Below are 57,671 nucleotides of genomic sequence, written 5' to 3' on the forward strand. Positions count from 1 at the left end.
TCGCCGCGGGACAGCAGGGTGTCGACATACCGCTCCAGCTGGCGGCGGTTGGGCAGCCCGGTGAGCGGGTCGGTCAGGGTCTCGTCGCCGTACCGGCCGGGGTCGCGGTGGGTCTCCTGGGCGTCCAGCCGGGCGGCGACACCGTCCAGATAGCCGTCGCGGAGCTGGTCGATGCGCTGGGCGGCGAGGCGGAACGCGTACCGGTCGGCGGCGTGCGCGGCGGCGTGGTCGCCGGCGCTGGCGTGGCAGATGCTGCGCAACCGGGCCGGCTCGGGCGCGCCCAGCACCTCGGCCGAGACCGGCACCGCCCGGAGCATGGACAGCGCCCGCTCCGGCCGCCCGCCCGCGATGGTCAGGCAGACCGCGCCGAGATGCCGCAGGTCCCGGGTCCGGACGCTGTCGCCGCCGCCGGTCAGCCAGCGGGCGGCGTCGGCGCCTGTCGGCTCGCCCAGGGCGGCGCGGCGGGCCAGCGCGTAGCCGTAGACCGCCCGGCTGCCCGGGCGCAGCTGGTCGGTGGCGACGTAGCGGGACAGCTCGGCGTCGATGTCGCGCAGCACCCGCAGGCAACCGTCGGTGTCGCCCTGATGGTCCAGCGCCACGGCGTTGCGCAGCCGGATACCGGGAGCCGCGAACACCTCGGAGGCCAGGCCGGCCGCCGCGCCGACCTCCCGGGCCTGCTCGATGGCGATCAGCGCCTGGCCGTGGAAGCCCAGGTACGAGTACGCCATGGCGAGATCGTGCCAGCCCCAGGCGGTCTCCGAGTCGCGTTCCGGGACGGCGGCCAGCGCCCGCGACGCCTGCACCAGGTGGGTGACGCCGCGGTCCAGGTTGCTCTGGAGGTGGGCGCCGAGGGCCGCGAAGGCGTGCATCTGGCCGCGCAGATAGGGGTCGGGCACCTCGCGGACCGCCTCGGCGACGGCGGCCATCGCGACCGCCAGCTCGGCCACCCGGCCCAGGTTGATCAGCGCGCCGAAACGCTGGACCAGCGCGTACGCCCGGGTGGTGGGGTCGGAGGCGGAGGAGAGCACCGCGTCGAGGATCGGCAGCGCCTGCGCGGACTGCCCGTTCTGCTGCAGGTGTCCCGCGCGGCGCAGGTCCTCGACGTGTTCCGCGAGCTGGTCCAACCAACTCACCAGGCGCCTCCCACGGCCTCGGCGGGTCGCCCGCTACCCCGCGTGCGCGACGTCCCATGATTATGCCGTGACACCGCGACACGAACACCCCCGCGAAGGCACGGATCGGACCCGTCTGGCGCCGGTCCTGACCGCGGCCACCGCCGACCTCGCGGCGGCCGGGGTCTCCTCCCCACGGGTCGACGCGGAGCTGCTGGTCGCGCACGTGCTGGGGGTGCCGCGCGGGCGCCTGCTGCTGATCGACTCGATCCGGGCCGCGGAGGTGGACCGGTTCCGGGAGCTGGTCACGCGGCGGGCCCGCCGGATCCCGTTGCAGCATCTGCTCGGCACGGCCGCGTTCCGGTACGTGGAGCTGGCGGTCGGGGACGGCGTCTTCGTGCCGCGGCCGGAGACCGAGCTGCTGGCCGGCTGGGGGGTGGCCCGAACCGACCCGGGCGCCGTCGTGGTCGACCTGTGCAGCGGCAGCGGCGCGATCGCGGTGTCGATCGCCGACGAGACGAAGGCCGGCCGGGTGATCGCCGTGGAACGCTCACCGGCCGCGCTCACCTGGCTGCGCCGCAACACCGCCGCCCATCCGGTGATCGAGGTGGTGGCCGGGGACGTCACCGACCCGGGGCTGCTGTCCGAACTGCACGGTGCGGTGGACGTGCTGCTGTGCAACCCGCCGTACGTTCCGGACGGCACCCCGGTCCCGCCGGAGGTCGCCGGTCACGACCCGGCCGAGGCGGTCTTCGGCGGCGGCGACGGGCTGACCGTGATCCGGCCGGTGATCGAGCTGGCCGCGGCCCTGCTCAAGCCGGGTGGCTCGGTCGGGATCGAGCACGACGACGTGCACGGGGAGGCGGTGCCCGCGCTGCTGCGCGCCGACGGCCGCTTCACCGAGGTCGCCGCGCACGACGATCTCACCGAGCGTCCCCGCTACGCGACCGCACGCCGCCGGTGGGAGACCGGCTGACCGCATGGCAGACTGCATCCCGTGATGCTCTACGACTGCTCCACCGTCACGGACCGGGACCGTGGCATCGCCGCCGCGGTCGAGGCGGCCAAGAGCGGCGAGCTCGTGGTGATCCCCACCGACACGGTCTACGGCGTGGGCGCCGACGCGTTCGCCCCGCACGCCGTCAACCAGCTGCACCACGCCCGCGGCTCGGACCGCCGGGTGCCGCCGCCGGTGCTGGTCGGCTCGCGGCACACCCTGGACGGGCTGGTGTATTCGCTGCCCCGCGCGGCCCGGGAGCTGGCCGACGCGTTCTGGCCCGGCGCGCTCACCATCATCGTGGAGCACTCGCCCAGCCTGACGTGGGATCTCGGCGACACCGGCGGCCAGGTGGCGGTGCGGATGCCGCTGCACCCGGTGGCGCTGGAGGTGCTGCGCGAGGTCGGCCCGATGGCGGTCACCGCGGGCAACAAGATCGGCTCGCCCGCGCCGCTGACCGCCGAGGAGGCCCGCGACCAGCTGGAGTACACGGTTCGCGTCTACCTGGAGGCCGGCCCGGCCGCCGACCCGGCGCCGAGCACGATCGTCGACGTCACCGGCGACCTGCCCCGGGTGCTGCGGGCCGGCGCCATCCCGCTCGAGAAGCTTCGTGACGTGGTTCCGGACATCATCGATGGGCAGGCCTGATTTGCCTCCGTTCACCGTTCTGCACGTCTGCATGGGCAACATCTGCCGCTCCCCGATGGCCGAGCGCCTGCTCGCCCGGGCGGTCCGGGACCGTGCCGGCGACGCCGACGGCGGCACGCTGATCCGCAGCGTGAGCGCCGGCACCGGCGGCTGGCACGAGGGCGAGGAGATGAACCCGCCGGCCGCCCGGCTGGTCCGCGCCCGCCGCGGCACCGACGAGGACTTCCTGGCCCGCAAGCTGCGCGGCGACTTCATCGACGACGCCGACCTGATCCTCACGGCCACCGCCGACCAGTTCGACTATGTGGTGGCGCTGCGTCCCGAGGCGGCCGACCGCACCTTCGTACTGGGCGAGTTCGGTCGCCTGCTCGGCGCGGTCAACGCCGCCGGGCTGCCGCCGGCCGAGGCGAAGCCGGAGGCGGTGCACGCCCGTGGTGTCGCGATCGTCGAGCAGGCGGCGACGCTGCGCGGACCGGACGCGCCGCAGGCCGCCGACGACCTGGACGACCCGTGGGGCCGTGGCGACCAGACCTTCCAGCGGGTGGCCGACGAGATCGAGGACACCACGATGCCGCTCGCCGCGCTGCTTCTCCCATGAGCGGCTTGGTCGCGCCCGACGCCGAGGGACTGCGCCGGGCCGTCGAGATCCTGCGCGCCGACTCGGTGGTGGCCTTTCCCACCGAGACCGTCTACGGGCTCGGCGCCCACGCCTTCTCCGAGAAGGCGGTCGCCGAGATCTACCGGCTGAAGAACCGTCCCACCTGGAACCCGCTGATCGTGCATGTCGCCGACCTGGCCGCGGCCCGGGAGCTGACCGACGAGTGGCCCGACCGGGCGGACGAGCTGGCCGGCCGGTTCTGGCCCGGCCCGCTGACCCTGGTCGTGCGGCGGGCCGCGCACCTGCCCGGCATCGGCGCGTCCAACGACACCGTCGCCGTCCGGGTCCCGGCCCACCCGGTCGCCCTCGACCTGCTGCGAGCCTCCGGCCTGCCGCTGGCCGCGCCCAGCGCGAACCGGTCCGAGGGCATCTCGCCGACCACCGCCGGCCACGTGGTCCGCAGCCTGCCGGACGTTCCGCTGGTCCTCGACGGCGGCACGTGCTCGTGGGGCATCGAGTCGACGGTCCTGGACGTGACCGGTGACGTGCCGCGACTGCTCCGGCCGGGCGCTCTCGGCCTGCGGATCCTGCGGGACGCCTCCGGGACGATCGCCCTGCCGGAGTCGGAGACCGAGGACGGCGTGGCGCGGCCCTCGCCGGGCATGAGCCGGCGGCACTACGCGCCGCGCGCCCGGGCCATCCTGTGCAAGGACGTCCGGGACGTGGACCGGTCCGGCCTGGCCGAGCCGATCGCCACCCTGGTGTACGAGGGGACCGACGGCACCGAGGTCCTCTCCGCCGACCCGCGGGAGTACGCCGCCGACCTGTACGCCGCCCTGCACCGCCTGGACGACGCCGGAGTCGCGACGATCCTGGTGCAGGAGCCGCCGCAGACCGAGGACTGGCTGGCCGTACGCGATCGCCTGAGCCGCGCGGCGGCATAGGGAGCCCTAGCGTGTCTCCGCGGTCCGGGTGATGTTGCGGGCCATGCCGTTGAAGACGATGCCGTGGAAGGGCAGCACCGACGCCCAGTAGAGGTGCCCGGCCAGCCCGCGCGGCAGGAAGACGGCCCGCTGCCGGTAGACGCTCCGGCCGTCCTCGCCGTGGCACACCCGCATCTCCAGCCAGGCCCGCCCCGGCACCCGCATCTCGGCGCGCAGCCGCAGCAGCGAGCCGGGTTCGATCTCCTCGACCCGCCACCAGTCCAGGGCCTCGCCGACCCGGAGCCGGTGCCGGTCACGCCGGCCGCGCCGCAGCCCGACGCCGCCGGCCAGCCGGTCCAGCCAGCCGCGCACCGACCAGGCCAGTGGGAACGAGTACCAGCCGTTCTCGCCGCCGACGCCCTCGATGACCCGCCACAGCCGGTCGGGTGGCGCGTTCACCGGGCGGGATCGTTCGTCGACGTAGACGGTGCCGCCGGACCACTCCGGGTCGGTGGGCAGCGGCTCGGCGGCGGCGTCCCGGCCGGCGGCGCTGGACCAGCGGGTCTCCACGTCGGCGTCGCGGATCTTGCCGAGGGCCCGGCGCACCGCCTCGTCGAAGCCCATCGGCTCGGGGCCCGGCAGCAGCGCGGCCAGGTCGTTGTCGCGGGCCACCGCCTCGTGGACGAGGCTGGCCACCAGTGGGCGGGCGATGGCGTTCGGGACCGGCGTGATCAGGCCGACCCAGTGGGCGGACAGCCACGGGCTGAGCACCCGGGTGGGCAGGATGATCCGGCGGGGGAGCCCGGCCACCCGGGCGTACCGCTGCATCATCTCGGCGTAGGTGAGCACGTCGGCGCCGCCGATGTCGAAGCCGCGGCTGACCTCCGGCGGGAGGGCCGCCGCGCCGATCAGGTAGCGCAGCACGTCCCGTACCGCGATGGGCTGGATCCTGTTGCTCACCCAGCGGGGCGTGACCATCGCCGGAAGCCGTTCGGTGAGATGGCGCAGCATCTCGAAGGACGCCGACCCGGAGCCGATGATCACCGGTGCCCGCAGCACGACGGTCGGCACCCCGCTGTCCAGCAGGATGCGGGCCACCTCGGCCCGGGAGCGCAGGTGCGCGGAGGGCCGCTCATGGAGGGGCGGCTCCGGGCCGCCGAGATAGACGATCCGGCGTACGCCCGCCGCGCGCGCCGCCGCGGCGAAATTGCCGGCCGCCTCCCGGTCGAGCCGCTCGAAGTCCCGGCGTCCGAGCGAGTGGACCAGGAAGTAGGCCACGTCGACGCCCTCGAACGCGGCCGGCAGGGTGGCCGGTTCGGACAGGTCGGCCTCGGCGACCCGCACACGGCCGGCCCACGGGACGTCCCGGAGACGGCGGGCGTTGCGGGCGAGACAGCGGACGTCGTACCCGGCGTCGAGCAGCCGGGGAGCGAGCCGTCCGCCGATGTATCCGGTGGCTCCGGTGACCAAGCACAACATGACTGCTGAGTGTGCCCACGAAGTGACCCTCCGAAGCAATATGCTCGGAACCGGCAGGCTCCTCGAGCTCGGGAGGCCAGGGTGAGCACCTTCTGGGGGCCGGACTTCGCGGCGTTGGAGCGCGAGGATCCGGAGATCGCCGACGTGCTCGTCGAAGAGGTGGCCCGCCAGCGGGACACGCTCCAGCTGATCGCGAGCGAGAGCTTCACCTCACCGGCGGTGCTCACGGCACTCGGCTCCACACTCGCCAACAAGTACGCCGAGGGCTACCCCGGGGAGCGCTACTACGGCGGCTGCGGGCAGGTGGACCGGGCCGAGCGGCTCGCCGTGGAGCGGGCCCTGGACCTGTTCGTGGCGGAGCACGCCAACGTCCAGCCGCACTCCGGCACGTCGGCGAACCTGGCGGCCTACGCCGCGCTGGCCGAGCCGGGCGACGTGGTCCTGGCCATGGGGCTGCCGCACGGTGGGCATCTCACCCACGGCAGCAAGGCCAGCTTCTCCGGCAAGTGGTTCCACCCGATCGCGTACCGGGTGACGCCGGAGACCGAGGAGATCGACTACGACGAGGTCCGCGACCTGGCCCTCGCGCACCGGCCCAAGCTGATCATCTGCGGCGCCACCAGCTACCCCCGCCTGATCGACTTCGCCCGGTTCCGGGAGATCGCCGACCAGGTGGGCGCGTACCTGCTGGTCGACGCGGCGCACTTCATCGGCCTTGTGGCCGGGCGGGCGCTGCCCTCGCCGGTGCCGTTCGCCGACGTGGTAACCGGCACCACCCACAAGGCGCTGCGCGGTCCCCGCGGCGGCATGATCCTGTGCCGGGCCGAGCTGGCCCAGCGGATCGACAAGGCGGTCTTCCCGTTCGCGCAGGGTGGCCCGATGATGCACGCCGTGGCGGCCAAGGCGGTCGCCTTCCGCGAGGCGGGCACGCCCGCCTTCCGGGGGTACGCGAACCAGACCGTCCGCAACGCGCGGGCACTCTGTGCCGGGCTCGCCTCCGAGGGGATGCGCCCGGTCACCGGTGGCACCGACACCCACCTGGCCGTTCTGGACCTGCGCGAGCTGGGCGTGACCGGCCGGGACGCCGAGGCGCGGTGCGCCCATGCGGGCATCGCGCTCAACAAGAACGCGGTTCCGTACGACCCGGAGCGTCCCGCCGTGGCCTCCGGTGTCCGGATCGGGACGCCGAGCGTCACCTCGCAGGGGATGCGGGAGGGCGAGATGCGGCGGATCGCCGGTCTGATCGGCCGGGCCGTGACCGCCGACCCGGAAACCGGGGCCGGCGCGGCGGCGCTGCGCGATGTGGCGGCCGAGGTCGGGGAAATCGTCGGCGCATTTCCGCCCTATCCACTCGACGCCGAATTGCTGGCGAATTCCCGGTGAGAATTCCCTAACGACCACCTGAACGGGCGTTTTGGGGCGGATAGGCGACGTGGGTGGTAGCGTGGCGCGCCGCCCATCGAGCCGGAATTCGGTGAGCGGGCGCCGAGGGAGGTCGTGGTGAATCAGGTGGCGGCGGATCCGCGCTGGCGGGTGGAGCACCTGCCGTTCCTGTCGGCGGTCTCGGCGGCGCTGGTGCTCTGCGCGGCCTCCGCCGGTTTCCTCTACGGCGGACCGCAGGCCGCACTGGGCGCGGCCGCCGGGGTTCTGGTCGTGACCGTCAGCTACAGCATGTCCACGCTGGTGATCGCGTGGGCGGACACCGTGCGGCCGGCTTTGCTGATGCCGCTCGGGCTGCTTACCTATGTGGTGAAATACACACTGTTAGGGATAATCCTGGCATTCGGGGTGACGTCCGACTGGCAGGGACGTCTGCCGCTCGGATACGGGATCGTCGCCGGGGTCGTGGTCTGGACCGGCGTCCAGGCCTGGTGGATGTACCGGCGGACTCCGCGAAAGTGATCTAGAGCACCACGAAGGCCCTGGTCAGGGTGGTGGGAAACGGTCAAGCCGCCACGATCCGGTGACCTCTGAGTACGTGCCGTGTTCCGTTTTGGCGCGACAGGAGTACCGTGTCCAGACAGTTGCGAGACTCCTGACGCCTGGACAACTGCGGTTGTGCGGGGGGTCCCGCTTAGCTTCGTGTTTCCTGCTGATATCGTTCGGGCCGTCATGACCGGCCAGAAACCTCCCCACGAATCGCGCGGTGACAACGGTTCGGACCCACCCCCCGACACGGGTATGGGCATGACCGCGGTCTCCTATCTCATCGCGGGCATCATCGTGTGGGGCGGGATCGGCTGGCTGGTCGACCACTACGCCGGAACCGAGGGCATCTTCGCCGGCATCGGCGCGGTTCTCGGCGTCGCCGGTGGTGTGTACCTCATCGTGCGCCGTCTCGGCGCCTGACAGGAAAGGGCTACGGTGACCGGTCAGTCGATCGTCCTCGCAGCGGATGTACCGTTCCCGCCGAGCGTCGAGGACTTCTACCTGCCCAGCATCCTGCCGTGGGGCGCTCACGACAATTACTGGTTCACCAAGATCACTCTGCTGGTCTGGGTCACGGTCGCCCTGCTGATCGTGTTCTTCCTGGCGGCGTACCGGAAGCCCCAGCTCGTCCCGACGAAGAGGCAGTGGGTCGCGGAGAGCGTCTACGGCTTCGTGCGGAACAACGTGGCGGTCGACATGATCGGCCCGGCCGGCGTCCGCTTCGCGCCGTACCTCACCACGCTGTTCATGTTCATCCTGCTGAACAACTTCTGGGGCATCGTGCCGTTCGTGCAGATGTCACCGAACTCGCACATCGCCTTCCCGGCGGTTCTCGCGGTGATCAGCTATGTGATGTTCATCTATGTCGGCATCCGGCACCACGGGTTCTTCAAGTACTTCAAGCACGCCCTGGTCCCGCCGGCGCCGTGGTTCATCCTGCCGCTGCTGATCCCGATCGAGCTGTTCTCGAACTTCATCGTCCGGCCGTTCTCGCTGGCCGTCCGTCTGTTCGCCAACATGTTCGCCGGTCACATGCTGCTGCTCGTCTTCACGCTCGGTGGCTTCGCGATGATCAGCGCGAACGCCTGGCTGGCACCCGTATCGGTGCTCTCCTGGGCTCTCACCATCGCGCTGACCATGCTCGAGTTCCTGGTGATCTGCCTCCAGGCCTACGTCTTCACGGTGCTGACCGCGAGCTACGTCCAGGGCGCGCTCGCCGACGAGCACTGAGCAAGAACCGAACGAGTAACACCCCGTTGTCGTCCCGCGTGACAGTCACGCGAGATACCAGGAGGAATTAGCAATGGACCTTGTCGCCGCCGTTGAGGGCAGCACCGCCGCCATCGGTTACGGTCTCGCTGCGATCGGCCCCGGCATCGGTGTTGGTCTGGTCTTCTCGGCTTACATCCAGGCGACCGCCCGTCAGCCCGAGTCGTCCCGTCTGACCCTGCCGTACGTCTGGATCGGCTTCGCCGTCATCGAGGCCCTCGCCCTGCTGGGCATCGCGTTCGGCTTCATCTGGGCCGGCAACTGATCTTCGACCTCGACTAGGAGGTTCCCATGATCGAAGTGATTCTCGCCGAGGGCGCGGAGCACAGCCCGATCATCCCTGTCTGGCAGGAGATGGTCGTCGGCACCGTCGCTTTCGCGGTGCTCTGCTTCGTGCTCATGAAGTTCGTCTTCCCTCAGATGGAGAAGACGTTCAAGGCCCGCGTCGACGCGATCGAGGGCGGCATCAAGCGTGCCGAGACCGCGCAGGCCGAGGCGAACCAGCTGCTCGAGCAGTACAAGGCGCAGCTCGCCGAGGCGCGGACCGAGGCCGCTCGCATCCGCGACGAGGCCCGGGCCGACGCCGAGGGCATCCGGCAGGACGTGCTGGCCAAGGCCCGCGAGGAGTCGGACCGCATCATCGCGGCCGGCAACGAGCAGCTCACCGCCCAGCGCGAGGCCATCGTCCGGGAGCTCCGGTCCGAGGTCGGCACGCTCGCGGTCGACCTGGCCAGCAAGATCGTCGGTGAGGCTCTCGCCGACGAGGCGCGCACCCGTGGCACCGTCGAGCGGTTCATCGCCGACCTCGACACGGCGGGACAGCGCTGATGGCGTCGAGCGTAAGCCGCGAGGCCTACGGCGAGGCGTCCGACCAGCTCGCCGCGAACACGGCAGCGGCCACGGCCCCGCAGCTGGCGACGGTCGCCGACGAGATCCTGTCGGTGGCCGGCCTGCTGCGGGCCCAGCCCCGGCTGCGCCGGGCGCTGACCGACCCGTCCCGGCCCGGTTCCGACCGGGCCGACCTGGTGCGGTCGCTGCTCTCCGGCAAGGTCACGGAGACCACGGTGAACGCGGTGGCCGCACTGGTGGCCGGCCGCTTCTCCCGTCCGGCCGATCTTCTCGACGCCGCCGAGCGGCTGGGCGTGGACGCCCTGCTCGCCTCGGCGGACCGCGAGGACAAGCTGGCCGAGGTCGAGGACGAGCTGTTCCGGTTCGGCCAGATCGTGTCGGGCGACTCCCAGCTGGCCGTCACGCTCAGTGACGCCAGCGCGCCGGTCGAACCGCGGGTTAAGCTGGTGCAGGACTTGCTCAAGGGCAAGGTGCACGGCGCCACCGGCCGTCTCGCCGAGGTGGCGCTGACCGGCTTCGGTGGGCGTGGCTTCCAGGCCTCGCTGACCAGGCTCGTCGAGGTGACCGCCGCGAAGCGGGACCGCGAGGTGGCGTATGTGACGGTCGCCAAGCCGCTCACCGACGCCGACGAGCAGTCCCTGGCCGCGAAGTTGTCCGCCCTCTACGGCCGTGAGGTCTCGCTGAAGGTGGACGTGGACCCGTCGGTTCTCGGTGGTGTCAGCGTCCGGGTCGGCTCCGACCTCTACGACGGCACGGTCCTGCGCAAGCTGAACCAGGCCAAGCAGGCGTTCGCTAAATAGTCCTTTCCCCTCGATTTCCATCGAGAAGCCCCCTCGGCGGCGGTGACGTCCCGAGCTAGACAGAGAAGGCAGAGGATGGCCGAGCTGACCATCTCCTCGGACGAGATCCGGGGGGCGCTAGAGCGCTACGTCTCGTCCGCCACGTCGTCCGATCTCACGCGTGAAGAGGTCGGCATCGTCTCCGACGCCGGCGACGGCATCGCGCACGTCGAGGGTCTGCCCTCGACGATGGCGAACGAACTGCTGGAGTTCGCGGACGGCACGCTGGGCGTCGCCCTGAACCTCGACGTCCGCGAGATCGGCGCCGTGATCCTGGGTGACTACGCGACCATCGAGGAGGGCCAGCCGGTCAAGCGCACCGGCCGCGTCCTCTCGGTCCCGGTGGGCGACGCCTTCCTGGGCCGCGTGGTCGACGCCCTCGGCAACGCGATCGACGGCCTCGGCGAGATCGCCAACGAAGGCTTCCGTGAGCTGGAGCTGCAGGCGCCGAACGTGATGGCGCGGCAGCCGGTGAAGCAGCCGCTGCAGACCGGCATCAAGGCGATCGACGCCATGACGCCGATCGGCCGTGGCCAGCGCCAGCTGATCATCGGCGACCGTAAGACCGGTAAGACCACGGTCGCGATCGACACGATCATCAACCAGAAGGCGAACTGGGACTCCGGCGACCCGGAGAAGCAGGTCCGCTGCATCTACGTGGCGATCGGCCAGAAGGCCTCCACCATCGCCAGCATCCGGGGCACCCTGGAGGCGCAGGGCGCGCTGCAGTACACGACCATCGTCGCCGCGCCCGCGTCCGACCCGGCCGGCTTCAAGTACATCGCCCCGTACACCGGCTCCTCCATCGGCCAGCACTGGATGTACAACGGCAAGCACGTCCTGATCGTCTTCGACGACCTGACGAAGCAGGCCGAGGCGTACCGTGCCGTGTCGCTGCTGCTGCGCCGCCCGCCGGGCCGTGAGGCGTACCCGGGTGACGTCTTCTACTTGCACTCCCGCCTGCTGGAGCGCTGCGCCAAGCTCTCCAACGAGCTGGGTGGCGGCTCGATGACCGGTCTGCCGATCATCGAGACCAAGGCCAACGACATCTCGGCCTACATCCCGACCAACGTGATCTCGATCACCGATGGCCAGATCTTCCTCGAGACGGACCTGTTCGCCTCGGGTGTGCGCCCGGCCATCAACGTCGGCACCTCGGTCTCCCGCGTCGGTGGTTCCGCGCAGGTCAAGGCGATGCGCTCGGTCTCCGGCCGTCTGCGTCTCGACCTGGCCCAGTTCCGTGAGCTGGAGGCCTTCTCGGCCTTCGCCTCCGACCTGGACCGCGCCTCGCGTGCTCAGCTCGAGAAGGGCGTCCGCCTGGTCGAGCTGCTCAAGCAGCCGCAGTACTCGCCGTACTCGACGGTCGACCAGGTCATCTCGATCTGGTCCGGCACCACCGGGCAGCTCGACGACATCCCGGTCGCTGACGTGCGCCGCTTCGAGCAGGAGTTCCTGCAGTGGTTCAAGCAGCACAACAGCGAGGTCTACACCGCGATCGAGTCGACCAACCTGTTGAGCGACGACAACATCGAGAGCCTGAAGGCCGGTGTCGTCGAGTTCAAGAAGGTCTTCCAGGGCGGCTCGACCGAGAGCGGTAGCTAGTCATGGCCGGTCAGGTACAGGCGCTGCGGCGGCGTATCCGAACCGTCAAGTCGACCAAGAAGATCGCCAAGGCTCAGGAGCTGGTGGCCACCAGCCGGATCGCCAAGGCGCAGGAGCGGGTGCACGCCTCCCGGCCGTACGCGGAGGCGATCACCAAGGTCCTGGGCGCCCTGGCGACCAACGCTTCGGTCGACAACCCCCTGCTGGTCGCGCGTGAGCGCGTCCAGCGGGCGGGTGTCCTGCTGATCACCAGTGACCGGGGCCTGGCCGGCGCCTACAACGCCAACGCCATCCGAACCGCCGAGCAGCTGATCACTCAGCTGAAGTCGGAGGGCAAGGACGTGGTGCTGTACGTCGTGGGCCGCAAGGGCGTCGGGTACTACAAGTTCCGCAACCGGCCGGTGGCCGCGAGCTGGACCGGCTTCTCCGAGCGCCCGTCGTTCGCCGACGCCAAGCGCATCGGTGACGCCGTGATCGAGGCGTTCGAGGCCGGCTCCGACGCGGACGGCACGTTCGGCCCGGAGAACATCGAGGGCGTCGACGAGCTGCACATCGTGAGCACCGAGTTCAAGTCTCTGATGACGCAGACCGCCAACGCGAAGCCTCTCGCGCCGGTACAGGTCGAGAAGCAGGAGGAGAAGTCCTCCGAGCTCAAGGCGGCCTACGAATTCGAGCCGGAGGCGGACGAGCTGCTCGACGCGCTGCTGCCGAAGTACCTCAACACGCGTATCTACGCGGCGTTGCTGGACTCGGCGGCCAGTGAGTCGGCCTCGCGCCGTCGGGCGATGAAGAGCGCGTCGGACAACGCCGACGACCTCCTCAAGCGGTACACGCGCGAGATGAACTCCGCGCGGCAGGCTGCGATCACCCAGGAAATCAGTGAGATCGTCGGCGGCGCCAACGCGCTGGCCGCGGCGGGAAGTGATGTGTGATGACTGCTGTAGCTGAGCCCACCAAGGCGGAGACCGCTGTCGGCCGCGTCGTCCGGGTCATCGGCCCGGTCGTCGACGTCGAGTTTCCCCGTGACGCCATGCCGGCCATCTTCAACGCGCTGCACGTGGAGGTCACCCTCTCCGGCGGCACGAAGAAGCTGACCATGGAGGTCGCCCAGCACCTGGGTGACAACCTGCTCCGCGCCATCTCGATGCAGCCGACCGACGGCCTCATCCGGGGCGCCGAGGTCAGCGACACCGGCGCGCCGATCTCGGTGCCCGTCGGTGACGTGACCAAGGGCCACGTGTTCAACGCCCTCGGCGAGGTGCTCAACGTCGACCCGTCTACGCTGGACATCCAGGAGCGCTGGTCGATCCACCGCAAGCCCCCGGCGTTCGCGGACCTCGAGCCGAAGACCGAGATGCTGGAGACCGGCATCAAGGTGCTCGACCTGCTCGCGCCGTACGTGCGTGGTGGCAAGATCGGCCTGTTCGGCGGCGCCGGCGTGGGCAAGACGGTGCTCATCCAGGAGATGATCATCCGGGTCGCCCGTAACTTCGGCGGTACCTCCGTGTTCGCCGGCGTCGGCGAGCGCACCCGTGAGGGCAACGACCTCATCCTGGAGATGGAGGAGGGTGGCGTTCTCGACAAGACCGCCCTCGTCTTCGGCCAGATGGACGAGCCGCCGGGCACCCGTCTGCGGGTCGCCCTGACCGCTCTCACCATGGCGGAGTACTTCCGGGACGTCCAGAACCAGGAGGTGCTGCTCTTCATCGACAACATCTTCCGGTTCACCCAGGCCGGTTCCGAGGTCTCCACCCTGCTCGGCCGTATGCCGTCGGCCGTGGGTTACCAGCCCACCCTGGCCGACGAGATGGGCGAGCTCCAGGAGCGGATCACCTCGGTCCGGGGCAAGGCCATCACCTCGCTCCAGGCGATCTACGTGCCCGCCGACGACTACACCGACCCGGCGCCGGCCACCACGTTCGCCCACCTGGACGCGACCACCAACCTCGAGCGGTCGATCTCCGACAAGGGCATCTACCCGGCCGTGGACCCGCTGGCCTCCAGCTCGCGGATCCTCGCGCCCGAGTTCGTGGGCGCCGAGCACTACACGGTCGCCCGTGAGGTGCAGCGGATCCTCCAGAAGTACAAGGACCTCCAGGACATCATCGCCATCCTCGGTATGGACGAGCTGTCCGAGGAGGACAAGGTCACGGTGCAGCGGGCTCGCCGCATCGAGCGGTTCCTGTCGCAGAACACCTACGCGGCGGAGCAGTTCACCGGCGTCCCCGGCTCGACGGTCCCGCTCAAGGAGACCATCGAGGCCTTCAAGAAGATCGCCGAGGGTGAGTACGACAACTACCCCGAGCAGGCCTTCTTCATGTGCGGTGGCCTCGAGGACCTCGAGAAGAACGCGCACGAGCTGATGAAGGGCTGATCCAGCCCGCACGCTGTGGGGCCGCGCCGGCACATGCCGGCGCGGCCCTTCGCGCTTTCCGGGGATTCCCGTATCCCGGCCGTCATCAGGTGGCGCGGGTATGCTGGGCCGCGCATCCGCTGATCCCTGGCCACGCCGGGGATGCAGAGTTGGGATTCGTGTGGCGAAGTCTTTCCGGAGCCGGCGTGCGCCGCTGTGGGCCCGGCTCTGTGCCGGGGCCGGCTGCATGCTGATGGTCGTGAGCGGTGGTGTGCTGGTCTCCGGCAAGGCTCTGCTCGCCAGGTACACCAACGGCATCGACGCGCCCGGCACCCTGATCGGCGACCCGGCGCCCGGCGCCACCAGGAAAGCGGCCGACATCGAGGGCCCGCTCGACATCCTGCTCGCCGGCATCGACCCGCGCGACGACTCGCAGGCCCCGCGCTCCGACTCGATCATCGTGGCGCACATCCCGGAGACGATGGACCAGGTGTTCCTCTTCTCCATCCCCCGGGACCTGTACGTGCGGATCCCGGCCTTCTCGAAGACCGGCTTCAACGGCACCACCGCGAAGATCAATTCGGCGATGTCGTTCGGCAGCGACACCGGCAACGGCCGGCACGACGTGGGGCAGGGCTTCCAGTTGCTCGCCGAGACGGTCGGCGACGTCACCGGGATCCGCGGCTTCGACGCCGGCGCGATCATCAACTTCGGCGGCTTCAAGAAGATCGTCGAGGCCATGGGCGGCGTCACCATGACGATCGACCAGACCGTCCAGTCCGAGCATCTCCAGCCCGACGGCACGGCCCGGCCCAAGACCGCGGCCTGCCGTAACGGTGGCTGCGACCATCCGTACACCGGGCCGCGGAAGGTCTACGAGAAGGGCACCTACCACCTTCAGGCGTGGGAGGCGCTGGACTACGTGCGCCAGCGGTACGGGCTGCCCAACGGCGACTACGACCGGCAGCGGCACCAGCAGCAGTTCATCAAGGCGATGGCCGAGCAGGCGATGAGCAGGGAGGTGGTGACCGACCCCACCAAACTGCTCAAGGTGCTGGACGCGGCCGGTGACTCGCTGACCTTCGACGGCGGCGGCAACAGCGTCCTCGACTGGGGTCTGGCCCTCCAGGGCATCGACACCGACGACATGACGCTGATCAAGCTGCCCGGTGGCGGCCTCTACTCCAACGGGAGATACCTCGGCGAGCAGCTGGACCCGTCCAGCGAGGAGTTCTTCCGGGCGGTTCAGGAGGACCGGATCGGCGCCTTCCTCCTTGATCATCCGGAATATGTGGCCGCCGAGAGTTGACCTGCCCACCCCGTACCACATCGGCGTCGGCCGCCGATTAGACTTCACCCGAACGGAATCGCAGCGTCAAAGGGAGACAGCGTGGCCAACCAGCTGCACGTCGAGGTCGTCGCCGTCGAGGAGAAGGTCTGGTCCGGCGAGGCCGAGATGCTCGTCGCGCGCACCACCGAGGGCGAGATCGGTGTGCTCCCCGGTCACTCGCCGTTGCTGGGCCTGCTGACCGAGCCCTCCCAGGTCCGGGTCAAGCTCGCCGGTGGTGAACAGCTGACCTACGACGTGGCCGGTGGTTTCCTCTCCATCGACGCCAACGGTGTGACGGTGCTCGCCGAGAGCGCCACGGCCGCCACACCCGAGTCTCGCTGACACCGGCGATGCGGATTCTGGAAGCCTCCGGGATCTGCGTCGTCGCGCTGCTCGCGCTCCTCTTCGCCATCTTCTTCCGCCGCCGCCTGCTCATGGTCGGCGGCGGAACCATTCGTGTGCAGGTGCGCATCAACACGATGGTGCCCGGCCGGGGCTGGTCGCCCGGGCTCGGCCAGTTCCTCGGCGACGAGCTCCGGTTCCACCGCATGTTCAGCCTGGCGATCCGCCCCAAGCGGGTGCTCGACCGGCGGGCCCTCACGGTGGAGGAGCGGCGCCAGCCGGCCGGTCCGGAGCGCCTCACCATGCCGGGGCACTGGGTGGTCCTGCGCTGCCGGACACCGCAGGCCGAGGTCGAGATCGCCATGGCGGAGACCACGGTGACCGGTTTCCTGTCCTGGCTCGAGGCGGGCCCACCCCGCGACCCGGGCAGCCTCCGTGGCCGCACGGTCTTCGGCCCCCGCCCGATGGAGAGCTGAGCCCCCACCGCGGCCGGTCCATCGCATAGCTTGACCGCATGCGGATCCGAATCGTCGACGCCTTCACCGACCGTCCCTTCACCGGCGCGCCCGCCGGGGTGCTGCTCCTCGACGGTGACGCCTTCCCGCCCGACGAGTGGATGCGCCAGGTCGCCGCCGAGGTGAACCATGCCGAGACGGCCTTCGCGCACCCGCTGCCGCCCGGGTCGGATGCCGACTGGGCGCTGCGCTGGTTCACCCCTACCGTCGAGGTCGACCTGTGCGGGCACGCCACCCTGGCGACCAGCCACGTGATCGACCCGGCCACCCCGATCCGTTACCGGACCCGCAGCGGCATCCTCACCGCCGTGCGGACCCCGGACGGTCTGATCACCCTCGACTTCCCGACCGCCCCGCTGGCGGAACGCCCGATCGACCCGGAACTCGCCGCAGCCCTCGGCGCCGAGATCCTCTCGGTGCACCACACGGGGCCCTACACGGACGATCTGCTGGTCGAGGTCGCCGACGAGAAGACGGTCCGGGCGGTCACCCCCGACCTGCGCGCGGTGGCCCGGCTGAGCCGCCGCGGCGTCATCGTCACGGCCGCGTGCGGCGATCCCGGCCACGACTTCGTGTCCCGCTTCTTCGGCCCGGCCGTCGGCGTCGACGAGGACCCGGTCACCGGTAGCGCCCACACCGCCCTGGCCCCGTTCTGGGCGGCCCGCCTCGGCCGCACCGAGCTGACCGGCTACCAGGCCTCCCCACGCGGCGGCACGGTCCGCGTCGCCCTCCACGGAGACCGCACCCTCCTGAGCGGCCACGCGGTGACTACAGTCGAAGGCGACCTGAGAGCCTGAAACCCTTTCCCGGTACGGGGCGCCCACACACCCTGAGAGCAGCCGGAAAGATCAACTCCCACGTGACTCGTCCTCGCCACGAAACGGTCACCCCGAGCTGGACGGCGGTGCACTCGCCACCCCCGCAAAACGCCGCCGGTGTCGAGGCAAGTGATTTGCCGACGCAGCGGGGTGTGCTGCGGCGGGAAATCACCTGCCTCGACACCGGTTACAAGGCGTTTTGCCGCGGAGCGAAGCGAAGCCATCAGGCCCAGCTTTGCCGCGGAGCGAAGCGAAGCCATCAGGCCCAGTTTTGCCGCGGAGCGAAGCGGAGCAATCAGGCACCGCCGCCGGGGACCCACTTGACGTCGCCGGACGGGTTTGCCACCCGGCTGAGGATGAAGAGCAGGTCGGAGAGGCGGTTCAGGTATTTCAGCGGCAGGTCCGAGGTGCGGTCGGGCTCCTGCTCGTAGAGGGCCCAGGCGGTACGTTCGGCGCGGCGGGCCACCGTCCGTGCGACGTGCAGCAGGGCCGCTCCCGGAGTGCCGCCCGGGAGGATGAAACTGTCCAGCGGGGCGAGGCGCTCGTTGTACTCGTCGCACCACTTCTCCAGGCGGGTCACGTACGCCTCGGTGATCCGCAGTGGCGGGTAGGGCGGGTTCTCGTCCACCGGGTTGCCCAGGTCGGCGCCCAGGTCGAAGAGGTCGTTCTGGATGGCGGACAGCACCGTGCCGATGTCCTCGGGCAGCTCACCGAGCGCAAGCGCCACGCCGACCGCGGCGTTGCACTCGTCGGCGTCCGCGTAGGCGGCGATCCGTGGCGCGGTCTTCGGCGCCGGCTCGTTGTTGACCAGCCGGGTCTGCCCGGCGTCGCCGGTCCGGGTGTAGATGCGGGTGAGATGCACAGCCATGGGCCCCACCCTACGAGGCGCGGGTGGGTCACGGCTCCTACCATTGCCCGCGTGGATGTGATCAGGGTGAAGGGCGGGGCTCGCCTCGCCGGTGACGTCATGGTGGGTGGCGCGAAGAACTCGGCGCTCAAACTGATGGCGGTCGCGCTGCTGGCCGAGGGGCGCAGCGTGGTGGCGAACGTTCCCCGGATCACCGACATAGCCATCATGGCCGAGGTGCTTCGCCGGCTGGGCTGCGACGTCACGCTGGACGGCACCGAGGCGATCATCGACGTGCCCGCCGAGCCGGGCAGTGAGGCCGACTACGACCTGGTCCGGCGGCTGCGCGCGTCGATCTGCGTGCTCGGCCCGCTGCTGGCCCGCCGGGGTTATGTGCGGGTCGCCCTGCCCGGCGGCGACATGATCGGTTCCCGTGGCCTGGACATGCACGTCTCCGGCCTGGCCCGGATGGGCGCGGAGATCTCCGGCGAGCACGGTTTCGTGATCGCGTCGGCGCCCGGCGGCCTGCACGGCGCCAAGATCTGGCTGGACTTCCCCAGTGTCGGCGCCACCGAGAACATCCTGATGGCCGCGGTCCTGGCCAAGGGCGTCACCGAGATCGACAACGCGGCCCGGGAGCCGGAGATCGTCGACATCTGCGAGATGCTCAACGCGATGGGCGCCCGGATCGAGGGCGCCGGCACGTCCACGCTGGTGATCGAGGGGGTGCAGGGTCCGCTGAAGCCGGTCCGGCACACCACGGTCGGCGACCGGATCGTCGGCGGCACGTGGGCGTACGCGGCGGTGATGACCCGCGGCGACGTGACCGTGCGCGGGGTGCGGCCGGAGTTCCTGGACATCGCGCTGGACAAGCTGGCGACCGCGGGCGCGACGATCGAGCCGGGGGACAACAGCTTCCGGGTGCGGACCAGCGAGCGGCCGCGCGGCGTCGACATCGTGACGCTGCCCTACCCGGGTTTCGCGACCGACCTGCTGCCGATGGCGCTGGGCCTGGCGTCGGTGGCCGAGGGCTCGTCGCTGATCACGGAGAACATCTTCGACGGCCGGTTCATGTTCGTGAACGAGATGGTGCGGTTGGGGGCGGACATCCGTACCGACGGGCACCACGCGGTCGTCAACGGCCGGGACCGGCTCTCCGGGGCGCCGGTCCGCGCCACCGACATCCGGGCCGGGGCGGGGCTGGTCATCGCCGGGCTCTGCGCGGACGGGGTGACCGAGGTGGGCGAGGTGCACCACATCGACCGTGGCTATCCGGACTTCGTGGCCGACCTGGCCCGGCTGGGTGTCGAGGTGGAGCGCACCGACGTGCCGGAGCCGACCTTCGACTTCTAGAAGGAGCCGACGAGGCGGCGGGCCTCCTCGACCTCTTCGCAGAAGACGAGGACGCTCACCCGCCCGTCGCGCCGGATCGCTGTGGTGGCGCGGATTCCCGCATCGGCTAGGAGCCGCCGGATCTCGTCGGCCACCTCCGGGTGTTCGGTGACGGCGGCCGGGAAGAGCAGGCCGTAGTCGTCCCGTTCGCCGAAGATCGCCAGGCCGTCCGCGTACCCGTCCCGTCGTGGCCCGCCGGGCGAACTGGTGGGCTGCAGGCCCATGCGCCAGAACACCGCGCCGAGGAAGCCGACCAATCCGAAGGCGATCAACGGTCCGATGAGGTACCAGCCGTCGCTCGTGGCCATACGCACAGTCTGGCATCGCGATTCCCGGTATTCCGGCGATTCGCCCTGATCGGGGGCGGTGCTGAACCTGCGTTAAGCTGACGGCGCCTCGGCGCTAACGAAGGAGTGAGCATGGCGGGTCGTCTCGCGGTCATCGGTTCCGGATTGATGGGCTCCGGCATCGCCCAGGTCTCGGCGCAAGCCGGATGGCAGGTCACCATGCGGGACGTCGACGACGCCTCGCTCAACCGCGGCATGTCCGCGATCAGGGACTCGCTGAGCCGGTTCGCGGCCAAGGGCAAGATCGCCGAGGCGGATGTCGAGGCCACCCTCGCCCGGATCACGCCCACCACCGACCTGGACGCGGCCGCCGACGCCGACGTCGTGGTCGAGGCCATCTACGAGAAGATCGAGGCCAAGCACGAGGTCTTCAAGGCCCTCGACAAGATCTGCAAGGCCGGCGCGATCCTCGGCACCAACACCTCGGCCATCCCGATCACCCAGATCGCCACCGTCACCAGCCGGCCGGAATCGGTCGTCGGCATCCACTTCTTCTCGCCGGTCCCGATGATGCGGCTGGTCGAGCTGGTCCGTGGCTACCAGACCTCGGACGAGACCCTCGCGGCCGCGCGGTCCTACGCCGAGGAGGTCGGCAAGACCTGCGTCGAGGTCAAGCGCGATGTCGCCGGTTTCGTCTCCAACCGGCTCTTCTCGGCGATCCTTGTCGAGGCGATCAAGCTGGTCGAGTCGGGCGTCGTCTCCGCGGCCGACCTGGACACCGTCATGAAGCTCGGTTTCGGTCACGCGATGGGCCCGCTCGCCACCGTCGACCTGACCGGCCTCGACGTCATGCTCAACGCGGCGAGCAACATCTACCGCGACACCGCCGACGAGAAGTTCTTCCCGCCGGAGCTGCTCCAGCGCATGGTCCAGGCCGGCGACCTCGGCCGCAAGACGGGTAAGGGTTTCTACTCCTACTGAGCCGGGCTGATCATGTGCCGGGTCTCGCTGAGCGGGGCCCGGCACGCTTGCGTTCATTTCTTTCCGGTACGGGCACACCTCGACAACCGCAGTCGGACCGAACCCCGCCTCCGGCGGCTGCCGCGGCCGGCCGGCTGCCACTCCAGGCCATCCCCCGCCGCCGGCCGCGGAGCCATCAGGCCCGGGTGGTCGCGAAGGAGAGTGAGAGGGCCGTGGCGGCGACCATGCCGCCCAGCAGGGTGAGGCCGATGCCGCCGATGTCGAGGCGGGCGTGCAGGCGGCTGTGGGCCGTGTAGGCGGCCAGCGGGACGCCCGAGGAGGGCGCGACCAGGAAGGTGAGCCAGCCGAGGCCACGGATCACGGGGCCGCCCCAGACCACCGTGTCGCCGAAGGTGACCAGGCCGGCCGCGATCAGGCTGGTGAGGACGGCGGTGAGCCCGCCGACCAGCGGGAGCAGCGGGAGTGTCCAGCGGGGCAGGGCGCCGTTTCCGGCCGGGCGGATCGTGACGTCGATGCGGTCGGCCGCGCGGGAGAGCAGGACTCGCGGGGACTGCCGTCCGGGCGCGATCACGTCCTCGCCGGGCTCCGGGCGGCGTTGCAGGGCGATCCGCGGCATGGCCTCGACCGGGGCGGGCTCGGGGAGTTCGCCGAGGGCGCGGATCCGGAGGCCGCCGGCGCGGCGGAGCTGTTCCCAGAGGCGGCCGGCCTCCCGGTCGACGTCGAGGACCTGTGCGGCGGCGGCGCCGGCCCAGCGGTCGGCGGCCAGGGCGTCGCTCTCGGCGCGGGCCAGTTCGCCGGCGGCCCGGGCGGCGCTGTCCTGGTAGGCCTGTTCGGCCTCGGCCACCTCGGCGTCGCGGCGGCGGGTCACGTCGGCGAGCGCGCTCACCATGAGCTGGTAGTCCCGGCCGAGCGGCTGGCGGTCACGTGTGGTCACTGTTCACCTCGTACGGGATGATCACCTCGGGCGTGCGGTGCACCGAGCGGTCGAAGAAGAGGGCCCGGCGGGGACGCGGGTACCAGAGCGGGCCGCCGGGCTGTGGGTAGAGCGGCGCCAGTTCGGAGCCGTGGACGTCGAGTGCCACCCACGCGCCGATCGGGTCGAACCGGCCGGCCAGGTCGTCCCGGAGCCGGCCGGCGCCCCGCCACCAGCCGAGCACGTGGATCCGCTGTTCCGGACCGTCGGTGAGCAGCGTGCGCAGGGCCGGCCGGTGCGGTGGCCCGGCCGCGTCCAGCCCGTAGCCGATCACGTAGCGGGGCACGTCGGATGCGGACGGGCCGAAGTGGACGTCCGAGGAGTCGTACCAGTCGGCGGCCGGAAGTTCGGCGACCAGCCGGGCCGCGGCCCGCTCGGCGGCCGGTTCCAGGCAGACGATGCTGAAGTGGGCCGGCCCCTGGGCGGCCAGCGACAGCGCGGCCGCCGCCAGCACGTCACACGCCTCGTCCGTCCGGGTGCCGAGGACCGCCAGGTTGCGGCCGGGCATCCGGCCCAGGCGCAGCCGGGCCGGCCGGGCCGCCACGTCGATCCGCTCGCCGAGCACCGCGCCCGGCGAGGATCCGACCGGGGCGTCGGCGGACGGCACCCGCCCGGACGGCCGGTACGCCGACGGGAGCCGCGGCACCGCGTTCCCGTCGAAGAGCCGCGGCTCCTCGCACCCGGAGGGCCGGGACCGCCACAGCCTGCGCTGGACGGCCCGCCAGGCGGTCCGGTCCCCGGCGTCCGGCAGCCGCACCACCCGGTTCGCCCCGGCCAGGCCGGACTCGGGGTTCACGACGGCGTGATGGCGGGGGATGACCGATGCGGCCAGGTTGTCGTCGGCCAGGACCCGCCGCGCCTTGGGCAGGGCGATCCGCAGGGTGAACTGGGCGATCAGCCCGGGGCGGCCCCACAGCACCTGGATGCCGGACACCTCCTGGCAGGCCAGGATCAGGTGGATGCCCTGGGAGCGGCCGCGCCGGGCCAGGTCCTCGAGCAGTTCGGCGGCCTCGTCGGCGAGCCCGTCGCGGCCGCTGAGGAGCGCCGGGAACTCGTCGATCACCGCGACGATCCGGGGCCAGTGCCCGCCCGGGTCGGCGCCGCGCAGCCCGGACAGCCGGTCGGTGTCGTGACGTTTGGCGGCCTGGGCCCGGGTGCGCAGTTCCTCGCCGAGGTGGCGGAGCATGGCCAGGCCGAACTCGCGGTCGCCGGACACGTTCACCCCGGCGAGCCGGACCTGCGGGAGCCAGCTCGGGTCGCGGGGGCCGGGCACGTACCGGGCGAAGGCCTCGCCGTCGGTGAAGTCGAGCAGGTAGAGGGCCAGTTCTTCGGGGCCGTACCGGGTGGCGAGCGAGCCCAGCCAGGTGTGGATCAGGTTGGTCTTGCCGGACTCGGCCGGGCCGCCGATCAGGGCGTGCGGCGGGTCGTCGCCGAGCGTCACCTCGACCAGGGAGCTGTCGGTGCTGTCGCCGATCGGGGCGATCAGGCCGTGCCGGGAGGACTCGGCCCAGGTGCGGGCCGGCTCCAGGTCGGCGAGCCGGGCCGGGGGCGGGCCCTCGCACAGCCGCCCGGCGGTCTCCCGGCAGAACGCGGCGACCCGTTCGGCGGGTGGCGGCGGGTCCAGCTGGACCTCCAGCCGGCCGAGCGAGGCGCAGGTGGCGACCCGGTCCCGGACCACGATCCGTTCGACCGCCGCATGGTCCTCCAGCTCCAGCCCGCGGACCACCAGGTGCACCCCACGGCCCACCCCGGTACGCACGATGCGGTCCAGCTGGGCCCGTTGCGCCCGGGTCATCTCCTCGGTGGTGGCCCGGTCGGCGAGCAGCACCACGAGGCGCCAGGACTCCCGTACGGCCGCCGAGCAGATGTGCTCCACCGTCTCGTCGAGCAGCGCCGTCAGCCCGCCCGGCCCGACGATCCGTGGCCCGAGCGGCGCGAACGCGCCCAGTGTGCCGCCCAGGCGCTCCGGGTCGTAGACGGTCAGCTCGACCTCGCCGGGCCGGGTGCTGCCGAGGGCCCGCAGCAGCAGCCCGGTGATCACCTCGTCCAGGATCGCGGGCGGCCCGCTCAGGTGCAGGTGCGCCACGTCGAGCAGCGGGACGAGGCCGGGCAGCGGGGTCGCCCCGTCGAAGCTGATGGTGCCGATCCGCAGCAGGCCGGGTGACCAGCCGGGCGCGGGCTCGCTGGGCGCCCACAGTTTCCAGGGCGCCCCGGCCGCCCCGGTGGCGCTGACCGTGGCCAGTCCGCGCAGGTGCCCGGCGAGGCGGGCGGCCTCGCCGCGGTAGCGGTCCTCGATGTCGGCGCGGGTCGCTTCCCGGGCCTCGGCGAGACGGCTCAGGCAGGTGGCGTACGCCTCCCGGACCAGCCGTCGCCGCTGCTGTGCCTCGCCCCGGGCCGACTCTGCGGCGGCCAGGACGGCACGGGCGGTCCCCCGCGCCTCGGCGAGCTCCTGCCGGATCGCGGCGACCAGCGCGTTGCGGTGGCTACCCACGCGTTACCCCGGCGTCCATGGTGGGCGATTTTAGCCATCTTTACGGCTTTTATCCGCTTACCGGTTGCGTGTCGTGATCTCGTCCGGCGTGGCGGCCAGTGCCGGCTGCCTGGTGGCCACCTCGGTCCACAGCCGTTCGGCCACGATCATCGCGGCCTCCCGGACCCATTGCTTGGTGACCGCCTCCGGCACATACCGCCGGAACCAGTCGACGGCCAGCCGCGCCTCCCGGCTCATCCCGTCGGTCTTCGGCCGCCGGGCGTACGGATTCAGCCCCAGCACGCAGCAGAACTGGAGCACGTTGTAGTACCGCCAGTCGTCGGTGGTGCCGAACGGGCCGGGCGGGCGCAGCGCCGAGACGCACTCCCGCAGCACCGCCCGCAACTCCCGGGCCCGCGCCCGGGGCTGATCCTCCCGCCCGGCCAGCCGCCGCTCCACCGACGGCAGATCGGTCAGCGGGCTGCGGGCCAGCCGGTTCAGGTCGCCGAAGTCGGTGAGCGCCCGCCGGGTCATCCGGAGGAACTCGGTCTCGCCGACGGTGTGCAGCCGCCGGCGCTCCCGGCGGCGCAGCAGCGCGTCCGCGTTCAGGAACAGGGCCGCCCGGTCCGAGCGCAGCCGGTCCTCGCCGGCCAGCGCCAGCCGGTCCAGCAGCCGGCGCACCTGGGCGCCCAGCCCGGCCAGGGTGGCCCCGGCCGCCAGCACCAGGAACTGGAGCGCGGCCACCCCGTCGTGCTCCGGGACCAGGAACATGGTGGCCGCCGCCGGGATCCCGGCAAGCACCAGCACGGCCAGCCCGGCGACCATCGCACGGCGCAGATCGGGCCGCAGCCGCTCACCGGTCTCGGCCGCGTGCGAAACCGCCACCAGGTAGCCGACCACCAGCAGGTCCAGGCCCAGGGCGGCGATCGCGGCGCGGGCGCCCCCGGCGGTGAACAGCAGCAGGCCCAGCGCGCCCGTGCAGAGCGCCGCCATCACGGTCAGCGCGACCGGGATCATCCGCGGCACCACCTGGGCGCGCAGCCGCCACAGCAGGGTCAGCCCACCGATGAGCGGGGCCAGCACCACGAGGCGGCCCGCCTGCGGCAGAAAGACGATCATCAGGAGGAACGCGGCGCCGAGGGCCAGCGCGCCGCGGTCCACCGGGCGGCGCTCGGACGGGGTGAGCGGCAGCAGCGCCACCACCGCCCCGGCCCAGCACAGCGCCGGGATGCAGAGCAGGACCTCGGCGGCGTCGGAGCCGGGGGCCAGCGTCCAGGCGGCCACCCCGAGGGCGTACGACACGAGGGCCGTCGCCTGCCAGCGCAGGCTGGCCCGGTCCGGATCACGGCCGATCAGGTAACAGGCGAACCACCAGGCGAGGGCGAAGGCGGGTACGGCGATCGCGGGCACCCGAGAAGTCAACCAAACAGGTGACGGGTCTCGACACTCCCGATCCGCTCACGCTTGCGGCGGCGACGCCGGCGAACCACCCAGACCGCCGCCCACACCAGCACCCCGAGAACGCCCAGCACGAGCACCGGAAGCACGATGGCCAGCACCGACATGACGACGCTGCCGATGTCCTCGGCCGTGCTGGCGACCGGGGCGCCGAGCCCGCCGGTGGTCGCATTGACCACAGGCCGGGACGCTGATTTCACACCGTGGACGCAGAGCGCGATCATCACACCCGCCGCGATGGGCATCCACTGGTGCGAGCCGAAGAACGCGCCCGGGTCGGCGACGGTCACCGTCTCCGAGGAGGAGCCGGCCCCGAACGCCAGACCACCGGCGGTCGGCCGGACGAACGTCTGCACCACGTCGTTGACGTGATCGACCACCGGCACCTTGTCCGCGACCACCTCGACGGCGAGCAGAACCGCCAGAATCGTCAGGGTCCAGCCGTTCGACACCCAGGCCCAATTGGACGGCAGCTCGATGGCGTCGGTGTAACGGGCCAGCAGGCCCATGGTGAGCAGGGGGATGTAGGCGTTCAGGCCGGCCGATGCGGCCAGACCGGTACCGGTCAATGCTTCGAGCACGATCTCAGCATGGCACCGCCGCGCTCGTGCCGCCCGCCCGGCGCCGGTACGCCTCAGGTACCGTCGCTGGGTGCGTCTGGTCATCGCGAAGTGCTCCGTGGACTATGTCGGCCGTCTCTCCGCCCATCTGCCCCCGGCGGTGCGGCTGCTGATGGTCAAGGCCGACGGGTCGGTGTCGATCCATGCCGACGACCGTGCCTACAAGCCGCTCAACTGGATGAGCCCGCCCTGCAAGCTGCAGGAGGCGCCGGGCGTCTGGAAGGTGGTGAACAAGGCCGGCGAGGAGCTGCGGATCACCCTGGAGGAGGTCTTCCAGGATTATTCGTACGAGCTGGGCATCGACCCCGGCCTCCAGAAGGACGGCGTCGAGGCGCACCTCCAGGAGTTGCTGGCCAAGCACCCGGAGACGTTCGGCGAGGGCTTCACCCTGGTCCGCCGTGAGTTCATGACCGCCATCGGGCCGGTCGACCTGCTGTGCAAGGACGCCACGGGCGGATCGGTGGCGGTCGAGGTCAAGCGCCGCGGGGAGATCGACGGGGTGGAGCAGCTCACCCGCTACCTCGAACTGATGAACCGGGATCCGCTGCTCGCCCCGGTGAAGGGCATCTTCGCGGCCCAGGAGATCAAGCCACAGGCCCGGGTGCTGGCCACCGACCGCGGCATCCGCTGCGTCGTCGTCGACTACGACGCCCTGCGCGGCATGAAGCGCGACGAGCTCACCCTCTTCTAGACCCGGCGGGCTGGTGAGACAGCCCTGGGAGCCGGCCGGTCAGCGGGCGGCCAGCTCGACCCGGTCGGGTGAGGTGGTGAAGGTCAGGTAGGCGTGCACGCCCAGGTATCCGAGGCCCACCTGGAAAACCAGCAGGCTCAGGGTGGCCGGGGCGGCCGTCGCCAGGGCGACCACCGTGGGCAGCGCCAGGATCAGCAGGTCCAGGCCCGCGAAGGCGTGGAGGACCGGGCCGGTCGGGACCGAGCCCATCGGCGTCTCCACCGGCAGCAGGTCGTTGCGGACCAGGCCGGCCCGGGCCGCCCGCAGAGCGGCCACCGCGCCGATCGGGCCCAGCGCCAGGCCCAGCGGCCACCACTGACCGGGCGGGAGCCCGCCGGTCAGCTGGAGGAGCCCCAGCGCCACGGTGGCCCAGATCGTGCCCAGCGCGGCCGGCACCCACAGCCGCTGCCACAGCGCCCGGCGTGAGGTCAGGCCCAGCAGGCGCAGCAGAACCGGGTTGGTGGCGTCGGTCTTCACGGCGGACATCGTGGTTCGGGCGGCGAGCATCGTGCCGATCAGCAGGGTGCCGGCCAGCAGCCACGGTGGGGCGCCGGACAGCAGCAGCGGCAGTGTGGTGGCGGCGGCCGCCCAGAGCAGCCGCGGGATCCGGCGCCGGGCCAGCAGCAGGTCCTGGGCGGTCAGCGGCGGCAGCCGGCGGGGCAGCGGGGTGGACCGCAGGCGGCGGTGTGCCCAGTAGCGGCGCTCCAGCATGTCGGCCAGGAAGGACGGCTCCACGCCGTACACCGAGTCGGCCAGGGTGCCCGCCGTCTTGGCCGAGTCCAGGATCAGGTCGTTCGGGGTGCGCGCGAGGTCGCGTACGGCCAGAAGGAAGCCGGCGGCGGCGACCACCGCGAGCAGCCCGGTGAGCGGGACCACGACGACGGCCGGCGGCCACCCGTCCGGAGTGGGCGGCGTCCACCCGGCCTCCTCGGCGACCAGCACGGCCAACCCGGCGGCGATCGCCACCCGCCCGACCGTGTCGGCGGTCCGGGACGCCCGGGGCCGCGCCTGCGCGGTCGCGGCGGCCACCGCGAGCAGCACCCCCAGGACGGCGCCGGTCGCCACCAGGACGATCGAACCGGTGGACGCGGCGTGCCCGAGGATGCCGAGCGCCGCGGCGCCGCCCGCCAGGGCCGCGCCGACGGTCGCGAAGGTCAGCGTGGGCGAGAGCAGGCGGCGGCGGCTCACCGGCGCGGTGAGCAGGAAGTACGCGGCCGGGCGGCTGACCGTGATTGGGCCCAGCCGGCGCAGCGTGGCGAAGAGCAGGCCGGCGCAGACGGCGGCCCAGGCCAGCGCCCCGGAGCCGGTGAGGTTCGGGACCAGCGGGCTGAAGACCGCGGCCAGCGTCTCCTGGGCCATGGCGGCGAGCACCAGGATCGAGAAGACGACGACGTACGCCGTGGTGGCGGTCTCGCCGCGATCCCGGTGGGCGGCCTGGGCGCGGCGGATCCAGCGGCGCACCGGCCGCAGCTCGACGACGGTCACAGCATGTCCATCGAGACGATCTCGGCGCCCGAGGCGACCGCGAACTTGTCGTCGTGGCTGGCCAGCAGCAGCGAACCGCCGCCGGCCAGGTAGTCGGCGAGCATGCCGGCGACCATGGCCCGGCCGTCCGGGTCCAGGCGCTGCTCCGGCTCGTCCAGGATGAGCAGCGCGCTCGGGCGCAGCAGGACCAGCGCCAGGGTGAGCCGCTGCTTCTGGCCGGAGGAGAGCGACGGCGGGATGGCGTCGGCGTGCCCGCCCAGCCCGAGCCGCTCCAGCGCCTCCTCGATGCCCGCCTCGGCCGGATCCTGTCCGTGCGCCCGGCAGACCAGTTCGGCGTGCTCGTGGGCGGTCAGACCGGGGTACCAGGTGGGCGGCTCCACCGTGGTGGCCACCGCCCGCCAGAAGTCGGGACGGTCGCCCGGCTCGCCGCCGAACACCCGGATCACGCCCGAGTCCGGGCGCTGGAGGCTGCTCACACAGCGCAGCAGAGTGGACTTGCCGATGCCGTTCTCGCCGGTGACGCAGACACCGGCGCCGGCCGGGACGGTGAGCCCCACGTCGACCAGCACCGGGGTCGACCCGTAGCTGACATTCAGATCCTGGACTTCGACTGCGGGATGATCGGCCACCCCTTCGAGGCTAAGGCTTCCGTCCATAGAGCAGACGCAGGGCCTTCACGATCTGCTTCACCTGGGCCGGGGTGCGCTCGAAGGTCATCGCCGGGAGCAGGGACGGGCCACGCCGTACGGTGATCGCCTTGGCCCGGGCGAACTCGCGCAGCCCGTCGTCGCCGTGGATGCGCCCGAAGCCGGACTCGCCGACCCCGCCGAACGGCAGGTTGCCCATGCCGACGAAGGTGAGCGTCCCGTTCACGGCGACCATGCCGGAGCGCAGCCGGCGGGCGATCCGGATCGCGTTCTTCTTCCCGAAGACCGAGCCGCCCAGCCCGTACGGGGTGTCGTTGGCCTTCGTGACGGCCTCGTCCGCGTCCCGCACCTTCGTGATGGTCAGGGTCGGGCCGAACGTCTCCTCACGCATCTCCGACGAGTCCTCGGGCACGTCCACCAGCACGGTGGGGGAGACGTACGGGGCCTGTACCGCGTCCGCGCCGCCGAGCACCGCCCGGCCTCCCTTGGCCAGCGCGTCCTCGATGTGGTCGCGGATGATGTCGAGCTGCTTCGGCATGGTGATCGGGCCGATCTCCTCGCCGGTGCGCAGCTTGCCGGCCTTCGCCACGACGGCGTCCACGAACCGGTCGTAGACCGGCTCGACGGCGTAGACCCGCTCGATGCCGATGCAGGTCTGCCCGGCGTTGGTCATGGCGCCCCAGACGGCGGCCTCGGCGGCCGCCTCCACGTCCGCGTCGGCGTCGACGATCAGGGCGTCCTTGCCGCCGGCCTCGAGCACCACCGGCACCAGGTTCTCCGCGCAGGCGGCCATCACCTTCTTGGCGGTCGCGGTCGAGCCGGTGAAGGAGATCTTGGCCACCCCGGACCGGCACAGCGCGCCGCCGACGTCGCCGAGCCCGTGCACCACCTGGAGCACCGGGTGCTCCGGCACCACCTCGGCGAACGAGTCGGCCAGCCACTGCCCGACCACCGGCGTGTACTCGCTCGGCTTGAAGACGATCGCGTTGCCGGCCGCCAGCGCGCCGCTGATCGGGCCTACCGGGGTCACGATCGGGTAGTTCCACGGGCCGATCACGCCGACCACGCCGTACGGCTGGTACTCCAGGTGGCCGGAGTGCTCGGCGACCAGCAGCCGGGTCCGGACGCGGCGCGGCCCGAGCACCCGCTTGGCGTTGCGGGCCGCCCAGTCCAGGTGCTCGACGGCGGCGGTGGCCTCGATCAGCCCGTCGGTGACCGGCTTGCCGGACTCCCGGTGGGTCAGCTCGGCCAGCTCCTCGATCCGCTGCACGATCAGCGAACGCCAGCGCAGCATGCGGGTCCGGCGGCCCGCGAAGCCGAGGCCCTGCCACCAGAGGGCCGCCTCCCGGGCGCGCTCGACGGCCGCGAGCACCGCCTTCTCGTCGGCGACCGGTACGCGCCCGGCCTCCTCGCCGGTGGCCGGGTTCGTCGAGATCAGCCGGCCGTCCTCGATCACTGGCAGGCCGGGAACGTGAGTCGCCGTCATGTCCGCGAGTCTAGGGTGATTGTTACCAGTGAGTCACTACGTACGCTTGAGCTTGTGAGCCCCCGCCGTAATCGCTCCCGGTCCGCCAAGAGGGAAGAGGAGCGTCCCGACCGTCCCGGAATCACCGAGGACCGCGTCCAGCAGTGGCAGGACGGTGACTACATGGTGCGGAACGTGTTCGGCGCGGCGGCCGTGAAGATCTACCGCTGCCCGGGGTGCGTCCAGGAGATCCGGCCCGGCGTGGCGCACGTGGTCGCCTGGCCGGTCGACGACCCTGGCGAGCTGACCGACCGCCGCCACTGGCACTCCGGCTGCTGGCGGGCCCGTGACCGCCGCGCCCCCGGGGTGGAGCGGTCGCGCAACGCTCCCCGCTACGGGTGATGCCATCCGACCGCCCCGCCCGCCACCCTCGAGACGGAATGACACCATCCTGATATGACGAACCACATCAGTGCCAACTCGATCCTCCCGGCTCACCGGGAGGACATCGAGCTGCACACCGCGGACGGTGTCACCCTCGTCGGTGAGCTGGCCCGGCCGCTCGACCGCGAGCCGGTGGCCACCCTCGTCTGCCTGCACCCGCTGCCCACCCACGGCGGCATGATGGACAGTCACGTCTACCGCAAGGCCGCCTGGCGGCTGCCCGCCCTGGCCGGGATCGCCGTGCTGCGCTTCAACACCCGCGGCACCAGCAGCGTCCGGGGCACCAGCGGCGGGGCGTTCTCGCAGGCGGTGGACGAGCGCTACGACGTGGCCGCCGCCATCGAGTTCGCGGAGTTCGCCGACCTGCCGAACATCTGGCTGGTCGGCTGGTCCTTCGGCACCGACCTGACCCTGATGTACGGACTGGACCCGGCGGTCGCCGGCGCGATCCTGCTGTCCCCGCCGCTGCGCTTCTCCCGGCCGGAGCATCTCGCGACCTGGGCCGCCGACGGCAAGCCGCTGACCGCGCTCATCCCGGAGTTCGACGACTACCTGCGCCCGGCCGAGGCGGCCGAGCGGTTCGCGGCCGTTCCGCAGGCCGAGGTGGTGCCGGTCCCGGGCGCCAAGCACCTGTGGGTCGGCGACGCCGAGAAGGTGCTCGACGAGATCGTCCGCCGGGTGGCGCCGCGGGTGCCGACGCCGCTGCCGTCGGCCTGGGACGGCCCGATGGAGACCGGGGACGCCAGCGCCTACGCCGACCGGACGGTCGCGGCTTTCGAAAAGGGCTAGCGGTCCTCGAGGCTGGGGATCGCCACCTCGCGCATGATCAGCTGGACGGCGGCCACCATCGGGATGGCGACCAGGGCGCCGACGACGCCGAAGAGTCCCACTCCGACCAGGGCCGCCACCAGCGCCGCGACGTCGCTCACCCGCACCGACCGGCGCATCACCCGCGGGTAGATCAGATAGTTCTCCATCTGCTGGTAGACGATGAAGAACACGATGCAGACGATGCCGACGGTCACCGATTCGGCGAAACCGACCAGGCTGACCACGACGGCGCCGATGGTCGCGCCGATCTGCGGGATCAGGTCGCAGATCGCCACCACCACGGCCAGCGCGAACGGATAGGCCAGACCGAGAGCGAGCGCCAGCCCGAAACTGCACACCCCGGCCAGCACGGCGATCGCCAGCGCCCCGACCATGTAGGCGCCCACCTTGCTGAGGATCTCGTCGGTGAGCAGCGCGACCCGCTCCCGGCGGCTGGCCGGCACGAGGCGGTAACCGGTCGCCTTGATCCGGTCGAAGGCGGCCATGAAGTAGATGGTCAGCACCAGCACGGTCAGGATGTTGAAGATGGTGCCGAACAGCAGCCGGGCGCCGCCGACCACCCCGCCCAGGGCGTTGCCGATCGTCCCGGCGTTCACCGCGCCCTGCACCTTGGTCGCGATGTCGTAGCGCTGCACCAGATCGTTGACCGTCCGGCTGCGGCGCAGGCTCTCCACCACCTCCGGCGCGTTGTTGACCAGCTCGGTGGTCTGGGTGACCAGCGGCGGGATCAGTGCCACCAGACCGCCGACCAGCAGCAGCACCACGCTGAGCGCGACGACCGCCACGGCCGCGCCGCGCGGCAGGCCCCAGCCGCGCAGCCGGGTCACCGCCGGGTTCAGCCCGATCGCCAGGAACAGCGCGATGAAGATCAGAACCAGGATCGATGCCGCATTCCGTACGCCCAGGAAGAGCGTGTACGCCAGGATCAGGCCCAGCCCGAAGAGGAAGCCGAGCAGGAAGGGGTTACGCCGGTTCAGCGGGGGACCGGGCGTGCCGAAGGGTGGCCGCTCCTCAACCGGCGGCTGCTCCTCGACGGGCGGAGTCTCCTCGGGCACGGGTGGCTCGGCGGACATCAACCGAGGCTATCGCCGCTGGGCCACCCCTGCCACCGGTAGTCAATCGGCGTCGGCCGCCACCCGGCTCGCCTGCGGGACGGTCACCTTCGCCGAGGCGGTGACCTTGGCGGGCGGCTCCGTCTCGGCCGGCTGTGCGGTCACCGAACCGGCGGGATCGGCGGGCTTCTCGTCGTCCTCGGGCTCGGCGGCGGCGGCCAGCACCGCGGCGGCGGCCAGCTCGGCCACCCGTTTCGCCTCTTTCTGCACCTGGCGGCGAACCTCGGCGGCATGCCGCTCGGCGGCCTCACCGGAACGCTTGGCCTCGGCCGCCCGGTTGAGCTCGGCCTCCAGCTCCTGCTTCGCCTCGGAGAGCCGTTGCGCGACCTGCTCGGTCTCCTTCTCGGCGGCCTTCGCCGCCTCCTGCGCGGCGTTCCGCCGCTTCTCGGCGCCGGACGTCTCGACCAGAGCGGTCTCCAGATCGCGGCCGGCCTGAGCGATCTTCTCCTGCTGCGCGGCGATCTCCTTGCGTACGGCGGTGGCCTGGTCGTCGGAGCGGCGCAGCACCTCCTCGGCGTACTTGTCGGCCTCGCTGCGCAGGTCGGAGCACTGCTTCTCGACGCCGGCGCGCATCTGGCCCAGCTCCTCGATCACCGAGTGCCGGCGCAGCGCCAGCTCGTGCTCGACGGCTGCCTTGAGGTCGGCCTGCTCCCGCTCCGCCTCGGTGCGCTGCGCGGTGATCTCCTGCTGCGTCTTGTCCCGCAGCGCCTTGAGCTCCTGCTCGGCCTGCATCCGCGTGGACTGCACGTAGCCGTCCACTTCGGCCCTGGTCCGCTGAGCGTCCTGAGTGGCCTTCTCGGTGATGTGCTTGCCCTCGTTGCGGGCCCGCGCCAGCACCGCCTCGGCCTCGGCGCGCTTCTGCTCCGCGGCCTGCCGGGCGGCGGCGATCGCCTTGTCGGTGGCGACCCGCTTCGCGGTGTCGGCCTTCTCCTCCTCGGCGCGGCGCGCGGCCAGGGTGATCTCGAAGTCCCGGATGCCGTTGTGGGCGTGCGCCTCGGCCTCGGCCCGGATCCGCTCCGCCTCGGCGAGCCGGCTCGCGATGTCGTCGGTGGCGGACGCCTTGATCGCCTCGGCCTGCTCCTCGGCGAGGAGCAGGATCTGCTCCACCCGCTTGCCGAGGTGCCGGAACGACACCTCGCCGGTGATCCCGGAGTCGCGCCGGGCCTGGGTGAGCTCCGCCTGCAGGCCCTTGATCTGCGCGCTCAGCGCCTGGATCTGCGAATACGCCTGCTCGCGGTCGTTGAGGAGGGCGGCTATCTCGTTCTCCGCCCGGGTGACGTATCGCTCGACCTGCTTCTTCTCATAGCCCCGGAGGGCCGTTTCGAAGCTGGGCTCGGTGGCCGCCTCTCCGCCGAGACCGAAGATTTCACCGCCGTGCGACATGCTGTCCATCCTCACATACGCATCGTCCCGTGGCGTGTCGATACACACCGGGTTGGAAGAGACCATGCGGGTAGTTGCGATTTGTCTGACCTCGATTGGCAAACCCAGGCAAGCGCGAAACGAGTCAGGCCGTACCGGAGAAACTCCGGTACGGCCTGATTTCGTCATGTACCGCCCGGCGGGTTCACGGTCGCGTATCCGCGACGGGTCCGCAAGCGGAGGAAGCTGAGAGCCGGGTCAGGAATTGGTCTGAGCCGCCACCGGCTCGTCACCGGTCTGCGCCTCTTCGGTCTCCTCGGCCTCCGGCTCAGCGGCCCGCTGAGCAGGGGCCGCGGCGGCGGCCACGGCAGCGGCGGCCGCCGCGGCCGGAGCGGCGGCACCGCCGACTCCCGGAACCAGGCCGGAGAGACCGGACAGCATCTGACCGAGCTGGTTGGTGACCGCGTCCTTCTGACGGGTGAGGTCCTCGACCTCGCGGCGCGCCGCCTGGGTGGTCAGCTCAGCCTCGGTACGGGCTTCGCTGAGCAGTCGGTTGCCCTCGGTGCGGGACTCGGTGACGGTCTTCTCCGCCAGGGCGCGCGCCTTCTCCACGGTCTCCGAGGAGTACCGCTCGGACTCGACCCGGCGGGCCTCGGCGCGCTGCTCGATCTCCTTGGCGCGGTCCTCGGCGGCGCGGGCCCGCTCCTCGGCCTCGGACACCATCTTCTGGGTCGCGGCGACCTGGGCGGCGTGCCGCTCCGACTCCTCGCGCTCCGCCTTCTCCCGGCGCTCGGCGATCTCCAGGGCCAGTGCCTGGAGGTCCTTGTCCCGCTTGTCACGGGCGTCGGTGAGCAGCTTGGTGGCCTCGGCGCGCTTCTCCTCGGCCTCCCGGGCGGCCTTGGCCCGGGCCTGGGTGATCTCCCGCTCGGCGGTGGCGCGCAGCGACGCGACCTCACGCTCCACGGTCGACTTGAGCTCGGCGACCTCGTGGGCGGTGACGGTACGGAGTTGCTTGGTCTCCCGGTCGGCGTCCGACCGGAGCGTGTCGGCCTCGCGGCGGGCCTGCACCCGGGTCTCGGCGGCCTCCCGCTCGGCGTGGGTGCGCACCTGCCCGGCCTCGCGCTCGGCGGTCGCCTTCATGGCGGCGGCCTCGGCGCGGGCCTTGTCGGTGATCTCCCGGGCCTCGAGGCGGGCCGCGGAGAGAATGCCCTCGGACTCCCGCTTCGCCTCGTTCCGGTGGTCGTTCGCCTGCTCCTCGGCGAGACGCAGGATCTGCTCCACCCGGGTGCCCAGCCCGGAGAGCGTCGGCCGGTTGTTCTCCTCCAGCAGCTTGTTGCTGTCGGCCAGTTTCTGCTCGAGCGCGTTCAGTCGCTGCTCGGCCTGGCGCAGACGCCGCTGAGCGTCGTTCATCCGTTGCTCGGCCTCGCCGCGGGCCTGCTCGGACTGGTTCAGCGCGGCGAGCAGCCGGCCGATGTGTCCGTCGACCTGGTGACGGTCGTAGCCGCGGAGGACGACCGTGAAGTCGTGCTGCGAATTCGCGGTCTCGAAGAAGGCCAGGTTCTGATCCTGCTGCTGGGGCATTGCGCCATCCTGGCGAGAAGGGGGCGGACATGCAAGAGCCGAGGGGCATCCGAACCGCATAGTAGATCAGCTTTGACCTGGACCGTCGCGCGGCCCCGGACCGTTCGGGTGACGGCCCCGGACTCACCGGCCGGTCCGGTGTCGTCCCGCCGCCACCTGGACAGTCGGGGCTTCGGGTGATCACGATTCCGGCGCAGACGTCGTCGGCGCTGCTCAATGGCCCCGATCCTGCCAGGAGACCGGGGCCGCGTCAGGTCGATTCACCCGACCGGAGTACCCCCTCCGGCGGGCTCGACCAACTCGACAAGCACGCCGCCGGCGTCCTTCGGGTGGACGAAGTTGATCCGGGATCCGGCGGTGCCGCGCTTGGGGGCGTCGTACAGAAGGCGCAAACCTCGGGACCGCAGGGCCGCGGCGGTCGCCTCCACGTCGGCCACCGTGTACGCCAGCTGTTGCAGACCGGGACCGCTGCGGTCGAGGAACCGGGCGATCGCCGAGTCCGGCCGGGCCGGGGCCAGCAGTTGCAGCCGCGGGCCGTCGCCGTCGCCGACCGCGAGCATCGCTTCCCGTACGCCCTGCTCCTCGTTGGTCTCCTCGTGCACGCAGCGGAGCCCGAAGTTCGCCGCGTAGAAGGCGATCGCCTCGTCCAGGTCGGGCACGGCTATCCCGACGTGATCGATGCGGAGCAGTCCGGGGAATGTGACATTCTCGTCCCGTCCTGCACTCGGTGTGTCGTCTGTCATGCGGTTAGTCTCTGACCTGACCCATCGTTAAGGCCACCCCGGGTTCCCCCAGACCCGGTCGTCGCAGATCGGATCGTGACCATGACCAGTTCCGTCATCGTCAGTGGCGCCCGGACCCCGATGGGGCGCCTGCTGGGCAACCTCAAGCACCTCCCCGCCACCGCTCTGGGCGGTCACGCGATCGCGGCGGCGCTGAGCCGCGGCGGCGTCGACCCCGAGCGGGTCCAGTACGTGATCATGGGTCAGGTGCTCCAGGCCGGCTGCGGCCAGATCCCGGCCCGGCAGGCCGCCGTGGCGGCCGGCATCCCGATGACCACGCCCGCTCTCACGGTCAACAAGGTCTGCCTCTCCGGCATCGACGCGGTGGCGCTGGCCGACCAGCTGATCCGGGCCGGCGAGTTCGACGTGGTGGTGGCCGGCGGCATGGAGTCCATGACCAATGCGCCGCACCTGCTTGCCGATCAGCGTCAGGGCCGTAAGTTCGGTGACGTGCTGGTGCGTGACCACACCGCGATCGACGGCCTGATGGACCCGTGGGCCGGCATCTCGATGGGCGAGTCCACCGAGGCGAGCGGCGCCCGCCTGGGCATCACCCGGGAGCGGCAGGACGAGTTCGCCGCCCGCAGCCACCAGCGGGCCGCCGCGGCCCAGCGCGACGGCCGGTTCGCCGAGGAGATCGCCGCGGTCCCGGCCGGCGGCCGGGACGCCGGTCAGGTGATCGACACCGACGAGGGTGTCCGCCCCGGCGCCACCGCCGAGTCGCTGTCCGCCCTCCGCCCGGCCTTCACCCCGGACGGCACCATCACCGCGGCCAGCTCCTCGCCGATCTCCGACGGCGCGGCCGCGCTGATCGTGATGAGCCGGGAGAAGGCCGAGGAGCTGGGCCTCACCTGGATCGCCGAGATCGTGTCGCACGGCAACGTCGCCGGGCCGGACAGCTCGCTCCAGTCCCAGCCGTCCAACGCCATCAAGCACGCGCTGGACAAGGCCGGGCTCGAGGTGGACGATCTCGACCTGATCGAGATCAACGAGGCGTTCGCTCAGGTGGCCATCCAGTCGGCCCGTGAGCTGAAGGTGGATGAGGAGATCGTCAACGTGAACGGTGGCGCCATCGCGCTCGGCCACCCGATCGGGATGTCCGGCGCCCGGCTGGTGCTCACCCTGGCCCTGGAGCTGCGGCGCCGCGGCGGCGGGCTGGGCGCGGCCGCGTTGTGCGGCGGCGGTGGCCAGGGCGACGCGCTGATCATCAAGGTGCCGGCGGCGTGACGTCGAGGCGGACCCGTGATGTGCCCTCCCTCGTCGCCAAGGCCCGGGAGGGCGACGCGCGGTCCGTGGCCCGGCTGATCAGCCTGGTGGAGAACGGCGATCCCGCGCTGCCCGAGGTGGCCGCCGCGATGGCGCCGTTCGCCGGCCGGGCCCAGGTCGTCGGCCTGACCGGCGCGCCCGGCGTGGGCAAGTCGACCACGACGAACGAGCTGGTCCGGGCCCTCCGTGAGGCGGGGAACCGGGTCGGGGTGCTGGCCGTCGACCCGTCCAGCCCGTTCACCGGCGGGGCGATCCTCGGCGACCGGATCCGCATGCAGGACCACACCGCCGACTCCGGCGTCTACATCCGCTCGATGTCCAGCCGCGGCCAGCTGGGTGGGCTCTCCGCGGCCACCCCGCAGGCGGTCCGGGTGCTGGAGGGCGCCGGCTGCGATGTGATCCTGGTCGAGACGGTCGGTGTCGGGCAGGCCGAGGTGGAGATCGCCTCCCTCGCCGACACCACGCTCGTGCTGCTCGCGCCGGGGATGGGCGACGCCATCCAGGCGGTCAAGGCCGGAGTGCTGGAGATCGCCGACGTCTTCGTGATCAACAAGGCGGACCGGCCCGGCGCCGACGCCACCTACCGTGACATCCAGGGGATGCTCGCGCTGGGCGAGCGCGGCCCGAACGAGTGGCGGCCCCAGGTGGTGCGTGCGATCGCGGCCAAGGGTGAGGGCATCGACGACGTGGTGGCCGCCATCGGCAAGCACCGGGACTGGCTGGAGAGCACCGGCAACCTGCGCCGGCGCCGGGAGCACCGGGCGTCGGCGGAGATATCGGCGCTGGCACTGGGCACGCTCCGGGCCCGGATCGGCGATCTCAGCGGCGGCACGGCCCTGCCACTGCTCGCCGCCCGCGTCGTGGACGGTGAGATCGACCCGCACGCCGCCGCCGCCGAACTGGTCGCCGGCCTCTAACCGAATCGGGCCAGCGTCTCGTCGATGAGCGCGCGGTCCCAGCTCAGGCTGCCGTCGTCCAGGTCGGCGACGACCCCGCGCAGCCAGCCGATCTCGGCCCGCAGCACGGCCGCCCGGTACTCGTCCTCGATCAGGAAGAGCCGGGGCAGGCCGGGCGGCGCCTGCGCGTCGATGGCCGCGACCCGGTCGGTGAGCGTCTCGAGCCGCCGTTCGAGCAGCTCCCGGGTCTCGGCCGGGCTGAGGATCGGCAGGAAGGCGAGCGCCACCGGGAACTCCGGGAACTCCCGGGCCGGCTCGGGCAGCATCTCCAGCAGCCAGCGGCGCAGCGTGGCGGCGCCCTCCTCGGTCGCCTCGTAGACGGTCCGCTCCGGGCGCCCGGCCTCCCGGCTGGTGCCGCCGGGGCGGGCCAGTCCCTCCCGGACCAGCCGGTCGAGGGTCTGGTAGACGCTGTTCCGCTGCGCGACGTTGACCAGCTGGTCCTGACCGCGGTGCTTGATCACCTGCTGCATCCGGTACGGGTGCATCGGCGCCTCCACGAGCAGGGCCAGCAGAACCATCGCCAGAGGAGACCGCTTCATGCGGCCAGCTTAGGACTTGACGATTCTTAGTCATGGCATCAATAGTTATTACATGACTAACGAAGCTGTCGTGATCGGTGGCGGCATCGCCGGGACCGCCACCGCCATCGCCCTGCACCGTGCCGGCTGGCGCCCGGTGATCTACGAGGCCGCCGAGCGGGACGCCGGCGAGCGGGGCGTCTTCGTGACCCTCGCGGTCAACGGGGTGACCGCCCTGCGCGCCCTCGGCCTGGACCCGGCCACGGTTCTGGCCCGCGGGTTCGCCACCCCGGTGATCGCGCTGCACGGCGCCTCCGGTCGGCTGCTCGCCGAGGTCCCGCTCGGTGGGCCGCTGCCGGACGGGACGGTCAGCACCACGATCCGTCGCTCCGATCTGTACTCGGCACTGCGCGCCGAGGTGACCGCACGCGGCATCCCGATCGAGTACGGCGCCCGGCTGACCGGCGTGTCCGGCGCCGTGGCCGAGTTCGCCGACGGCCGCACGGCGCGGGGGGACCTGCTGGTCGGCGCGGACGGCCTGCACTCGCGTACCAGGGAGGTTCTTGATCCGAAGGCTCCCGCGCCGCACTATCTCGGCCTGCTCAACACCGGTGGCTTCACCGACGGCCCGGTCCGGGACGCGCCGCCGCCCGGGGTGATGCGGATGTCGTTCGGCCGGCGTGCCTTCTTCGGCTGGGTGACCGCCCCGGACGGCTCCGTCTGGTGGTTCGCCAACCCGCCGCGCCGGCGGCCGGCCGAGCCGGGCGAGTTCACCCCGGACGGCTGGCGGGCGTACCTGCTGGAGTTGTTCGCGGGCGAGCCGGCGGCCGACCTGATCCGGGCCAGCAGCGAGGTCCTCGGGCCGTGGAACACCCGGGACCTGCGGCGGGTGCCGGTCTGGCACGGCGAGCGGATCGTCCTGACCGGCGACGCGGCGCACGCCGTCGCCCCGTCCTCCGGCCAGGGCGCGTCGATGGCGCTGGAGGACGCCGTGGTCCTCGGGCACAGCCTGCGCGAGAACGGGGACGTCCCGGCGGCCCTCGCGGCGTACGCGGCCGTCCGCCGGCCCCGGGTGGAGAAGGTGGTCGTCCAGGGCCGGCGCAGCAGTTCCACGAAGGTGCTCGGACCGGTCCGCGCGGCGCTGCGGGACGCCACCCTGCCGACGGTCATGCGGCTGCTCCACCGCAACGGCGACCCGCAGGCCTGGATCTTCGAACACCGGCTCCCGGGGGCTTAATGATCGTTCAGTTCTGCTCTACGATGGCCGCATGGACGCTGCCGAGATCCATGCCGGCCGGGAACGCTGGCAACGACGCTACGATGCGGCCCGCAAGCGGGACGCCGACTTCACCACGCTCTCCGGCGTGACGGTCGACCCCGTCTACGGGCCCCCCGAGGGCGCCGCCTATCCCGGATTCGAGCGGATCGGATGGCCGGGCGAGTTCCCGTACACCCGGGGTCTCTATCCGACCGGATACCGCGGACGGACCTGGACCATCCGCCAGTTCGCCGGCTTCGGGAACGCGCGGCAGACCAACGAGCGCTACAAGATGATCCTGGCCGCCGGGGGCGGCGGTCTCAGCGTCGCCTTCGACATGCCCACCCTGATGGGCCGCGACTCCGACGAGCCCGAGTCGCTCGGCGAGGTCGGGCACTGCGGCGTCGCGATCGACTCGGCCGCCGACATGGAGGTGCTGTTCGAGGGCATCCCGCTCCAGGACGTCACCACCAGCATGACCATCTCCGGTCCGGCGGTGCCGGTCTTCTGCATGTACCTGGTGGCCGCCGAACGGCAGGGCGTCAACCTGCGCGACCTCGACGGCACCCTCCAGACCGACATCTTCAAGGAGTACATCGCGCAGAAGGAGTGGCTCTTCGAACCGGAGCCGCACCTGCGCCTGATCGGCGACCTGATGGAGTACTGCGCCGCCGAGATCCCGAAGTACAAGCCGCTGTCGGTGAGCGGCTACCACATCCGGGAGGCCGGCTCGACCGCCGCGCAGGAACTGGCGTACACGCTGGCCGACGGCTTCGGCTACGTCGAACTGGGACTGTCCCGTGGCCTCGACGTCAACCAGTTCGCGCCCGGTCTGAGCTTCTTCTTCGACGCGCACGTGGACTTCTTCGAGGAGATCGCCAAGTTCCGTGCGGCCCGGCGGATCTGGGCCCGGCACCTGCGCGACGACTACGGCGCCACCAGCGAGAAGGCGCTGTGGCTCAAGTTCCACACGCAGACCGCCGGGGTCTCGCTCACCGCCCAGCAGCCGGTCAACAACGTGGTCCGGACCGCCATCGAGGCGCTCTCCGCGGTCCTCGGCGGCACCAACTCGCTGCACACCAACGCCCTCGACGAGACCCTCGCGCTGCCCACCGACGAGTCCGCCGAGATCGCCCTGCGCACCCAGCAGGTGATCATGGAGGAGACCGGGGTGGTCAATGTGGCCGACCCGCTCGGCGGATCGTGGTACGTGGAGGCCCTCACCGACCGGATCGAGGCCGAGGCGGAGGAGATCTTCACCCGGATCCGCGAGCTCGGCCACGACGGCAGCATCACCGCCGGCATCCTGCGGGGCATCGAGGACGGCTGGTTCACCGCGCACATCGCCGAGGCCGCGTTCGTCTACCAGCAGGCGCTGGAGAAGGGCGACAAGAAGGTGGTCGGCGTCAACGCGCACAACAGCACCCTGGCCAAGGAGCTGGAGATCCTGCGCGTCTCCCACGAGGTCGAGCAGGTGCAGCGGCGCGAGCTCTCCGCTCGCAAGACCGACCGCGACGGGGTACGGGTGAAAGCGGCCCTGGAGCGGATGGTGGCGGTGGCCCGCAGCGGGGAGAACATGATCCCCGCGATGCTCGACGCCGTCCGTGCCGAAGCCACCCTCGGCGAGATCTGCGGTGTGCTGAAATCGGAGTGGGGGATCTACCGGGAGCCGCCGCGCTTCTGACCACCGGACCCGGCCGGCTCCCGGCCGGCCGGGTCGTTGTGACGTCCGATATCGAGGGGCTGGTGGCGGCGCGAACAGGCGTGACAGCGTGCGAGACTAGGTAACCATGAGCGACCCACGGACCACTCCGTCGATCTTCACCCGCGGCGCGGTCGATCTCAGCGCGCTGCGCCCCGCGGCACCGGCCAAACCGGCCGCCCCGAGCCGTCCCGCCGCCCCCGAGGCCACTCCCGCCGCGGGCGTCCCGGGCACGGTGCCCGGTGTCAATCCGGAGACGGTCATCGATGTAACCGAGGCCGATTTCCAGGCCGTTCTGGAGCGGTCGCTGACCACTCCGGTGCTTCTGGACTTCTGGGCCGACTGGTGCGACCCGTGCAAGAAGCTGTCGCCGGTGCTGGAGCGCCTGGCCGCTGAGTACGGCGGTGCGTGGATACTCGGCAAGGTCAATGTGGATCTCAACCCGCGCCTGGCGCAGGTGTTCCGGGTGCAGGGCATCCCCCAGGTGACCGCGGTGATCGGCGGGCAGCCGGTGGAGGGCTTCAGCGGAGTCCTGCCCGAGGCCCAGATCCGGCAGTACATCGACGCCGTCCTCAAGGCGGCCGGGGTCGACGTGGCCACCCCCGAGGACCCGCGCCTCGACGCGGCCGACGACGCCCTGATGACCGGCGACCTGGACGAGGCCGAGGCGGCGTACCGGAAGATCCTGGCCGAGTCGCCCGCCGACGCGGCCGCCGAGTCCGGCCTCGCCCAGGTCGAGCTGCACCGGCGGATCAGCGGCGTCGACCCGTCGTCCGCGCTGGCCAAGGCCGCCGCCGACCGGGACGACGTGGCCGCCCAGCGGCTCGCCGCCGACATCGAGGTGCTCAGCGGCCAGGCGCCGGACGCGTACGCCCGCCTGATCGCCCTGATCAAACGGACCGCCGGCGACGACCGGGAGGCCGTCCGCAAGCATCTGCTGTCGCTGTTCCTCGTGGCCGGCCCGGAGGACCCCGCGGTCGCCGGCGCGCGGCGTGCGCTGGCCAGCGCACTCTTCTAGCCCGCGGTTCTCGTAGGCTGCGGTTCTCGTAACCCGCGGTCATCGAACGAAGGAGGGCGTCGTGCGCCGCATCGCCGTTCTGGACGCGCCGTCCAATCTCGGCCTGCGCCCGCCGACCGCGACGTCGGTGCCGGGCTGCGCCAAAGCGCCCGGCGCCCTCCGCGATCAGGGCCTGCTCACCCGCCTCGCCGCCCGCGACGCGGGCTGCCTCACCCCGCCACGGTACGACCCGGGCGACTGGCGCCCCGGCGACGGGGTGGCCCACGCCGCCGAGATCGCCGCGTACTCGCGGGCGCTGGCCGACCGGATCGGCGCCATCATCGACGGTGGCGAGTTCCCGGTCGTCCTCGGCGGGGACTGCTCCATCCTGATCGGATCGGGCATCGCCATGCACCGGCTCGGCGACGCGGTCGGCGGCCGCATCGGGCTGGTGTTCGTGGACGGTCACTCCGACTTCCGGCACCCCGGCAACGCGTCGTACGTGGGCGCCGCCGCCGGTGAGGACCTCGCCCTGGTCACCGGTCGCGGCCAGGCCAACCTCGCGGCGATCGAGTCCCGCCGGCCGTACTTCCGCGACATCGACGTGGTCGTCCTCGGCATCCGCGCCCAGGACGAGTACCGTCTCGACCTCCAGGCCGCCGGCATAGTCACCCGGCCGGTCCCCGCGCTGCGCGCCGAGGGCGCGGCCCGCAGCGCCCAGTGGGCCCGCGACCAGCTCGTCGACTGCGCCGGCTACTGGGTGCACGTGGACGTCGACGTCCTCGACCCGGCCGTCATGCCCGCCGTCGACGCCCCCGACCCGGGCGGCATCGCCTTCCCCGAGCTGGAACTGCTGCTGGCCGGCCTGGTCGAGTCCCCGCACTGCCTGGGCGTCGAGATCACCGTCTTCGACCCGGACTACGACCCGGACGGCCGGTATGCCGCGGAGATCACGTCCGCCGTGGTGAGCGGGTTGTCCCCGGTCCGGGCCACGACCCCGCGCCCGGATCTGGTCGCGGCCCGCCGCGACCTGGCCACCACCACCACCACACCAGACCTCAGGGCGCCCGGCAGCGATCCGACCGCGCTCGTCGCGCCGGATCTCAAGGCGCCCGGCAGCGACCCGGCCGCGCTCGTCGCGCCGGATCTCAAGGCGCCCGGCAGCGACCCGGCCGCGCTCGTCGCGCCGGATCTCAAGGCGCCCGGCAGCGACCCGACCGCGCCCGTCGCGCCGGACATCGAGGGGGTCGGCAGCGATCAGGCCGCGAGCGCTGCGCCGGACACTGAAGCGGTTGGCGACGCTGGGACGAGTGCGCGCGATGCCGGAGCCGTCCCGCTCACATCAGGCACGCCGTTACAGCGTGAGGCGGGCGCGACCGTTCGCACCGGCACCAAACCGTCCGAAGTGGCGACCACAGGTGCCCCGGCCGACGAACCTTCCCGCACGGCGGCCGGCGAGCGGCCCGGCTCGGCGACGACCGGCGATTCCGCTGGTGGAACGTCGTTCGCCGAGGCCGCTCCTGGAGCCGGTCCGGGCCCGGAAGCTTCCGCGGGTGGTGCGCCGGCCGGCGAGGCGTCAGCCAAGGCCGAAGCGGGCGTGGCGCCGACGGTGGATCCCACAGGCGGTGCATCAGCCGGCGAGCCGGGGTCCGGGGCCGCATCCGGTGAGGCGGGGACGGCCGATTCCGCTGGTGGGACCGCGTTCGGTGAGGCGCCGGTCTCAACCGGGTCCGGGCCGGTCGCGGCCGCTGCCGGGTCTGGGCCGGTTGCGCCCGCCAGCGGATCGGGGACGGCCGATCCGGGCGTCGGCGCGTCGTTCGGTGAGACGGCAGTCGAGGCCGGGGCGGGTGCCGCGGCGCGCGGTGCGATCCCGGTACAGGTGGGTCCGTCCTCCTCCGGTGACGCCGCGACGGAGAGCGACCGGGGCGGGTCCGCGTCGGCTCGCCCGGTGAAGAACACGTTGCCCGTGGACGCGGAGTTCGTCCTGGCGGCGGCCCTCGGCACATCGCGGAGCGGCAACGGCCGCCGCACGGCCGGCATCGGGGACGACGCCCGGACAGCCCATGACCGATTCGGCTCAGCCCCGGCATCGAGCGACGCGACGGGCAGCGATGCCGTGACCGGGGATGAGGTCTCCCGCGGAGGCGACGAGTCCGGTGACGGCCCCGGCATGGACACCGATCCGGACCGATCGGACCCGGAGAACTCGGGCCACACCGATAGGGACCTTGCCGACCGGGACCTTGCCGACCGGGACCTTGCCGACCGGGACCGTGCCGACCGGGACCGTGCCGACCGGGACCATGCCGACCGGGACCGCGCCGACCCGGAGAGCGCCGATCCCGGCGACGCCGAGCCGGACGGCTCAGACCCCGAAGAGACCGAGCCGGAGGCGACGGCCGAACCGGCCGATCAAGAAACCGTGCCGGTGCGCGCCAAACCGGACACCAGGCCCGGGTCGAACGAGGTGCGCCTGCTCTCCCGGCTGCTCGGTTCCGCTCCGCTGCTCGACTCGGAGCCGATCCCCGCGACCCGTCCCGGCATGCTGCGCCCGCGCCCGCCGGCGGATCCGCCCGTGGTCGGCGATTTCGGCCCGCCGACCGCAGGCCCGGGCCCACTCGACGGCCTCCCACCCGGCGCCGCCTGAAACGGCCCACCCATCCGCACACGCTCGGCCTCTCCGGCAGGCGGGCGCACACGCTCGGGCGGCCGAAGCCATGGTGACCGCACACGGAAGACATTGCGTGCGCGGCCGCACGGTCGTATGCCACGTAGGCGACCACGACACTGCCGGCGTGTGCGCCCACTCACCCTGGTCGAACCGTGCCCACCCGGTCTGGGTGACCGGCGTTGCGGCTGGGGGCGGGCAATTCGGGTGCCTGGTGGGCAGGAGCGTGACCAGCCGGCCTGGGTGGCCGAAAGCAGGGGCGCCATGACCGGTGGCACGTGAGGCAGTGACGGTCGGCTCGGCCTGCCGGGCACCGAGGCGGCGCTGGGCCCGGCTGGGTCGTTTCGGCTGGTTGTGGGTGGTGGCGGGACGGCTGGTGGGTGACCGGAGGCATCAGCCCGGCGGGCGCGTCACGGCCTTGACCGGGCAGATGCTCGCGGGGCGCCACGGGACGGTCCACGTTGGCGGGTGCGGTCCACCCCGTACGAAAATGGTCAGTTCAATGCGGTGAGGAAGCGTTTTACGGCCGGGACGGCGGCCTCGGTGCCGGCGCCGCCCTTCTGGACCATGACGGCGAAGGCGATGTCGCCCTGGTAGCCGACGAACCAGGAGTGGGTGTCGGCGGAGCCGGTCTGGAATTCGGCGGTGCCGGTCTTGCCGTGGACCGGCTTGCCGGGGACGGCACGGAGACCGGTGCCCGTGCCGGAGGTGACCACCTCGCGCATCATCGAGCGGAGCGCGGTGACCGCCTCCTGGTCGAGTTGCTGGGTGGGGGTGGCGGCGGGCGCCGGGTCGAGGACCAGGGTGGGCGCCTGGAACTGTCCCTTGGCGACGCCCGCGGTGGCCGCGGCCATGGCGAGCGGGCTAACCACCGTGCTGCCTTGACCGAAAACGGCCGCTGCCAACTCGGTGGCGGTGCCGCCGTCGGAGACCTGGCCGGTGTAGGCGTCGACGCCGATGTCCCATTTTCCGCCGAGGCCGAGGAGGCCGGCCGCCTCCTGGAGGCCGGCGGCGCCGAGTTTCGGGGCGAGGGCGGCGAAGGCGGTGTTGCAGGACTTGGCGAAGTCGACGTGGAAGGGGACCTTGCCGAGCGCGGAGTCGTGTGAGTTCTTGAACTCGCGCCCGTCCACGGTGAGGGTCTTCGGGCAGTCGACCGCGGTATCGGCGGTGATCGCGTCGCGGGCGAGCAGCCCGTACGCGGAGATCATCTTGAAGGTCGAGCCGGGCGGCACCTGCCCGGTGAAGGCGGTGTTGACGCCGCCCGGGTCGGGCCCGTTGGCGGCGGCCAGCACGGCGCCGTCGCTGACCCGGATCGCCACCAGCGAGCTGGGCTGCTTCTCGGCGGCGACGGCCTGGTCGGCGGCGTTCTGCACCCGGGTGTCCAGGGTGATCTTCACGGGTTTGCCGGCGACCGGCTCGGAGGTGAAGAGCTTGGTGTCCTCGGTGGCGCCGTCGGCGGCCTCGCGGGCGATGACCACCGAGAGGCCGGAGACGCCGCGCAGGGTGGTGTCGTACTTCTCCTGGAGTCCACCGTGCCCGGTGTTGTCGCCGACCGCGAGCACCCCGCCGGAGTTGGCGATGTCCTCCTCGGTGGCCTGGTCGACGGTGCCGAGCAGGGAGCGGGCGAATTCCCGGGTGGGCGCCAGGGCCCGGGTCTCCTCGCGGAAGACGGTGCCGGGCAGCGGCCGGACGTCCGTCCGGATCTTGTCGTAGACCGCCCGGCGCAGCGTGACGAGCTCGATGAAGGCGCCGGGGTCGGACTGTTCGACGCGGGTCTTCAGAGTGCCGAGGTCGACGTCGACGTCCACCTTGCGGAACGCCGCGGCCAGGTCCTTCTGGAGCGGGGCGAGGTCCTTGATCTTCTCCGGGCTGACGCCGATGACGACGACCTTCTGCGGTCCGAAGAGCGCCTTGCCGTTCGCGTCGAGGATGGCGGCGCGTTCCGGGGCGACCCGCCGGAGCCGGAGCTTGTCGCCGGTGGCGAGTTCGGGCTGGACCATGGCCGGCTCCCAGACGACCTGCCAGCCGTCGCTCTTGGCCTTGGTGAGCCGGACGGTGCTCGGGTAGCTCCACTCGACGCCGCCGGGCAGCGCCCACTTGACGGTGACCGGGGCGGTGGCGTCGTCGCCGGTGGTCTTGACGTCGCCGGCGCCGGACACGGTGACCTTCTGGTCGAGGAGATCGCCGTAGAGGTCGCGCATCTGGGTCTGCACCTCCGGCGCGGGGACCTCGGCGCCGGCCGCGGTGACGAAGCCGACCTTGTTGAGATCGCCTCCGGACCAGCCGCTCAGGAAGGTGGAGACGGTGTCGTCGGGGCCTTCCGCGGAGCAGCCGGTCAACCCGCCCGCGGTCAGCAGAAGCAGTGCGGCCAGGCCCGCCGGGGTGCGGCGCATGTGGGTTCCTCCATGGGGCGACCGTGACAATCATGATTGGCTAGGTCGCACGGTAATGGGTACAAGCCCGTTGTGGGGGTTCCCGGATGGGGCGATACGGTCCAAACGCCGCTGGCACACCCGGGGTGTGAGGTGGGCCATGGGCATGGTTCTAGGCTGTGCTCGACACGTTCGAGCCCACAGTGCCGTGGGTGAGGGGAGCGCCGGACCATGGCTGTCGCCGACGAGGCAGCGACCGATTCTGATCAGACCGTTCTCGACGATGTGCCAAACGCTGAGCGGTTGGTGGCGCAGGCTGTCGAACAGGCGGGGGACGACCACACGACCGCATCTCTGGTGGGCCGCTTCTGGCGGTTCGCGCCCGACGAGGAACTGGTCGGATACACACCCCAGGAGATGTTCGCGGCCGCGGCGGAGCACCGCGAACTGGCCCGCAACCGCCTGCCCGGTGAGCTGAAACTCGCCATCACCGAGCCGTCCGGGTCGCAGTCGCACAGCGTCCTGCGGATCGTCACCGACGACATGCCGTTCCTGGTCGACTCGGTGATCGCCCTGCTCAACGCCCACAACCTCCAGGTGTACCTGACGGTTCACCCGCTGATCGTGGTGCGCCGCGAGCCGCTCGGGGCGCTGGCCCAGCTCGAGGCCGAGGTGGAGCCGGACGACGCCATCGAGGGCGATCTGGTGGAGAGCTGGATCCGGATCGAGATCGACCCGGTCCGCCGCCCGGAGGCCCGCGAGCAGTTGCTCAACGAGGTGCGGCGGGTGCTCACCGACGTGCGGGACGCGGTGGAGGACTGGCCGCGGATGCGTCAACGGGCCATGGTCATCTCCGACGAGCTGGCCGCGGCCCGGGGCTCGAAGAACCCCTCACCGGTGCCGGACAAGGACCTCACCGACTCGATCGAGCTGCTCAAGTGGTTGGCCAACGATCACTTCACCTTCCTGGGGTACCGGGAGTACCGACTGGACGACGGGGTCCTGTCCGCGGTGCCGGGCACCGGGCTGGGCATCCTGCGCGGGGCGAGCAAGCCGCGCCGGCTGGCCGAGGAGATGGCCCCGGAGATCTACGAGCGGGCCATGGAGAAGCGGCTCCTGGTGATCACCAAGGCCAACTCCCGGGCCAGCGTGCACCGCTCCGCGTACCTCGACTACATCGGCGTGAAGCTGTTCGACGAGGCCGGCGAGGTGGTCGGCGAGCGGCGGTTCCTCGGCCTGTTCTCCAGCTCGGCGTACCGGACGAGCGTGCGCGAGCTGCCGGTGGTCCGGCGCAAGGTGCAGGAGGTGATGGACCGCTCCGGCCTGTCGCCGCGGGGCCACTCCGGCAAGGACCTGCTCCAGATCCTGGAGACCTACCCCCGGGACGAGCTCTTCCAGATCAAGACCGACGACCTGTACGAGGCGGTCATCGGGGTGCTGCGGATGGCCGGCCGCCGGCAGCTGCGGCTCTTCCTGCGCCGGGACGGGTACGGCCGGTTCATCTCCTGCCTCATCTACCTGCCCCGGGACCGGTTCACCACCGGCAACCGGCTGCGCATGCAGGAGATCCTGCTCCGTGAGCTGAACGGTGTCGGGGTGGACTACACCACCCGGGTCACCGAGCGGATGCTGGCGCGGGTGCACTTCATCGTGCGTACCGACCCGGCCGCCCCGCCCGGCCAGTTGGACCCGAACGAGCTGGCCGAGCGGCTCGCCGACGCGACCCGGATGTGGGACGACGACTTCTCCCTGGTGCTGGAGCGCAAACTCGGCGACGAGCAGGCGCGGCGGCTGTTCCAGCGGTACTCGGCGGCCTATCCGGAGAGCTACAAGAACACGCACACCCCGTACGAGGGGATGCAGGATCTGGCCAAGCTCGAGCTCCTCGAGGAGCCCGGCCAGCTGGCCATGCACCTGTTCCGCCGGCGGCGGCTGGGCGCGGACGGCACTCCGCAGCCGGACGAGCGCGACGTCCGGTTCAAGGTCTACCGGTACGGCGAGCCGATGATGCTCTCCGCCGTCCTGCCGGTGCTGCACTCACTGGGCGTCCGGGTCACCGACGAGCGGCCGTACGAGATCCGCCGCCCCGACGGCACCATCTACCTGTACGACTTCGGCCTGCTGCCCCCGGCCGGCCACCGTGAGCTGGCCGAGGTCCGCCCGCATGTGGAGAACGCGTTCGCGGCCGCCTGGCGGGGCGAGACCGAGGTGGACGGCTTCAACGAGCTGGTGCTGCGGGCCGGGCTCACCTGGCGGCAGGTGGTGGTGCTGCGGGCCTATGCCAAGTACCTGCGCCAGGCCGGGAACGTCTTCACCCAGCAGTACGTGGAGTCCACCTTCACGGCGTACCCGGAGATCGCCGGCCTGCTGGTGCGGCTCTTCGAGGTGCGGTTCTCCCCGGCGCTGCCGATCGGCGAGGCGGAGCGGACCCGTCGTGCCGGCGAACTGCGGGGCCGGATCACCGAACTGCTCGACCAGGTGGAGAGCCTGGACCAGGACCGGATCCTGCGTTCCTACCTGACCCTCATCGAGGCGACCCTGCGGACCAGCTTCTACCAGCGCGGGGCGGAGGGCCGGCCCAAGTCGTACGTGGCCTTCAAACTGGACCCGCAGGCCATCCCGGAGCTGCCGCAGCCCCGGCCGAAGTTCGAGATCTTCGTCTACTCGCCCCGGTTCGAGGGCGTGCACCTGCGGTTCGGCGCCGTGGCCCGGGGCGGTCTGCGCTGGTCGGACCGGCGCGAGGACTTCCGGACCGAGGTGCTCGGCCTGGTCAAGGCGCAGATGGTCAAGAACTCGGTGATCGTGCCGGTGGGCGCGAAGGGCGGCTTCGTGCTCAAGCAGAAGCCGGGCGACCGGGACGAGGCGGTGGAGTGCTACAAGCGCTTCATCACGGCGCTGCTCGACGTCACCGACAACATCCTGAGCGGCAAGATCGTGCCGCCGGAGGACGTGGTCCGGCACGACGGCGACGACCCGTACCTGGTGGTGGCCGCGGACAAGGGCACCGCCACGTTCAGCGACATCGCCAACGAGATCTCGGTCCGCAAGGACTTCTGGATGGGCGACGCGTTCGCCAGCGGCGGCTCGGCCGGTTACGACCACAAGAAGATGGGCATCACCGCCCGGGGCGCGTGGGAGTCGGTCAAGAAGCACTTCCGGGACCTGGGCACCGACACCCAGTCCGAGGATTTCACGGTGGTCGGCGTCGGCGACATGTCCGGCGACGTCTTCGGCAACGGCATGCTGCTGTCGCAGCACATCCGGTTGGTGGCGGCCTTCGACCACCGCCACATCTTCCTGGACCCCGACCCCGATTCCTCGATCTCGTACGCGGAACGCAGGCGCCTGTTCGATCTGCCCCGGTCGTCCTGGGCCGACTACGACACGTCGCTGATCAGCGAGGGCGGCGGGGTGTACCCGAGGTCGGCCAAGTCGATCCCGGTGAGCCCGCAGGTCCGGGCCACGCTGGGTCTCGGCGAGGCGCCCACGATCAGCCCCGCCGACCTGATGCGCGCCATTCTCAAGGCCCCGGTCGACCTGCTGTTCAACGGCGGCATCGGCACGTATGTGAAGGGCGCCGCCGAGTCGCACGCCGAGGTGGGCGACAAGGGCAACGACGCGATCCGGATCAACGGCTCGGAGTTGCGGGTCAAGGTGGTCGGCGAGGGCGGCAACCTGGGGCTGACCCAGCGCGGGCGGATCGAGTTCGCCCTCTCGGGTGGCCGGGTGTTCACCGACTTCATCGACAACTCGGCCGGCGTGGACTGCTCGGACCACGAGGTCAACATCAAGATCCTGCTGGGTGGGGCGGTCGTCGACGGCGAGCTGTCCCTGCCGGAGCGGGACGACCTGCTCGCCGCGATGACCGGCGAGGTCGGCGAGCTGGTGCTGCGGGACAACTACGAGCAGGCCATGGCGCTGGGCAACGCCCGGTCGCAGGCGCACTCGCTGCTCCCGGTGCACCGGCGGCTGCTCAGGTCGCTGGAGGAGCGCGGCGAGCTGAACCGGGAGCTGGAGGCCCTGCCGTCGGACCTGGAGCTGGCCGCCCGGTACGAGAACGGCCAGGGTCTCACTCCTCCGGAATTCGCGGTGCTCCTCGCGTACGTCAAGATCAGTTTGGAGCGTGAGGTCCTCGCGGACGAGCTGGTCGACGAGGCCTGGACCACCGATGTGCTGTCCGGGTATTTCCCGACCCCGCTGCGCGAGCGGTTCGCCGGGCGGATGGCCGGGCACCGGCTGCGCCGGGAGATCATCTCGACGGCGCTGGTGAACGAGGTGGTCAACCGGGGCGGCACGTCGTTCGTCTACCGGGCCATGGAGGAGAGCGGGGCGTCGGCGGCCGACGTGATCCGGGCCTACGTGGTGGTTCGCGACGTCTTCGGCCTGGAGGAGATCTGGGCGGCCGGTGAGGCGCTGGACAACCGGGTGTCGACCTCCGCGCAGACGCTGGTCTTCCTGGAGACCCGGCGGCTGCTCGACCGGGCGGTCCGCTGGCTGGTCAGTACCCGGCGCTCGCCGCTCGACGTGCCCGGTGAGATCGCCAAGCTGCGGCCCGGCATCTCGGCGCTGCTGCCGCTGCTGCCCGAGGTGATCGTCGGCGCCGAGCGGCGGGCCCTGTTCGACCGGATCGCCGAGCTGGTCGCGAAGGATGTGCCGGAGGATCTGGCGGCCGCGGTGAGCCGGGTGTTCTACGGTTTCGGCCTGCTGGACGTCCTGGAGACGGCCGCCGCCATCGACCGGGACGCGGCGGAGGTGGCGCAGGTCTACTTCGTGCTCTCCGAGCGGTTCGGGGTGGACGCGCTGTTGTCGCACATCTCCCGGCTGCCACGTGGCGACCGCTGGCAGACCCTGGCCCGGATGGCGCTGCGTTACGACCTGTACGCCGCGCTGGCCGCCCTCACCGCCGAGGTGCTCCATTCGACGCCGTCGTCGGCGTCACCGGAGGACCGGGTCTCCGAGTGGGAACAGGTGAACGCGGCGTCGATCGCCCGGGCGTCCAACGCGATGAGCAATGTCGACGACTCGCCGGCCGACCTGGCGGCGCTGTCGGTGCTGCTGCGCCAGATCCGCACCCTGGTGAAGACCTCGTCGGCGGGCTGACCACGGCGAAACGGTGATGAGCCGGGCACGGCGTGCTGCTCCCGAAGTCACGCCCTGCCCGGCTCGTCGTCCGCGTCGCGGCATCCCGACTGGTCCCGAGCCGATTCCGCGACGTCCCCAGACCCACCTTGTGGCCATCACGCTAGGTGACGTCCCGGCGTGTGGGGAAGCGGTCGGTGTGCGGATTACCCGTTCGGTTGGACCGATTCGCGCTGTAAGTTCTCTCATTTACGACATAAACGTAGATAATAGCCCGAGCTGATTACGCAGCGTGATGCAGGTGTAGTGCCTCGGCCGCGGCGCGGCCGTTGGCGAGGCTCGCCCCGTGGGTCACCACGTAGACCCGGACCCGCTCCGGCCGCCACGGCGACGGCCAGCCCATCTCGACGACGCCGACCGGCCGCTCGGCGGCCAGTTTCCCGATCAGGGTGCGGGCCGCGGGGGAGCTGTGCAGGCGACGGCCGACCAGCACGATCGGCCGGTCGCCGGCGGCCGCCGCCAGCGCCTCCGGGGTGGTCCCGTCGGCCGGCACCTCGATCTGCTCGATCCCGTCCAGGTGCGGTCCGAGACCCCACGGCACCCGGCCCTCGGCGATCGAGTGGCCCGCCACGAACTGCACCACCAGCGGGGATCGCAGCTCGGCCGGGTCGCCCTCGACGATCATCCCGCGGCGGGCGGCCTCGACGCCCAGGTCGCCGTCGGCCGGCCCGGCCGGGCGCGGGGTCGCGCTCCAGGCGGCCAGTTCAGCGGTACGGGCGACCGCGTCCTCCAGCCGGGCGAGCCCCAGCCGCCCGTCCCCGGTGGCCGCGGCGATCTCGGCGGCGATCGCCTCGACCAGCGCCCGGTCCACCACGGCCCCGATGCAGAGCAGGTCGGCCCCGGCCGCCAGCGCCGTCACGGCGGCCCGCGGGATGCTCCCCGCCGTGGCGGCCGCGCCGCGCATCTCCAGCGCGTCGGTGACGATCGCGCCGCGGAAGCCCAGCTCGCCGCGGAGCAGCCCGGCCAGCGCGGCCCGGCTGAACGTGGCCGGCCCGTCCCCGGTCAGCTCGGGCACCCGGATGTGCGCGCTCATCACGGCGCGCGTACCGGCCTCGACGGCGGCCGCGAACGGCGGCAGGTCGCGCTCCCGAAGCACGGCCAGCGGCACGTCGACGGTGGGCAGTTCCAGGTGCGAGTCGGTGACCGTGGCGCCGTGCCCGGGGAAGTGCTTGGCGCACGCCGCCACCCCGTTGGCCTGCAGTCCGGCCACGGCCGCCCCGGTGTGCCGGGCGACCAGCGCCGGGCCGGCCCCGAACGAGCGGGTGCCGATGATCGGGTTCTCGGCGACGCTGTTCACGTCCACGGTGGGCGCCAGGTTCAGGTTGATCCCCACCGCCGCCAGGTCGGCGCCGATCGCGGCGTAGATCCGCCGGGTGAGCTCCGGGTCGTCGGCCGCGCCGAGCGCCGCGTTCCCGGGGTACGGGCTCCCGGTCCGGTGCCCCAGCCGGGTGACGTCGCCGCCCTCCTCGTCGATCGCGATCAGCGCGTCCGGACGGGCCGACCGCAGCTGAGCGGTGAGCCGTGCGACCTGCTCCGGCTCGCCGACGTTGGCGCCGAACAGGGTGTGCCCGGCCAGTCCTTCGGCGAGCAGCTCACCCGCCCAGTCCGGGGCGGCGTGCCCGGGAAAGGCGGCGAGCAGCGTGTTCAGTGCGAGTCGGCGGAGGCCGGGGTCGATGGCCATGGTGTCCTTCCGAAGAGGCAACTCTGGCCGTGTTCCGCCGGGAGCTGCCATGATCGCTCGCAGTCGATGAGCGTCCTTGCGGTGCGGCGACGTTGCCTACCGTTACGCTGCGGCTGCGTGTCGTGCGTCGACACTGTAACAGGAAAGAATCTTTCTTATTAGGGGACGAACGTATGGCCGCCACCCGCCTCCCGGGCACGCCCCGGTTGCTGCGCGCTCTCAACGACCGCGCGGCGCTGGATCTGCTGCTCACGCGAGGTCCGCTGACCCGGGCGCAACTCGGTGAGATGACCGGGCTGAGCAAGGTCACCGCCTCGCAGCTCGTCGAGCGGCTCGAGGAGCGCGGCCTGGTCCGGCGGGTGGGCGAGCAGGCCGGTGGCCGTGGTCCCAACGCCCAGCTCTACGCGGTGACCCCGTCCAGCGCCCACGTCATCGGGGTGGAGGTCGGCCCGGACGGTGTGGTGGCCGCCTGCGCCGACATCACCGGCACCGTGATCAGCCGGGTCGAACAGAGCACCAAGGACACCGACGACCCGGTCGGCGTGGTGCACAGCGCGGTGGTCCAGGCCGCCGGGGAGGCCGGCGCCGACATGTCCTCGGTCCGCCGGGTGGTGCTCGGCACCCCGGGCCTCGTCGACCCGCAGTCCGGTGAGATCTCCTTCGCCCACGACCTGCCCCGCTGGCACCGCGGACTGCTCGCCGACCTGCGCCGCGACCTGAACATCCCGGTCTTCTTCGCCAACGACGTCAACCTGGCCGCGGTCGCCGAGTCCGGCACCGGCGCGGCCACCGGGGTCGCCGACTTCGCCCTCGTCTGGATCGGCCGGGGCGTCGGTCTCGCCACCGTCCTCGGCGGCCGCCTGCACCAGGGCGCCACCGGCGCGGCCGGCGAGATCGGCTACCTGCCGGTGGCCGGCGCCGATGTGCCGCACAACGCCTCCCGCCGCGGCGTGAAGGGCGCCTTCCAGGCGATCGCCGGCGCCGACGCGGTCAAGACGATCGGCAAGCAGTTCGGCTTCCGCGGCACCGAGGCGGCCGACGTGGTGCGGGCCGCCGTCGCGGCCGGCCCGGCCGGCGAGCCGGTGCTCGACGAACTGGCCCGCCGCCTGGCGCTGGGTGTGGCCGCCACGTGCGTGGTGCTCGACCCGCCGCTGGTGGTGCTGGCCGGTGACGTGAGCCGGGCCGGTGGTGCGGCGCTGGCCGACCGGGTGGAGCGCGAGGTGGCGGCGATCACGCTGGTGTCGCCCAAGGTGGTGGTCACCCGGGTGGCGTCCGAGCCGGTTCTGCACGGTGCGCTGCGGATGGCCCTGGACGCGGTCCGTGACGAGGTGTTCGGCTCGACCACCGACTGAGGTCCGGCACCGGCACGCCGTCCGGCCCGCGGGGCGAACATGGTTGGATGGACGCGTGCTGGAGGCTGCCGTATCCATTCCGCCCGGCGAGGACACCGTCATCGCCTTCGACCGCGTCAACGTGGTGCGCGGTGGAAACTTCCTGATCCGCGACCTGTCCTGGCAGGTCGAGCTGGACGAGCGGTGGGTGGTGCTGGGCCCGAACGGTGCGGGCAAGACCACCCTGCTCAACCTGGCGTCCGCCCGGATGCACCCGACCCGTGGTAACGCGTACGTGCTGGGCGAGAAGCTCGGGCGTACCGACGTGACCGAGCTGCGGACCCGGGTGGGCATCACCACCGGCCGGTTCGCCGACCAGGTGCCGCCCTCCGAGCGGGTGCTCGACGTGGTGGTCACCGCCGCGTGGTCGGTGGTCGGCCGCTGGCGGGAGAGCTACGACCCGCAGGACGAGGCCCGTGCCCGGGAGCTGCTCGAACAGCTGGGCATCGCGGCGTTCGCCGACCGTGAGTTCGGCACCCTGTCCGAGGGCGAGCGCAAGCGCACCCAGATCGCCCGGGCACTGATGACCGACCCCGAGCTGATGCTGCTCGACGAGCCGACCGCCGGGCTCGACCTGGGCGGCCGGGAGACGCTGATCGGCCACCTCACCGAGCTGGCCCTGGACCCGGACGCCCCGGCCATGGTGCTGGTCA

The 57,671-nt window shown here is 71.9% G+C and carries 50 protein-coding genes (2 of these 50 cut by a window edge); 32 read left to right on the forward strand and 18 right to left on the reverse strand.

The annotated features are described in order from the left end of the window. Positions 1-1,133 carry the 5' portion of a GGDEF domain-containing protein gene (locus tag KZ829_RS34910; RefSeq protein WP_183216808.1) on the reverse strand. 364 nt of this gene lie to the left of the window's left edge, so the window shows 1,133 of its 1,497 coding nt (coding positions 1-1,133); its start codon is at positions 1,131-1,133; its stop codon lies off the left edge, out of view. A gap of 67 nt (positions 1,134-1,200) precedes the next feature. On the opposite strand from KZ829_RS34910, the gene prmC reads away from it, so the two are divergent. Genes prmC through KZ829_RS34930 form a run of 4 tightly spaced genes read left to right on the forward strand, consistent with a single transcriptional unit; the run spans position 1,201 to position 4,299 of the window. Then, positions 1,201-2,088 carry a peptide chain release factor N(5)-glutamine methyltransferase gene (prmC, locus tag KZ829_RS34915; RefSeq protein ID WP_220148113.1) on the forward strand — a complete coding sequence of 296 codons (888 nt, stop codon included), beginning with the start codon at positions 1,201-1,203 and terminating at the stop codon, positions 2,086-2,088. 24 nt (positions 2,089-2,112) lie between these two features. Then, entirely contained in the window at positions 2,113-2,757 is a 645-nt protein-coding gene (locus tag KZ829_RS34920) for an L-threonylcarbamoyladenylate synthase (RefSeq protein ID WP_208465696.1), read from the forward strand. A gap of 1 nt (position 2,758) precedes the next feature. Then, positions 2,759-3,355 (forward strand): arsenate reductase/protein-tyrosine-phosphatase family protein, encoded by a 597-nt coding sequence (locus KZ829_RS34925; RefSeq protein ID WP_220148114.1) that lies wholly within the window; start codon positions 2,759-2,761, stop codon positions 3,353-3,355. After that, complete coding sequence (locus KZ829_RS34930) at positions 3,352-4,299, forward strand: L-threonylcarbamoyladenylate synthase (protein WP_220148115.1); 948 nt, start codon at positions 3,352-3,354, stop codon at positions 4,297-4,299. Before KZ829_RS34925 ends, KZ829_RS34930 begins: the two co-directional genes overlap by 4 nt. 6 nt (positions 4,300-4,305) lie before the next feature. Here the strand turns inward: KZ829_RS34930 and KZ829_RS34935 are convergent, their stop codons facing one another. Continuing rightward, positions 4,306-5,757, reverse strand: coding sequence for an SDR family oxidoreductase (locus KZ829_RS34935; protein ID WP_220148116.1), 1,452 nt, complete (start codon positions 5,755-5,757; stop codon positions 4,306-4,308). An 81-nt stretch (positions 5,758-5,838) separates the two neighbouring features. On the opposite strand from KZ829_RS34935, the gene glyA reads away from it, so the two are divergent. The 14 genes from glyA to KZ829_RS35005 all read left to right on the forward strand — a co-directional run bounded on the left by glyA (position 5,839) and on the right by KZ829_RS35005 (position 17,582). Then, a complete protein-coding gene (gene glyA / locus KZ829_RS34940; protein ID WP_220148117.1) occupies positions 5,839-7,140 on the forward strand; it encodes a serine hydroxymethyltransferase in 1,302 nt (433 codons plus the stop codon). 117 nt (positions 7,141-7,257) lie between these two features. Continuing rightward, on the forward strand, positions 7,258-7,659 hold the full coding sequence (locus KZ829_RS34945; RefSeq protein ID WP_372453962.1) for a hypothetical protein: 402 nt from the start codon (positions 7,258-7,260) through the stop codon (positions 7,657-7,659). A gap of 285 nt (positions 7,660-7,944) precedes the next feature. Then, positions 7,945-8,106 (forward strand): AtpZ/AtpI family protein, encoded by a 162-nt coding sequence (locus KZ829_RS34950; RefSeq protein ID WP_246636787.1) that lies wholly within the window; start codon positions 7,945-7,947, stop codon positions 8,104-8,106. A 15-nt stretch (positions 8,107-8,121) separates the two neighbouring features. Then, positions 8,122-8,916 carry a F0F1 ATP synthase subunit A gene (atpB, locus tag KZ829_RS34955; RefSeq protein ID WP_220148120.1) on the forward strand — a complete coding sequence of 265 codons (795 nt, stop codon included), beginning with the start codon at positions 8,122-8,124 and terminating at the stop codon, positions 8,914-8,916. 73 nt (positions 8,917-8,989) lie between these two features. After that, positions 8,990-9,220 (forward strand): ATP synthase F0 subunit C, encoded by a 231-nt coding sequence (locus KZ829_RS34960; RefSeq protein WP_220148121.1) that lies wholly within the window; start codon positions 8,990-8,992, stop codon positions 9,218-9,220. Positions 9,221-9,249: 29 nt separating this feature from the next. Beyond that, positions 9,250-9,783, forward strand: a complete 534-nt coding sequence (locus KZ829_RS34965) for a F0F1 ATP synthase subunit B (protein WP_208465693.1) — start codon at positions 9,250-9,252, stop codon at positions 9,781-9,783. Continuing rightward, complete coding sequence (locus KZ829_RS34970) at positions 9,783-10,604, forward strand: F0F1 ATP synthase subunit delta (protein ID WP_220148122.1); 822 nt, start codon at positions 9,783-9,785, stop codon at positions 10,602-10,604. The genes KZ829_RS34965 and KZ829_RS34970 overlap by 1 nt, the downstream gene beginning before the upstream one ends. Before the next feature lie 75 nt (positions 10,605-10,679). Beyond that, positions 10,680-12,245: a F0F1 ATP synthase subunit alpha gene (atpA, locus tag KZ829_RS34975; protein ID WP_220148123.1), complete on the forward strand. Its 1,566-nt coding sequence runs from the start codon at positions 10,680-10,682 to the stop codon at positions 12,243-12,245. Between the two features lie 2 nt (positions 12,246-12,247). Then, positions 12,248-13,177: a F0F1 ATP synthase subunit gamma gene (locus KZ829_RS34980; protein ID WP_220148124.1), complete on the forward strand. Its 930-nt coding sequence runs from the start codon at positions 12,248-12,250 to the stop codon at positions 13,175-13,177. Next, entirely contained in the window at positions 13,177-14,619 is a 1,443-nt protein-coding gene (atpD, locus tag KZ829_RS34985) for a F0F1 ATP synthase subunit beta (protein ID WP_220148125.1), read from the forward strand. The genes KZ829_RS34980 and atpD overlap by 1 nt, the downstream gene beginning before the upstream one ends. A gap of 232 nt (positions 14,620-14,851) precedes the next feature. Next, the gene (locus tag KZ829_RS34990; RefSeq protein WP_220148183.1) at positions 14,852-15,907 is read left to right on the forward strand and encodes an LCP family protein; all 1,056 of its coding nucleotides are present in this window, start codon (positions 14,852-14,854) and stop codon (positions 15,905-15,907) included. An 81-nt stretch (positions 15,908-15,988) separates the two neighbouring features. Then, entirely contained in the window at positions 15,989-16,270 is a 282-nt protein-coding gene (locus KZ829_RS34995; protein ID WP_220148126.1) for a F0F1 ATP synthase subunit epsilon, read from the forward strand. 8 nt (positions 16,271-16,278) lie between these two features. Further along, positions 16,279-16,746 (forward strand): DUF2550 domain-containing protein, encoded by a 468-nt coding sequence (locus tag KZ829_RS35000; RefSeq protein ID WP_220148127.1) that lies wholly within the window; start codon positions 16,279-16,281, stop codon positions 16,744-16,746. A gap of 38 nt (positions 16,747-16,784) precedes the next feature. Continuing rightward, positions 16,785-17,582, forward strand: a complete 798-nt coding sequence (locus tag KZ829_RS35005) for a PhzF family phenazine biosynthesis protein (protein WP_220148128.1) — start codon at positions 16,785-16,787, stop codon at positions 17,580-17,582. Between the two features lie 316 nt (positions 17,583-17,898). Here KZ829_RS35005 and KZ829_RS35010 read toward each other — a convergent pair whose 3' ends face one another. Continuing rightward, a complete protein-coding gene (locus tag KZ829_RS35010) occupies positions 17,899-18,471 on the reverse strand; it encodes a cob(I)yrinic acid a,c-diamide adenosyltransferase (protein WP_220148129.1) in 573 nt (190 codons plus the stop codon). Between KZ829_RS35010 and murA the strand changes: the two genes are divergently transcribed. Continuing rightward, positions 18,460-19,803: a UDP-N-acetylglucosamine 1-carboxyvinyltransferase gene (gene murA, locus KZ829_RS35015; protein ID WP_281428315.1), complete on the forward strand. Its 1,344-nt coding sequence runs from the start codon at positions 18,460-18,462 to the stop codon at positions 19,801-19,803. The two genes, KZ829_RS35010 and murA, sit on opposite strands and share 12 nt — an antisense overlap. Here the strand turns inward: murA and KZ829_RS35020 are convergent. Next, entirely contained in the window at positions 19,800-20,150 is a 351-nt protein-coding gene (locus KZ829_RS35020) for a hypothetical protein (protein WP_220148130.1), read from the reverse strand. The two genes, murA and KZ829_RS35020, sit on opposite strands and share 4 nt — an antisense overlap. A 111-nt stretch (positions 20,151-20,261) precedes the next feature. Between KZ829_RS35020 and KZ829_RS35025 the strand changes: the two genes are divergently transcribed. Continuing rightward, positions 20,262-21,110, forward strand: coding sequence for a 3-hydroxyacyl-CoA dehydrogenase family protein (locus tag KZ829_RS35025; protein ID WP_220148131.1), 849 nt, complete (start codon positions 20,262-20,264; stop codon positions 21,108-21,110). A 175-nt stretch (positions 21,111-21,285) separates the two neighbouring features. Here KZ829_RS35025 and KZ829_RS35030 read toward each other — a convergent pair whose 3' ends face one another. Genes KZ829_RS35030 through KZ829_RS35045 form a run of 4 tightly spaced genes read right to left on the reverse strand, consistent with a single transcriptional unit; the run spans position 21,286 to position 26,592 of the window. Next, on the reverse strand, positions 21,286-22,044 hold the full coding sequence (locus tag KZ829_RS35030; RefSeq protein WP_220148132.1) for a hypothetical protein: 759 nt from the start codon (positions 22,042-22,044) through the stop codon (positions 21,286-21,288). Further along, positions 22,031-24,574 carry an FtsK/SpoIIIE domain-containing protein gene (locus KZ829_RS35035; protein ID WP_220148133.1) on the reverse strand — a complete coding sequence of 848 codons (2,544 nt, stop codon included), beginning with the start codon at positions 24,572-24,574 and terminating at the stop codon, positions 22,031-22,033. Before KZ829_RS35035 ends, KZ829_RS35030 begins: the two co-directional genes overlap by 14 nt. Before the next feature lie 57 nt (positions 24,575-24,631). Then, the gene (locus KZ829_RS35040; RefSeq protein ID WP_220148134.1) at positions 24,632-25,963 is read right to left on the reverse strand and encodes a hypothetical protein; all 1,332 of its coding nucleotides are present in this window, start codon (positions 25,961-25,963) and stop codon (positions 24,632-24,634) included. Between the two features lie 8 nt (positions 25,964-25,971). Further along, the gene (locus KZ829_RS35045; protein ID WP_220148135.1) at positions 25,972-26,592 is read right to left on the reverse strand and encodes a DUF4126 domain-containing protein; all 621 of its coding nucleotides are present in this window, start codon (positions 26,590-26,592) and stop codon (positions 25,972-25,974) included. Between the two features lie 70 nt (positions 26,593-26,662). On the opposite strand from KZ829_RS35045, the gene nucS reads away from it, so the two are divergent. Further along, on the forward strand, positions 26,663-27,322 hold the full coding sequence (nucS, locus tag KZ829_RS35050; protein WP_220148136.1) for an endonuclease NucS: 660 nt from the start codon (positions 26,663-26,665) through the stop codon (positions 27,320-27,322). Between the two features lie 39 nt (positions 27,323-27,361). Here nucS and KZ829_RS35055 read toward each other — a convergent pair whose 3' ends face one another. From KZ829_RS35055 to KZ829_RS35065, 3 genes are read right to left on the reverse strand one after another with little or no spacing between them, the layout of a single operon-like run. Further along, a complete protein-coding gene (locus tag KZ829_RS35055) occupies positions 27,362-28,846 on the reverse strand; it encodes a DUF6297 family protein (protein WP_220148137.1) in 1,485 nt (494 codons plus the stop codon). Continuing rightward, on the reverse strand, positions 28,843-29,502 hold the full coding sequence (locus KZ829_RS35060; protein ID WP_220148138.1) for an ABC transporter ATP-binding protein: 660 nt from the start codon (positions 29,500-29,502) through the stop codon (positions 28,843-28,845). Before KZ829_RS35060 ends, KZ829_RS35055 begins: the two co-directional genes overlap by 4 nt. Beyond that, positions 29,486-30,979 (reverse strand): aldehyde dehydrogenase family protein, encoded by a 1,494-nt coding sequence (locus KZ829_RS35065; protein WP_220148139.1) that lies wholly within the window; start codon positions 30,977-30,979, stop codon positions 29,486-29,488. The genes KZ829_RS35060 and KZ829_RS35065 overlap by 17 nt, the downstream gene beginning before the upstream one ends. Positions 30,980-31,033: 54 nt before the next feature. On the opposite strand from KZ829_RS35065, the gene KZ829_RS35070 reads away from it, so the two are divergent. Beyond that, positions 31,034-31,360: an Rv1322 family protein gene (locus KZ829_RS35070; protein WP_220148140.1), complete on the forward strand. Its 327-nt coding sequence runs from the start codon at positions 31,034-31,036 to the stop codon at positions 31,358-31,360. Positions 31,361-31,414: 54 nt separating this feature from the next. Then, positions 31,415-32,191, forward strand: a complete 777-nt coding sequence (locus KZ829_RS35075) for an alpha/beta hydrolase (RefSeq protein WP_220148141.1) — start codon at positions 31,415-31,417, stop codon at positions 32,189-32,191. Here the strand turns inward: KZ829_RS35075 and KZ829_RS35080 are convergent. The 4 genes from KZ829_RS35080 to mce all read right to left on the reverse strand — a co-directional run bounded on the left by KZ829_RS35080 (position 32,188) and on the right by mce (position 37,031). Further along, positions 32,188-33,306 carry an AI-2E family transporter gene (locus KZ829_RS35080; protein ID WP_220148142.1) on the reverse strand — a complete coding sequence of 373 codons (1,119 nt, stop codon included), beginning with the start codon at positions 33,304-33,306 and terminating at the stop codon, positions 32,188-32,190. The genes KZ829_RS35075 and KZ829_RS35080 overlap by 4 nt on opposite strands. Positions 33,307-33,348: 42 nt before the next feature. After that, complete coding sequence (locus KZ829_RS35085) at positions 33,349-34,737, reverse strand: coiled-coil domain-containing protein (RefSeq protein ID WP_246636812.1); 1,389 nt, start codon at positions 34,735-34,737, stop codon at positions 33,349-33,351. A 228-nt stretch (positions 34,738-34,965) separates the two neighbouring features. After that, a complete protein-coding gene (locus KZ829_RS35090; RefSeq protein ID WP_220148143.1) occupies positions 34,966-36,288 on the reverse strand; it encodes a coiled-coil domain-containing protein in 1,323 nt (440 codons plus the stop codon). A 260-nt stretch (positions 36,289-36,548) separates the two neighbouring features. Next, entirely contained in the window at positions 36,549-37,031 is a 483-nt protein-coding gene (mce, locus tag KZ829_RS35095; protein ID WP_183216743.1) for a methylmalonyl-CoA epimerase, read from the reverse strand. Positions 37,032-37,112: 81 nt separating this feature from the next. Between mce and KZ829_RS35100 the strand changes: the two genes are divergently transcribed. Together KZ829_RS35100 and meaB are read left to right on the forward strand one after the other, a co-directional pair. Then, a complete protein-coding gene (locus tag KZ829_RS35100; RefSeq protein WP_220148144.1) occupies positions 37,113-38,297 on the forward strand; it encodes an acetyl-CoA C-acetyltransferase in 1,185 nt (394 codons plus the stop codon). Beyond that, on the forward strand, positions 38,294-39,253 hold the full coding sequence (gene meaB / locus KZ829_RS35105; protein WP_220148145.1) for a methylmalonyl Co-A mutase-associated GTPase MeaB: 960 nt from the start codon (positions 38,294-38,296) through the stop codon (positions 39,251-39,253). Before KZ829_RS35100 ends, meaB begins: the two co-directional genes overlap by 4 nt. On the opposite strand, the gene KZ829_RS35110 is transcribed toward meaB, so the two are convergent. Then, positions 39,250-39,831: a PadR family transcriptional regulator gene (locus KZ829_RS35110; protein WP_220148146.1), complete on the reverse strand. Its 582-nt coding sequence runs from the start codon at positions 39,829-39,831 to the stop codon at positions 39,250-39,252. The genes meaB and KZ829_RS35110 overlap by 4 nt on opposite strands. Before the next feature lie 52 nt (positions 39,832-39,883). Between KZ829_RS35110 and KZ829_RS35115 the strand changes: the two genes are divergently transcribed. From KZ829_RS35115 to KZ829_RS43545, 4 genes are all read left to right on the forward strand, one after another. Next, positions 39,884-41,047, forward strand: coding sequence for an FAD-dependent oxidoreductase (locus KZ829_RS35115; RefSeq protein ID WP_220148147.1), 1,164 nt, complete (start codon positions 39,884-39,886; stop codon positions 41,045-41,047). Positions 41,048-41,078: 31 nt separating this feature from the next. Continuing rightward, a complete protein-coding gene (gene icmA, locus KZ829_RS35120) occupies positions 41,079-42,752 on the forward strand; it encodes a coenzyme B12-dependent isobutyryl-CoA mutase large subunit (RefSeq protein WP_220148148.1) in 1,674 nt (557 codons plus the stop codon). 106 nt (positions 42,753-42,858) lie between these two features. Continuing rightward, positions 42,859-43,788, forward strand: a complete 930-nt coding sequence (locus KZ829_RS35125) for a tetratricopeptide repeat protein (RefSeq protein ID WP_220148149.1) — start codon at positions 42,859-42,861, stop codon at positions 43,786-43,788. Positions 43,789-43,849: 61 nt separating this feature from the next. After that, complete coding sequence (locus tag KZ829_RS43545; protein ID WP_308285790.1) at positions 43,850-46,414, forward strand: arginase family protein; 2,565 nt, start codon at positions 43,850-43,852, stop codon at positions 46,412-46,414. Between the two features lie 515 nt (positions 46,415-46,929). Here the strand turns inward: KZ829_RS43545 and KZ829_RS35135 are convergent. Next, positions 46,930-48,828: a penicillin-binding transpeptidase domain-containing protein gene (locus tag KZ829_RS35135; protein ID WP_220148150.1), complete on the reverse strand. Its 1,899-nt coding sequence runs from the start codon at positions 48,826-48,828 to the stop codon at positions 46,930-46,932. Between the two features lie 210 nt (positions 48,829-49,038). On the opposite strand from KZ829_RS35135, the gene KZ829_RS35140 reads away from it, so the two are divergent. Further along, positions 49,039-53,907 (forward strand): NAD-glutamate dehydrogenase, encoded by a 4,869-nt coding sequence (locus KZ829_RS35140; RefSeq protein ID WP_220148151.1) that lies wholly within the window; start codon positions 49,039-49,041, stop codon positions 53,905-53,907. 262 nt (positions 53,908-54,169) lie between these two features. On the opposite strand, the gene KZ829_RS35145 is transcribed toward KZ829_RS35140, so the two are convergent. After that, positions 54,170-55,627, reverse strand: coding sequence for a glycoside hydrolase family 3 protein (locus KZ829_RS35145; RefSeq protein WP_220148152.1), 1,458 nt, complete (start codon positions 55,625-55,627; stop codon positions 54,170-54,172). A gap of 173 nt (positions 55,628-55,800) precedes the next feature. On the opposite strand from KZ829_RS35145, the gene KZ829_RS35150 reads away from it, so the two are divergent. After that, positions 55,801-56,979, forward strand: coding sequence for an ROK family transcriptional regulator (locus KZ829_RS35150; RefSeq protein WP_220148153.1), 1,179 nt, complete (start codon positions 55,801-55,803; stop codon positions 56,977-56,979). A 55-nt stretch (positions 56,980-57,034) separates the two neighbouring features. Then, positions 57,035-57,671, forward strand: partial view of an ABC transporter ATP-binding protein gene (locus tag KZ829_RS35155; protein ID WP_308285791.1) — the 5' portion only. Its footprint extends 179 nt past the window's final position; 637 of the gene's 816 nt are visible here — the first part of the coding sequence; it begins with the start codon at positions 57,035-57,037; its stop codon lies off the right edge, out of view.

The organism is Actinoplanes hulinensis (assembly GCF_019429605.1).
Classification (GTDB): Bacteria; Actinomycetota; Actinomycetes; order Mycobacteriales; family Micromonosporaceae; genus Actinoplanes; species Actinoplanes campanulatus.

Bases quoted from the DNA above. Each gene is read 5' to 3' on its own strand.
- KZ829_RS35150 (WP_220148153.1), top strand. From the start codon at position 55,801: ATGGCCGCCACCCGCCTCCCGGGCACGCCCCGGTTGCTGCGCGCTCTC.
- atpA (WP_220148123.1), top strand. From the start codon at position 10,680: ATGGCCGAGCTGACCATCTCCTCGGACGAGATCCGGGGGGCGCTAGAG.
- KZ829_RS34930 (WP_220148115.1), top strand. From the start codon at position 3,352: ATGAGCGGCTTGGTCGCGCCCGACGCCGAGGGACTGCGCCGGGCCGTC.
- KZ829_RS34920 (WP_208465696.1), top strand. From the start codon at position 2,113: ATGCTCTACGACTGCTCCACCGTCACGGACCGGGACCGTGGCATCGCC.
- icmA (WP_220148148.1), top strand. From the start codon at position 41,079: ATGGACGCTGCCGAGATCCATGCCGGCCGGGAACGCTGGCAACGACGC.
- mce (WP_183216743.1), bottom strand. From the start codon at position 37,031: ATGACAGACGACACACCGAGTGCAGGACGGGACGAGAATGTCACATTC.
- KZ829_RS34950 (WP_246636787.1), top strand. From the start codon at position 7,945: ATGACCGCGGTCTCCTATCTCATCGCGGGCATCATCGTGTGGGGCGGG.
- KZ829_RS35140 (WP_220148151.1), top strand. From the start codon at position 49,039: ATGGCTGTCGCCGACGAGGCAGCGACCGATTCTGATCAGACCGTTCTC.
- KZ829_RS34960 (WP_220148121.1), top strand. From the start codon at position 8,990: ATGGACCTTGTCGCCGCCGTTGAGGGCAGCACCGCCGCCATCGGTTAC.
- atpD (WP_220148125.1), top strand. From the start codon at position 13,177: ATGACTGCTGTAGCTGAGCCCACCAAGGCGGAGACCGCTGTCGGCCGC.
- KZ829_RS35135 (WP_220148150.1), bottom strand. From the start codon at position 48,828: ATGCGCCGCACCCCGGCGGGCCTGGCCGCACTGCTTCTGCTGACCGCG.
- KZ829_RS35075 (WP_220148141.1), top strand. From the start codon at position 31,415: ATGACGAACCACATCAGTGCCAACTCGATCCTCCCGGCTCACCGGGAG.
- KZ829_RS35000 (WP_220148127.1), top strand. From the start codon at position 16,279: ATGCGGATTCTGGAAGCCTCCGGGATCTGCGTCGTCGCGCTGCTCGCG.
- KZ829_RS35005 (WP_220148128.1), top strand. From the start codon at position 16,785: ATGCGGATCCGAATCGTCGACGCCTTCACCGACCGTCCCTTCACCGGC.
- KZ829_RS35115 (WP_220148147.1), top strand. From the start codon at position 39,884: ATGACTAACGAAGCTGTCGTGATCGGTGGCGGCATCGCCGGGACCGCC.
- murA (WP_281428315.1), top strand. From the start codon at position 18,460: ATGCACAGCCATGGGCCCCACCCTACGAGGCGCGGGTGGGTCACGGCT.
- KZ829_RS35025 (WP_220148131.1), top strand. From the start codon at position 20,262: ATGGCGGGTCGTCTCGCGGTCATCGGTTCCGGATTGATGGGCTCCGGC.
- KZ829_RS35110 (WP_220148146.1), bottom strand. From the start codon at position 39,831: ATGAAGCGGTCTCCTCTGGCGATGGTTCTGCTGGCCCTGCTCGTGGAG.
- KZ829_RS34935 (WP_220148116.1), bottom strand. From the start codon at position 5,757: ATGTTGTGCTTGGTCACCGGAGCCACCGGATACATCGGCGGACGGCTC.
- KZ829_RS34990 (WP_220148183.1), top strand. From the start codon at position 14,852: ATGGTCGTGAGCGGTGGTGTGCTGGTCTCCGGCAAGGCTCTGCTCGCC.
- KZ829_RS34980 (WP_220148124.1), top strand. From the start codon at position 12,248: ATGGCCGGTCAGGTACAGGCGCTGCGGCGGCGTATCCGAACCGTCAAG.
- KZ829_RS35125 (WP_220148149.1), top strand. From the start codon at position 42,859: ATGAGCGACCCACGGACCACTCCGTCGATCTTCACCCGCGGCGCGGTC.
- KZ829_RS34970 (WP_220148122.1), top strand. From the start codon at position 9,783: ATGGCGTCGAGCGTAAGCCGCGAGGCCTACGGCGAGGCGTCCGACCAG.
- KZ829_RS35010 (WP_220148129.1), bottom strand. From the start codon at position 18,471: ATGGCTGTGCATCTCACCCGCATCTACACCCGGACCGGCGACGCCGGG.
- KZ829_RS35065 (WP_220148139.1), bottom strand. From the start codon at position 30,979: ATGACGGCGACTCACGTTCCCGGCCTGCCAGTGATCGAGGACGGCCGG.
- KZ829_RS35090 (WP_220148143.1), bottom strand. From the start codon at position 36,288: ATGCCCCAGCAGCAGGATCAGAACCTGGCCTTCTTCGAGACCGCGAAT.
- KZ829_RS35060 (WP_220148138.1), bottom strand. From the start codon at position 29,502: ATGGACGGAAGCCTTAGCCTCGAAGGGGTGGCCGATCATCCCGCAGTC.
- KZ829_RS35020 (WP_220148130.1), bottom strand. From the start codon at position 20,150: ATGGCCACGAGCGACGGCTGGTACCTCATCGGACCGTTGATCGCCTTC.
- KZ829_RS35145 (WP_220148152.1), bottom strand. From the start codon at position 55,627: ATGGCCATCGACCCCGGCCTCCGCCGACTCGCACTGAACACGCTGCTC.
- KZ829_RS35080 (WP_220148142.1), bottom strand. From the start codon at position 33,306: ATGTCCGCCGAGCCACCCGTGCCCGAGGAGACTCCGCCCGTCGAGGAG.
- KZ829_RS35085 (WP_246636812.1), bottom strand. From the start codon at position 34,737: ATGGACAGCATGTCGCACGGCGGTGAAATCTTCGGTCTCGGCGGAGAG.
- KZ829_RS35100 (WP_220148144.1), top strand. From the start codon at position 37,113: ATGACCAGTTCCGTCATCGTCAGTGGCGCCCGGACCCCGATGGGGCGC.